Genomic DNA, 57671 nt, shown 5'->3' with positions numbered 1-57671 from the left:
GCGCTACCTGCTGGCCTGGGCCGTGGGCACGCTGATCCTGAGCATCGCGTTCAAAGGTGCCGACCGCGCCACGCGCCCACGTGGTCCGTTCAGTGGTGGCAGCATCGGCACGCGCCAGGTGGCGCCGTGGTACAGCCGCATCGCGGTGTTCGTGGTATGCCTGCTGATCGCCGTGGTTGCCGCCCGTGGCACCCTGCGCCAGGGCCCGCCGCTGCGTTGGGGCGATGTGTACACCACCGATTCGAACTTCGCCAACCAGTTGGGCCTCAATGGCACCTTGTCGCTGATCGCGGCGGCCAAGGCCCGGTTCGGTGAAGACCGCTCCAATGTCTGGAAGGCGACCCTGGACCAGCCGCTGGCCACCCAGACCGTGCGTGACATGCTGGTGCTGCCACAGGAAAAACTGGTCGATACCGACATCGCCGCCGTGCGCCGCGACTACACGCCGCCGGCCGAGAAGACCCTGCCGATCAAGAACGTGGTCGTGATCCTGATGGAAAGCTTCGCCGGTCACTCGGTAGGCGCCTTGGGGCGTCCCGGCAATATCACGCCGTACTTCGACAAACTCTCCAAGGAAGGCCTGCTGTTCGACCGTTTCTTCTCCAACGGCACCCATACCCACCAGGGTATGTTCGCCACCATGGCCTGCTTCCCGAACCTGCCAGGCTTTGAATACCTGATGCAGACCCCGGAAGGCAGCCACAAGCTGTCGGGCCTGCCGCAGTTGCTCAGCGCCCGTGATTTCAACGACGTGTATGTCTATAACGGCGACTTCGCCTGGGACAACCAGTCGGGCTTCTTCAGCAACCAGGGCATGACCAACTTCATCGGCCGCAACGACTTCGTCGACCCGGTGTTCTCCGACCCGACGTGGGGCGTGTCCGACCAGGACATGTTCAACCGTGGCCTGGAAGAGTTGAAGGCCCGTGAAGGCGGCAAGCCGTTCTACGCACTCCTGCAAACCCTGTCCAACCACACGCCGTACGCATTGCCGACGCCGTTGCCGGTGGAGAAAGTCACTGACCGTGGCAGTCTCAACGAGCATTTGACGGCCATGCGTTACTCCGACTGGGCCCTGGGCCAGTTCTTTGAAAAGGCCCGCAAGGAGCCGTACTTCAAGGAAACCCTGTTCGTGATCGTGGGCGACCATGGCTTCGGCAACGAACAGCAGATCACCGAGATGGACCTGGGTCGCTTCAACGTACCGATGCTGATGATTGCACCGGGCGTGCAGGAGAAGTTCGGCGAGCGTGACCACACCGTGGGCACCCAGATCGACATCGTGCCGACCATCATGGGCCGCCTGGGTGGCGACACCCTGCACCAATGCTGGGGCCGCGACCTGCTGAACCTGCCGGAAGGCGACAAGGGCTTTGGCGTGATCAAGCCATCGGGCAGCGACCAGACCGTGGCCTTGGTCACCGCAGACCGCATTCTGGTACTGCCCAAGGAAATGCCACCGAAGCTGTGGCAATACGAACTGGGCGCCAACCCGAGCGGTAAGGTGATTGCCGAATCGCCGGACGAGGCTGCACTCAAGCAGAAACTCGAAGCGTTCCTGCAAACCGCGACCAAGAGTTTGCTGGATAACACCGCAGGTGTTGTAAACGGTAAGCCGGACTAATTAACCGGCAATAAAAAAGAGGCCTTTTTCAAGGCCTCTTTTTTTTGCTTCGTTATTATCGCGGGGCGGTTATATCCGGCCCAGCAACAACAGGACCAGCAGCACCACCAGCACTACACCGAGGATACCCGACGGGCCATAACCCCAATTACGCGAGTGCGGGAATACCGGCAGGCCGCCGACCAGCAGGAGGATCAAGATAATGATCAGAATGAGGCTCATGGTTTTTTCCTTATTGTCTTTCTGCAAAGACCGGTTGTTTAACGATAGGCCTGCAGAGTTAATTACAGACGCCTTAACTACTCCGACTCTGGTGCTTCGCAGAAAATTCCATGTTTTTTTAAAGCATTTCGATCACTCGTTTATTTCTTTTAATTTGCGCTCATCCAGCACTTATTAGTTGAAAAACATTGAACTTAGGCGGACGGCAGGCATCCGACCCGGCCCACGGTTTGCCTGGGGCATTCATCACTCTGATGGTGCGTGGGTGCAGGAAAAACCTTCGCTACACTGCCGATCACTTCTTCTGTGAACCACAAGGCTACTTCCTATGCAAAATCGCATGATGATCACTGGCGCCGGGTCCGGCCTGGGTCGTGAAATCGCTCTGCGCTGGGCCCGTGAGGGTTGGCAGTTGGCCTTGTCGGACGTCAGCGAGCCAGGCTTGCAGGACACCCTGAAGGGAGTGCGTGAAGCCGGTGGCGATGGCTTTATCCAGCGCTGCGACGTGCGCGACTACAGCCAGCTCACGGCGTTTGCCCAGGCCTGCGAAGTGAAGCTGGGCGGCATCGATGTGATCGTCAACAACGCCGGCGTAGCCTCGGGCGGCTTCTTTGCCGAGCTATCGCTGGAGGACTGGGACTGGCAGATCGCAATCAACCTGATGGGCGTGGTCAAGGGCTGCAAGGCGTTCCTGCCGCTGCTGGAAAAGAGCAAGGGCCGCATCATCAACATCGCCTCGATGGCGGCCCTGATGCAGGGGCCGGCCATGAGCAACTACAACGTGGCCAAGGCCGGTGTGGTGGCGCTGTCGGAGAGTTTGCTGGTGGAACTCAAGCAGCAGGAAGTCGGCGTGCATGTGGTGTGCCCGTCGTTCTTCCAGACCAACCTGTTGGACTCGTTCCGTGGGCCCACACCGGCGATGAAGGCGCAGGTAGGCAAGCTGTTGGAGAGTTCGCCGATCTCGGCGGCGGACATTGCCGACTACATCTACCAGCGTGTGGCGCAGGGCGAATTCATGATCCTGCCCCATGAGCAGGGGCGGATGGCCTGGGCCCTGAAGCAGAAGAACCCGCAGTTGCTCTATGACGAAATGACCACCATGGCCGACAGGATGCGCGCCAAGGCACAGGCTGTTAAGGGCTGATCAGGCAGTAGTCTGTCAGGCAATTTACCTGCATGGGTAGGCATTGCCTGATTTTGCCGCGAGGCATTGCTGCGCCCACACCCAGCGCGCATGGTCGGGGTCCTGTCATTCAATAAGGACAACCGCCATGCTGGTCTTAAGCCGCGCCGTAGGCGAAATCATCGCCATCGGTGATGACATCACCGTGCGCATTCTCGAGCTGAACGGTAATCAGGTGAAATTTGGTGTTGTTGCGCCCGTCGGGGTGCATGTCCATCGCGCCGAGGTGTACCAAAAGATCCTCAAGCGTCAAACCCCGCAATCCCAGCCCGCCACCAACCCCTGAGTCAGTCGAACAGATGCTTGGGCACATCGTGCTTGAGCATCAACTGGCACTGCTCGCTGTCCGGGTCGAACACAATCAGCGCCTGGCCCTTGGTCAGCGCCTGGCGCACCCGCAGCACGCGGGTTTCCAGGGGCGTGTCGTCACCATTGTCGGTGCCGTCGCGGGTCACGAAGTCTTCGATAAGGCGGGTCAGGGTGTCGACTTCAAGTGCGTCGTAGGGAATCAGCATACAAGCCTCAGATGATGGATCCCGGCGATCCTACTGCGCCGGGACCGCAGTTGCCAGCGTCAGGACTTCTGGCCGACCAGGCTGTCCACCGATGGCACACGCGTGTCGCTCTCCATCTGCGTTTCGTGCTCGATCTGATGGCTGAACCGATCCAGTGAGCCCTGGGCCGGTTGTGCGTCACTGGCGAACACCGGCGGGCTGAGGATATACGCGCCCAACAGCCGGCTCAGTGCTGCCAGGCTGTCGATATGGGTGCGCTCATAACCATGGGTCGCATCGCAACCGAACGCCAGCAGCGCCGTGCGGATGTCGTGGCCGGCCGTCACCGCCGAGTGGGCATCGCTGAAGTAATAGCGGAACAGGTCGCGGCGCACGGGCAAGTCGTTATCCGAAGCCAGGCGCAGCAGGTGGCGGGAGAGGTGATAGTCATACGGCCCGCCGGAATCCTGCATGGCCACACTGACCGCGTGCTCGCTGGAGTGCTGGCCGGGAGCGACCGGGGCGATATCGATACCGACAAATTCACTCACATCCCAGGGCAGGGCCGCCGCAGCGCCGCTGCCGGTTTCCTCGGTGATGGTGAACAGCGGGTGGCAGTCGATCAGCAGCGGTTCGCCGCTGTCGACGATGGCCTTGAGTGCGGCCAACAGTGCGGCGACGCCGGCTTTGTCGTCCAGGTGGCGGGCACTGATATGCCCGCTTTCGGTGAACTCGGGCAACGGGTCGAACGCCACATAGTCACCGATGCCGATCCCCAGGGAGTCGCAATCGGCGCGGGTGGCGCAGTAGGCATCCAGGCGCAATTCTACATGGTCCCAGCTCACCGGCATTTCATCCACGGCGGTGTTGAACGCGTGCCCGGAAGCCATCAACGGCAACACGCTGCCACGGATCACCCCGTTGTCGGTAAACAGACTGACGCGGCTGCCTTCGGCAAAGCGGCTTGACCAGCAGCCAACCGGGGCGAGGGTCAGGCGGCCATTGTCCTTGATCGCACGCACGGCGGCGCCAATGGTGTCCAGGTGCGCGGACACCGCGCGGTCGGGGCTGTTTTTCTGGCCCTTGAGGGTGGCGCGAATGGTCCCGCGCCGGGTCATTTCAAACGGGATGCCCAGCTCTTCCAGGCGCTCGGCGACGTAGCGCACGATGGTGTCGGTAAACCCGGTGGGGCTGGGAATGGCGAGCATTTCCAGCAGGACTTTTTGCAGGTAGTTGAGATCCGGTTCGGGGATGGTTCGGGTCATAAAGGTTTCCTTTAGTTGCAAGCTTTGAGCTGCAAGCTTCAAGTTAAAAGCGGTATCTGAGGCTTGCCGGCATTGCTCTAGGCTTGAGGCTTGCAGCTTGTAACTTGAGGCTATCCACTGTGGGGGAATAGCAGGTCCACAAACTTCTCCGCCGTCGGCTGCGGTTCATGGTTGGCCAGGCCGGCCCGTTCGTTGGCTTCGATAAACACGTACTCGGGCTGATCGGCAGCGGCCACCATCAGGTCCAGGCCGACCATGGGGATATCCAGGGCGCGTGCGGCGCGCACGGCGGCGTCCACCAGCGTGGGGTGGAGGATCGCCGTGACGTCTTCCAGGCAACCGCCGGTGTGCAGGTTGGCGGTACGGCGCACGGCGAGCGTCTTGCCACGGGGCAGGATGCTGCTGTAGTCGTAGCCAGCGGCGGCCAGGGTGCGCTCGGTTTCGGCATCGACCGGGATTTTGCTTTCGCCATCGGTGGCCGCCTGACGGCGTCGGCTCTGGGCTTCGATCAGCGCGCCGATGGAATGCTGGCCGTCACCGGTCACTTCGGCGGGGCGGCGGATCGCGGCGGCGACCACCTCGAAACCGATCACCAGGATGCGCAGGTCCAGGCCTTCGTGAAAGCTTTCGAGCAATACGCGGCTGTCGAACTGCCGCGCCGCTTCGATCGCCTGCTGCACCTCTTCGATGCTCTGCAGATCCACCGCCACGCCCTGGCCTTGCTCGCCATCGAGCGGCTTGACCACGACGCGCTGGTGTTCGTCGAGGAACTCCAGATTGTCATCGGCGCTGCCCGCCAGTTGTTGCGCAGGCAGTTTCAAGCCCGCCGCTTTCAACACCTTGTGGGTGAGGCTCTTGTCCTGGCACAGGGTCATGCTGATCGCGCTGGTCAGGTCGCTCAGCGACTCGCGGCAGCGCACGCGGCGGCCACCATGGCTGAGGGTGAACAAACCGGCATCGGCGTCATCCACCTGCACATCGATGCCGCGTCGATGGGCCTCTTCGACAATGATCCGCGCATACGGGTTGAACCCCGCCTGCGGGCCGGGGCCGAGGAACAGCGGTTGGTTGATACCGTTCTTGCGCTTGATCGCAAAGGTGGTCAGCGCACGGAAGCCGAGCTTGGCGTAGAGGTTCTTGGCCTGGCGATTATCGTGCAGCACCGACAGGTCGAGATAGCTCAGGCCACGGCTCATAAAGTGCTCCACCAAGTGGCGTACCAACACTTCGCCCACGCCGGGGCGTGTGCACAGCGGGTCGACCGCCAGGCACCACAGGCTGCAACCGTTTTCCGGGTCGTGGAAGGCTTTCTGGTGATTGAGGCCCATCACGCTGCCGATCACCGCGCCACTGTCTTCGTCCTCGGCCAGCCAGTACACCGGGCCGCCTTCATGGCGCGGTGTCAGGCGTTCGGCGTCGACCGGCAGCATGCCGCGGCCTTGATACAACTGGTTGACCGCCAGCCAATCGGCCTCGCTCTGCACCCGGCGAATGCGGAAACCGCGAAACACGCGGGTGGACGGGCGATAGTCGCTGAACCACAGGCGCAGGGTGTCGGATGGGTCGAGGAACAACTGCTGCGGATCAATCCCGAGGATCTGCTGGGGCGCGGCCACATACAGCGCGATATCGCGCTCGCCGGGCTGTTCGTTGAGCAGCTCCTGGGCCAGGCTGGCCGGGTCCGGGAAGGTATGGCCGATCAATAGCCGGCCCCAGCCGCAATGCACCGCAATCGGCTCGGCGGCCAGCGGGCTACCATCTTCGGCCAGGCGCGCTTGCAGGCGCTCGTAGGTCGGCGCCTGGCCCTTTAACAAGCGTTGGCTGTAAGCCGCTGCATGGGGTTTCATCAATCAGATTCCTTGTTCGCTGAGCCACAGGTTCAACGCGGCCAGTTGCCACAGCTTCGAGCCGCGCAACGGGGTCAATTGACCTTGCGGGTCGGTGAGCAGGCGGTCGAGCATGGCCGGGTTGAACAGGCCGCGATCCTGGCTTGGGTCCAGCAGCAGTTCGCGCACCCAATTCAGGGTGTCGCCCTGCAAATGCTTGAGGCCCGGCACCGGGAAGTAGCCTTTCTTGCGGTCGATGACTTCGCTCGGAATCACCCGGCGCGCGGCCTCTTTCAACACTTGCTTGCCACCGTCGGGCAATTTGAATTTGCCCGGCACGCGCGCCGACAGTTCCACCAGGCGGTAGTCGAGGAACGGCGTGCGCGCTTCCAGGCCCCAGGCCATGGTCATGTTGTCGACGCGTTTGACCGGGTCATCCACCAGCATCACCGTGCTGTCCAGGCGCAGGGCCTTGTCCACGGCGGCGTCCGCGCCGGGCATCGCAAAATGCTCGCGCACGAAGTCGCCGGCGGCGTCGTTGGCGGTCAGCCATTTCGGTGCGACGGTGGCGGCGTAGTCATCGTAGCTGCGGTCGAAGAACGCCTCGCGGTAGGCGGCATACGGGTCGCTGGCGCCATCCACCTGCGGGTACCAGTGGTAACCGGCGAACAGCTCATCGGCGCCCTGGCCGCTCTGCACCACCTTGCAATGCTTGGCCACTTCCCGCGACAGCAGGTAGAAGGCGATGCAGTCATGGCTGACCATCGGTTCGCTCATGGCGCGGAACGCCGCCGGCAGTTGTTCGATGATCTCGCTTTCGGCAATGCGCAGTTGGTGGTGACGGGTGCCGTAGTGCTTGGCGATCAGGTCCGAATACTGGAACTCGTCGCCACGCTCGCCGCCGGCGTCTTCAAAGCCGATGGAGAAAGTCGACAGGTCCTGCACGCCGACTTCACGCAGCAGGCCGACGAGCATGCTCGAGTCGACGCCGCCGGAAAGCAGCACACCGACATCCACGGCAGCCCGTTGACGAATGGCCACGGCTTCGCGGGTGCTGTCCAACACGCGGTCGGTCCAGTCTTCCAGGCTCAGGTTTTTTTCATCTTCATGGGGGCCGTAGGGCAGCGTCCACCAGGTTTTCTGCTCGGTGTTGCCTTCGGCATCGATGCGCATCCAGGAGGCCGGCGGCAGTTTTTCAATGCCCGCCAGCAGCGTGCGCGGAGCGGGCACGACGGCATGGAAATTCAAGTAGTGATTGAGCGCCACCGGATCGAGGATCGGGTTGATATCACCGCCCTTGAGCAGCGCCGGCAGGGCCGAGGCAAAGCGCAGGCGCTGACCGGTGCGCGACAGGTACAACGGCTTCACGCCGAGACGGTCACGGGCGATGAACAGGCGCTGGGCATCGCGCTCCCAGACGGCAAAGGCAAACATGCCGTTGAGCTTGGGCAGCAGTGCTTCGCCCCAGGCGTGGTAACCCTTGAGCAGCACTTCGGTGTCGCCGCCGGAATAGAAGGCGTAACCCAGGGCTTCAAGCTCCTGGCGCAATTCCGGGAAGTTGTAGATCGCGCCGTTGAATGCCAGGGACAGGCCCAGTTGGGCGTCGACCATCGGTTGGGCGGAGCCGTCCGACAGGTCCATGATTTTCAGGCGTCGATGGCCCAGGGCAATCGGCCCTTGGGCATGGAAGCCCCACGCGTCAGGGCCGCGGGGTGCCAAGTGATGGGTAATTCGCTCCACCGCTGCGAGGTCCGCAGGTTGGTGATCGAAACGTAACTCGCCAGCTAATCCGCACATAGGTTCCTTACCGGTTTTTCCGTTGGGGAGGGATAGAAAGACCCGCACCAAAATGGCGGGTACCTAGGGACTGACCCGAGGCTATACGCGGAGTTTTAGATCAATAAGTTATATGGCAAACCGCCGCCCCCCATTCGGAACACCCCTGCAGCCTGTGCGGCGTGGGTGAAAGGGGCGGTAATTAAGTCGAGGCGAGATGCAAAAAATCGACGCTTGCGCGGGCTGAACCTGCAGCTATTTGAACCCTTTTGCGCGGTCGCAGCGCTTATCGTCTGGCGTCATTGTTCAACGCGATAAAGGAACATTGCGAATGACGCAAACCACTGATTTGACCCAGGCGCTCGAGCCGGTGCCCCACGACCAATTGATGGCGGCGCTGCTGAATATCACCGGCGACCTGGATAAAGCGCAGGTCTTGCATGACACGCTGCCGGCCTGGTTGGTCAAGGCTGACTCCCACATATTGCAGGCCATCGAGCAGGCGTATGCCGACAGCGAGCGCCCCCGTGAAACCCTGCACCGGGTGCTGAACCGTCTGCAACCGCTGGATAAATTCTGTGCCGAACGGCTCAAGGCTTTCCTGGACGGCAAGGGGCATGGGGGCCTCGACATCGAAAACGACACCCTGGAAATCCCCCGGCGCTCGTTCAGCGGTGTCAGCCAGGACCTGGGCGGCCAGGTGGTCGAGACCGTTACCCTGGAGAAGCACAGCCTGCTGCAAGCGGCCATGCAGAATTTCTCCCAGGCGGCTGCCGAGCCTGGCGGCTCGCCGACCACTGCCGTGGTGCGCATCGGCCCCAGGCGCCGAATTGCGCAAACCCTCAGCGCTCAGGCCTTTATCGGCTACTGCCGCGAGCTGAACCTGGGAGAGGCCTATCAGACCCATGTGCGCGAAGTGTTCAACCTGGTGGCGCCCGACCAGGACTTCAATCCTTCGGTGACGCAGGTCGGCCAATCCCGTTGCGTGGACATGCAGATCGACCTGCATCTGGCCCATGCCAAGGGCGATATCGATGCACCGACCCGCGCGTTGCTGCTGGGCCTGGCCAAGGCGGATATGCCCGCCGGTGACATCCGGCAATTGTGGTTCAACCAGCAGCCGCTGACCTGGCAAGGCCTGAACATCGACGGCGCCTGCCTGTGGGGGGTATTGGTGTTTTCCAGTGCATCGGCCGAAGGGTTCTCCAGCGGCCCGATCGTGGTGTATATGCCCAACGAGCCCGTGCGGCCGTGGTACCGCTATGAATCACTGGAGCATTTCAAGCTCTACCTCACCCTCAAGCTTCACGTCAGTACCTATCGTGATTTCTTCAAGGGTTACCTGGACGAGTCCGAGCGTTTCGGTTTTTTCGAGCGTTTTGACCAGGAGGCCATCGTCGTGCGGGTGGCGCCGCTCCCGGTCACAGACAAGTTGTCGACATTCTTTTTCAATGCCTGCGTTGGCAAGATCCAGCTGGATGCGCAGGTATTGGCGGTTCCCAATGCCCAGGCCGATGACGACGCGCGTCGCAAGCGTATCCAGGATTATCTGGATGTCGGCTTGACGGTGCTCAACGTCGCCGGGTTCGTGGTGCCGGTGGTGGGCCAACTGATGACCGGTGTGGCCATTGGGCAATTGCTTGGCGAGATGTTCGAGGGGGTGGATGACTGGCTGCACCATGACAAGCTCGGCGCCCTCAGGCACCTGACGAACATCGCGGAAAACCTCGCTGCCATGGCATTGTTCGCCGCGGGTACGAAAGTGGTGGGCCGGCTGTGGCGAACCACACCGTCGGCGGCGGGGTTCTACGACAGCCTCGAAGCCGTGCGGCTGCCCGACACGTCCACGCGCTTGTGGCGCAGTCGTACCGAGCCGTATCGTCACACCGTCTCGCTCGAAGGCACAGTGGCCAGCCCGCGTGGGGTCTATCAGCTCAATGGCCAGTCCTATGTGAATGTCGACGGGGCGCTGTATTCGATTGTCTTTGACGCCCGCACCGGGCGCTGGCGAGCCCGGCATCCGCAGCGGGATTCGGCCTATCGGCCACCCTTGACCCACAACTACCAGGGCGGCTGGCAGTTCTCGTTCGAGCAGGCGGATGAATGGCGCAGCCCTGACTATATCCTGAGGCGGCTGGACCCCAGTCTCAGCGCCTTACCGGCCGGACACCTGCAGGAGATCGCCGCTATCACCGGCTCGACCTTACCGCGCTTGCAGCAACTGGCCAGGCAGAACCTGCCGCTGCCGGAGCGGCTGCGCGACTGTGCGCTGCGGTTCAAGCTGAACCAGGGGGTTCGCGACCTGATCTGGCAAATGGAGCATCAAGCACCGCTCGATGCGGCCACCACCCGTGTGCAGATGCTGGCCCTGCCACTGATGGACGGGTGGCCCCGTGGGCGTTTTTTCGAACTGCTCGACGACGAGGGCTACCTGCTTGAGCGCCATCCAGACACCGCGCCGTTCGATTACGAGGACTTGAGCATCCACCTCACCACGCAACAACTGCGGAACGGACAGATCCTGCCTACCCTGCTGGCCGCACTCGATTCCGAAGAAACCGCGCAATTGCTCGGCGGCACCTTCCACGCCGATGAAGCGCAAGCGGTACTGGCGCGGCGTCTCACCGCCTCGCTCAAGACCACGCATCAGGCGGTCTATGAGCGGCTGCGCATGGATGCCGATTTCATCGATCAGACCGATCACGGCCAGCTCAAGCAGCGCTTGCCGCAATTGCCGATCCGGGTGGCCTGGGAGGTCATGACCCAGGCCTCCACGGCCGAGCGCTGGCACTTGCGCCATACCGGGCGTGTGCCGCTGCGGGTCAGCCAGTGGGCCCGGGAAGCCCTGGAAGCGTTGGAGGAAGACGACGCGCTGGCCGGCCTGTATTTGCCGGAGCTGGCCACCGATGTGACACGGCGCGTGGCCACCGGCTTGCTGCAACGGGTTCCAGGCTGGCCCGAGGATCTGTTCTTGCAGGTGCGCCGCGAAAGCGTACAGGGCGCTGTCCTGGGACAGGTGGGCGACCCAGGCGCTGATATCAGTCGTTTCGTGGTGCAGTCGGCCAAGGGCTTTCGCGCCTACGATGGGCAAGGTAAGGCCTTGGGCGCGCTGGCCGGCGGGCCGGAAGGTTTCTACGAGGCGTTGCTCAACAGTTTGTCTGCCGCCCAACTCGACGCGCTGCGCCTGACCGCGAGCGGCAGGGCCAGCCAGTTGCGGCATGCATTGATTGGCAAGGCCCAGGATGAACGCAATCGCATCGGCCGTTACTTATGGCCCGAGCGCGCGGTACCCGAGGAGCCGGCCCTGTCGTGTGTGCAAGGCTCGCCGCCTGCGCTGCCTCCACAGCCTGCGGGCCTGATGCGCAAAGCTCGCAAACTCTTCCCGTTATTCGATGACCGGCGCCTGTCGACCTTCCTGCAGGACTTGGGCACCGATCACCTGTCCCGGGCCAAAGCCGTGCGCACCCTTGAGCAGCAATATGAGGCACTGCAGCGGGCGCTGAGGCTGTGGGCCAAGGGCAAACCGGCGCAGCCACACTCGGACGTCGCGCTGCAAGACTACCGCCTGGCTCGACACCAGGCCGCACGGGCCATCGAGCGCAGTTGGCAATATGCGTCGCTGGCGCCGGATGAACACCATCGGCAAGTGCCGAGCCTGTCCCTGGACGGCATGGCCATCGGGGCGTTGCCGACCTTGCCGGCGCACGTGCAGTTCGAGCATGTCCGGCAATTGTCGTTGAAACGCATGGGGCTCAACGATGACGTCGCGTATTTCCTCAAGCACTTCAAGGGGCTGCGCAGCCTGGAGTTGAACGGTAATCGGCTGACGCGGCTGCCGGAAGTGCTCCAGCACATGCCGTGGCTCAGGCAGCTGTACATGGCCGATAACCACCTGCAACTGACCGAGTACACCCGCACCAAACTTGCGGACCTGAAGAGCCTGGTCGTGCTCGACCTGAGCAACAATCCCCTGGTGGACCCGCCGGTCGTCAACAAGATGTTCGAGTTGCGCAACCTGATGCTGCGCAACTGCCGGCTGACCAGTCTGCCCACCGGCTTTACCCGCGTTCCGTACCTGGAGCAACTCGACCTGCGGGACAATGACATCGCCAGTTTGCCGGCATGGTTGTTCAATGCGCCGCGCGAGCACACCGAAGTCATCAATGTGCGGCATAACCCTTTGGACGCCAGCACTCGTCAGGCCTTGAACCGTTACCGGGACACCATCGGCGTGGGCATGGGCTTCGTGGAGGATGACATTGCGCGACTCAACGAGCAGACCGCACGTGAGCTGTGGCTGGGCGATGAGCGCGCGACGCACTTCGCCGAAAAGGCCGAGACCTGGCTGGGGCTCAAGGATGAACCCGGCTCCGACGGCCTGTTCAAATTATTGGCCGGCCTGGGCGGAGCCGCCGACACCAGCCACGTGCGCGAGGACATGAACCGCCGCATCTGGCGCGTGCTGGATGCCGCCGCAGGCGATACCCGACTGCGTGCCGAGATTTTCGAGCGCGCGGCCACGCCGTTGAACTGTGATGACGCCGCTGCCGTGAGCTTCAGTAGCCTGGAGGTGCTGGTTGAAATCCACGAGGCCGCGCAGCGGGTGGAGGGCGGCAGGGTCACGGCCAAGCCGCTGCTCAGGTTGGCCAGGGGCTTGTTTCGCCTCGACCGCCTGGAGTCCATGGCCAGCCGGCACAGCGCCGAGCATCCGACGCTCGATCCGCTGGAGGTCAGCCTGGCTTATCGCACCGGGCTGGTGGAGCGCTTTCATTTGCCCGGGCAGCCCCGGCATATGCGCTTCGCCAGCCTGGCTGGGGTAACCGAGCATATGCTGGAGGTTGCCGAAGCGCAGTTGAAGGAGGCCGAGCTTTCCCCGCAACTGCTGAACTATATGGTGAAGCTGCCATTCTGGAGCAGTTACCTGAGGCGCACCCATGGCGGTTCGTTCGACACCCTGACCCAGCCCTTTGGCGAGCGCATGGAAGCGGTGTGGGCGCAAAGGGAAAGCTTGGGTGACGCTGACTATCACACCCAGATGGGCGTGATCCAGCGCGCGCGGGAAAGCGCCGAGCTCGTCGAGCTCAAACGCCTGACCCAGGAGGCGTTGAGGTTCGATGCGCTGGGCACCTGCGAATTATCCCCGGCGGGTTGAAGCGCCGCCTACGGGGTCGTTTTTGCAGCGTTGCTGCGAATCAACCCGCGCACCGCAAAGCGATTCGGGTGACAGGCCTCGGCCACGCTGCGGGGCAGGGGCAGCGGTTCGTTGTCCAGCCATGCCGCCAGCAACTCGCCGGACAGCGGCGCGGTGATCAGGCCCCGGGAGCCGTGGCCGCTGTTGATGTACAGGCCGTCCAGCCACGGGCAAGTGGCCTGTGGCGTGTGGCGGGCATCTTTGCGCAGCACGTCGTAGGCCTGGGCGAATGCCAGGCTGTCGGCCAGCGGCCCGACAATCGGCAAGTAGTCCGGGCTGGTGCAGCGGAAGGCGGCGCGGCCCTCCAGGGTCTCTGCGGCAAGGTCGGCGGCGTGCAGGCGCTGGGCCAGGTCCGGGGAAATCTCTTGCAGCAGCTCAAGGTTACCGGCGTGCTCGGCGGCGGTAGGGGTGAGGTCATCGTTGTTGAAATCAAAGCTGGCCCCCAGGGTGTGTTCGCCCAGGCGAGCCGGCGCCACGTAGCCCTCGGCACACACCACCGTGGCCAGGGCCTGGCTGGCGGCGGTCTGGGGCAGGCGGGTGATCTGCCCGCGAATCCGCTTGAGGGGCAACTCGGCGCCGGCGGCAAATCGTTTGACCTCAGCGGCCCCGGCCAGCACCACCACGGGGGCGCTGGCCAGCAGCCGATCACCGTCCCAGGCCTGCCAGTGGCCGCCGACTTTGCGCAGGTCCAGCACCTCATGATGGGCCAGCACCTCGATACCTGGCTGGCGCGCCTGCCATTGGCACAGCGCGGGTGGATGCACCCAGCCGCCTTCGGGGAAAAACAGCCCGCCCTGTTCCAGGCCCACCCCGGCGCGAGCCTGGGCTTGAGCCTTATCCAGCAGATGCAGCAGCTGCGGGGCGAATGCCTGGGCCAGTTGCGCCTGGCGTTCGGCCTCCTTGGCATTGAAGGCCAGTTGCAGCACGCCGCAGCCGTCCCAATCCACCCCGCGTTGCAGGTGCTCCAGCAGGCGCCGGGTGTACCCGAACCCGCTGACGATCATCTGCGACAACGCCGTGCCGTGTGCCGACAGCTTGAGATAAAGCACCCCTTGCGGATTGCCGGAGGCCTCCTGGGCGAGGCCGCCATGGCGCTCCAACAGGCTGACCTGCCAGCCCCGCGCCGCCAGGCTGGCCGCGCTGGCGCAGCCGGCCAGGCCGCCGCCGATCACCAGGGCGTGGCGCTCGCCAGTGGGCATGGTCGGGCGGGCGAACCAGGGTTTGGCGGCGGCCGGTGCCGGCGTGTCGGTCGGCCAGCCGAGAAACTCCCCGCGCAGGATTTCCCACTTGTGGCCGATGCCCGGCGTACGCTTCATCTTGAAACCGGCGGCGTTGATCAGCCGGCGCACCCAGCCGGTGCTGGTGAAGGTGCTGATGGTCGAGCCCGGGGCCGCCATGCGTGCCAGCTCGGCAAACAGTTCGGCGCTCCACATCTCGGGGTTTTTTGCCGGGGCGAAGCCGTCGAGAAACCACGCGTCGATCTGCGCATCCAGTTGCGGCAACTGTTCCAGGGCATCGCCGATCAGCAGCGTGAGGGTGACGCGGCCGTTGTCCAGCACCAGGCGCTGGAAGCCTTGGTGGATGGCGATGTAGTGCGCCAGCAGTTGCTCGGCGAACGGCGCCAGCTCGGGCCAGAGGGCGAGGGCGCGTTGCAGGTCGGCGTGGCTCAGGGGGTACTTTTCCACGCTGACAAAATGCAGGCGCGCACCGGCCACGGCGTGTTGCTCGAACAACTGCCAGGCGCAGAGGAAATTCAGGCCGGTGCCGAAGCCGGTTTCGCCAATCACCAGACGCCCGCCCGCCGGCAGGGCGGCGAAGCGCTCCTGCAAGCGGTTCTGTTGCAGGAACACATAGCGGGTTTCGGCCAGGCCCGATTGGTCGGAGAAATACACGTCGTCGAACACCCGCGAGTGCGGGCGACCTTGATCATCCCAGTCGAGCTGGGCGTGGGTTACGGGGTTCATGGGCGGCTCGGTAAAGGCAAGGCGGCCATTCTAGCCGATCAACAGGCTTTGAATTGACCCACGGCAAGCCCCGGTGGAATTTCCTCCCGCGCGTTGTTGCCCAATCCGCTAGTCTTGCTCACTTCTGGAACGGAGCCGCCCATGTTCGAATCTGCCGAAATCGGTCACGCCATCGACAAAGACACCTTTGAGGCCGAAGTGCCCGCCCTGCGCGAGGCTTTGCTGGAGGTGCAGTACGAGTTGCAACAGCAAAAGCGCTTCCCGGTGATCATCCTGATCAACGGCATCGAAGGCGCCGGTAAAGGTGAGACGGTCAAACTGCTGAATGAATGGATGGACCCGCGCCTGATCGAGGTGCGCACCTTCGACCAGCAGACCGACGAAGAACTGGCCCGCCCCCCGGCCTGGCGCTACTGGCGCCAACTGCCTGCCAAAGGCCGCATGGGCATTTTTTTCGGCAACTGGTACAGCCAGATGCTGCAAGGCCGGGTGCACGGCGAGATCAAGGATGCGCGGCTCGACCAGGCCATCGCCGGCGCCGAGCGCCTGGAGAAGATGCTCTGCGATGAAGGCGCGCTGATCTTCAAGTTCTGGTTCCACCTGTCCAAGAAGCAAATGAAGGCACGGCTCAAGGCCCTGGCCGACGACCCGTTGCACAGTTGGCGCATCAGCCCGCTGGACTGGCAGCAATCCGAGACCTACGACAAGTTCGTGCATTTCGGCGAGCGCATCCTGCGCCGTACCAGCCGCGATTACGCGCCCTGGCATGTGATTGAAGGCGTCGACGCCAACTACCGCAGCCTCACCGTGGGCAAGATCCTGCTCGAAGGCCTGCAGAATGCCCTGAAGCTGCCCAAGGGCAAGGCCAGCGGGATGAACCCGGCGCCGTTGCCCTCGGCCATCGACCAGATGAGCCTGCTCAACAGCCTCGACATGACCCTGAGCCTGGACAAGGACGATTACGAAGAACAGCTGATTACCGAGCAGGCGCGCTTCTCCGGCCTGATGCGCGACAAACGCATGCGCAAGCACGCGCTGGTGACGGTCTTCGAAGGTAACGACGCGGCGGGCAAGGGCGGGGCGATCCGTCGGGTGGCGGCCGCGCTCGACCCGCGCCAGTACCACATCGTGCCGATTGCCGCGCCCACCGAGGATGAACGGGCCCAGCCGTACCTGTGGCGGTTCTGGCAGAAGATCCCGGCGCGGGGCAAATTCACCGTGTTCGACCGCTCGTGGTACGGCCGCGTGCTGGTGGAACGTATCGAGGGCTTCTGCACCACGGCCGACTGGATGCGCGCCTATGGCGAGATCAATGACTTCGAGGAGCAACTGCGCGACGCCGGTGTGATCGTGGTCAAGTTCTGGCTGGCCATCGACAAGCAGACCCAACTGGAACGCTTCCAGGCCCGTGAGGAAATCCCTTTCAAGCGCTTCAAGATCACCGAAGACGACTGGCGCAACCGCGACAAATGGGACGACTACCGCGCCGCCGTGGGCGATATGGTCGACCGCACCAGCACCGAGGTTTCGCCGTGGACGCTGGTGGAGGCCAACGACAAGCGCTGGGCGCGGGTCAAGGTGTTGCGCACCATCAACCTTGCCCTGGAGGAAGCGTTCGCCAAGTCCGACAAGCACGACAAGAAGAAAAAGAAATAACCACTGGCCTGGTGTTGTTCAGGATGCAGCCCTCTGTGGTGAGCGGGCGTGCTGTGGTGAGTGGGCCGGTTGTGGTGAGCGGGCCTGTTTTGGTGAGCAGGCTTGTTGTGGTGAGCGGGCCTGTTTTGGTGAATGGGCCTGTTGTGGTGAGCGGGCTTGTTGTGGTGAGCGGGCTTGCCCCGCGCTGGGCTGCGAAGCGGCCCCAAAACCAGCCAATAAGGTCTGCCTGAAATAACGCGGCGCCTTGGTCAGGGCCGCTTCGCAGCCCAGCGCGGGGCAAGCCCGCTCACCACAACAAGCCCGCTCACCACAACAAGCTCATTTGCCACTACAAGCCTGCTTGCCACGATAAGCTCGCTCACCACAACCGGCCCGCTTGCCACAACTAGCCGGCCAGCCACAGGTTTATGTCCGTCACCATGCTTTTGTATACGCCGGATGAATGATCGTCGCGGTGGGGCAGGCCTGGATCTATCCTCGATCCATCTCCCCACAACGACAAGATCGAGGTAGCCCATGCGTGAAGTAGTGATCGTCGACAGCGTGCGAACCGGCTTGGCCAAATCCTTTCGCGGCAAGTTCAACCAGACCCGCCCGGATGACATGGCGGCCCATTGCGTCAACGCACTGCTGACCCGCAACGGCATCGACCCGGCCAGCGTCGAGGATTGCATCGTCGGCGCGGGTTCCAACGAAGGCGCCCAGGGCTACAACATCGGGCGCAACGTGGCCGTGCTGTCGCAATTGGGCACAGGTACGGCGGGCATGACCCTCAACCGGTTCTGCTCGTCGGGCTTGCAGGCGATTGCGATTGCGGCCAACCAGATCGCGTCGGGTTGCAGCGACATCATCGTGGCCGGTGGCGTCGAGTCCATCAGCCTGACCATGAAAAGCGTCAACACCGATAACCTGATCAACCCGCTGCTCAAGGAGCAGGTGCCGGGCATTTACTTCCCCATGGGCCAGACCGCGGAAATCGTCGCCCGCCGCTATGACGTCAGCCGCGAAGAACAGGACCTCTACGCCCTGCAAAGCCAGCAGCGCACCGCCCAGGCCCAGGCGGAGGGCTTGTTTGATGATGAAATCGTGCCGATGGCGGTCAAGTACAAGGTCGAGGACAAGAACACTGGCGCTGTGCAGATCCTTGACGGCGTGGTCGACCGCGATGACTGCAACCGCCCGGACACCACGTTGGCCAGTCTCTCTGGGTTGAAGCCCGTATTTGCCGAAGACGGCTCGGTGACGGCGGGTAACTCCTCGCAGCTCTCCGACGGTGCCTCGATGACCCTGGTGATGAGCCTGGAGAAAGCCCTGGCACTGGGGCTCAAGCCCAAGGCGTTTTTCCGCGGTTTCACCGTGGCCGGTTGCGAGCCGGATGAGATGGGGATCGGCCCGGTTTTCTCGGTGCCCAAGCTGCTCAAGGCGCGGGGCTTGCAGGTGGCGGACATCGACCTGTGGGAACTCAACGAGGCCTTTGCGTCGCAGTGCCTGTATGCGCGCAATCGCCTGGGCATCGATAACGCCAGGTACAACGTCAACGGCGGCTCGATTTCCATCGGCCACCCGTTCGGCATGACCGGCTCGCGGCAGGTGGGGCACCTGGTGCGTGAGCTGCAACGGCGCAATGTGCGTTATGGCATCGTCACCATGTGCGTGGGTGGCGGCATGGGCGCCACGGGGCTGTTCGAAGCCGTGCGCTGATAAGTGTGGGAGGGGCAGTGCGACGATTCGACTTGCCCCTCCCACATTTTAACTGCAGCGTATCCCAATTCGCTCACTTCCCCCTAGAATGCCCGCTCCACTTCCTCTGGCTTCTGGGGCACTCATGCACATCTCTTCCGGCCGCTGGGTCTACGGTTTTCTCCTGACCCTGCTGACCGCGCTGCTCTGGGGCATTCTGCCGATCAAGCTCAAGCAAGTGTTGCAGGTGATGGACCCGATCACGGTCACCTGGTTTCGCCTGGTGGTGGCCGGCAGTTGCCTGTTCGTGTACCTCGCCGCGACCAGGCGCCTGCCCAGTCGTAAAGTACTCGGCCCCAGGGGCGGCTGGCTGGTGGCGATGGCGGTGTGCGGCCTGGTGGGCAACTACGTGTTGTACCTGGTGGGCCTGAAACTGCTCAGCCCCGGCACTGCGCAACTGGTGGTGCAGATGGGCCCGATCTTCCTGATGATCGCCAGCGTGTTTGTGTTCAAGGAGCGTTTCAGCGTCGGGCAGTGCGTGGGCCTGGTGGTGCTGATCGTCGGCTTCGGTCTGTTCTTCAACCAACGCCTGGGAGAGTTGCTGACGTCCCTTGGCGCCTACACCGCCGGCGTGCTGACGATCCTGCTCGCGACTTCGGTCTGGGTGTTCTATGCCCTGGGCCAGAAGCAGTTGCTGACCGTGTGGAATTCGCTGCAAGTGATGATGGTGATCTACCTGTCGTGCGCCGTGCTGCTGACGCCGTGGGCGCATCCGCTGGAGGCCCTGCAACTGAGCCCGCTGCAAGGCTGGCTGTTGCTGGCGTGCTGCATGAACACCCTGGTGGCCTACGGTGCATTTGCCGAAGCCCTGGCTCACTGGGAAGCCTCACGGGTGAGTGCGACCCTGGCCCTGACGCCGTTGGTGACCTTTGTCGCGGTGGCGTTGGCGGCGTGGCTGTGGCCGGACTATGTGCAGGCCGAAGAGATCAATGCCCTGGGCTATTTCGGCGCGCTGGTGGTGGTGCTGGGGTCGGCGGCGGTGGCGCTGGCGCCGTCGTTGCTCGCCGGGCTCAAGGCCCGGCGGCTACGCATGGCGTCCTAGGCACCCAGCATGTTTTCCGGGCGTACCCACTGGTCGAACTCAGCGTCGGTGAGGTAGCCCAGGTCCAACGCCGCTTCCCGAAGGGTCAAGCCTTCGGCGTAGGCCTTCTTGGCGATCTCTGCCGACTTGTCATAGCCGATGTGCGGGTTGAGCGCCGTGACCAGCATCAGCCCGCGCTCCAGGTGCTCGGCCATTTTCCCGGCGTCGGGTTCGAGGCCGGCGATGCAGTGCTCCTGGAAGTTATTGCAGCCATCGGCCAGCAGGCGGATCGATTCCAGCAGGTTGTGGATGATCACCGGCTTGTACACGTTCAACTGCAAATGCCCCTGGCTCGCTGCGATGCCGATGGTCACGTCATTGCCCAGCACCTGGCAGGCCAGCATCGACAGTGCCTCGCACTGGGTCGGGTTGACCTTGCCGGGCATGATCGAGCTGCCAGGCTCGTTGGCCGGCAGTTTCACCTCCGCAAGGCCGGCACGCGGGCCGGAGCCCAGCAGGCGCAGGTCGTTGGCGATTTTCATCAGGGCCACGGCCAGGGTTTTCAGGGCGCCGTGCAGGGTCACGATCGGTTCATGGCCGGCCAATGCGGCGAATTTGTTCGGCGCGGTGACGAAGGGCAGGCCCGACAAAGCCGCCAATTCCGAGGCGATCGCCTCGCTGAAGCCATGGGGCGCATTCAGCCCGGTGCCCACCGCCGTGCCACCTTGGGCCAGCTCGCATACCTGGGGCAGGGCGCTGCGGATCGCCCGTTCGGCGTAGTCGAGCTGGGCGATAAACGCCGAGAGTTCCTGGCCGAAGGTGATCGGCGTGGCATCCATCATGTGGGTGCGGCCCGTCTTTACCAGCTTTGCATGCCGCGCCGACAGTTCCGCGAGGCCGCCGGACAGTGTATTGATCGCCGGCAACAATTGCTGGTGCACCGCTTGCACCGCCGCAATGCTCATGGCGGTAGGGAAGCAGTCGTTGGAGCTTTGGGAGCGGTTCACATGATCGTTGGGGTGCACCGGGCTCTTGCCGCCACGGGGCTTGCCCGACAGCTCGTTGGCGCGGCCGGCGATGACCTCGTTGGCGTTCATGTTGCTCTGGGTGCCGCTGCCGGTTTGCCAGACGACCAGGGGGAACTGGTCATCATGTTGGCCATCGAGCACTTCGTCGGCGGCCTGTTCGATCAGGCGGGCAATGTCGGCGGGCAGGTCACCGTTGCGGTCGTTGACCCGGGCGGCGGCCTTCTTGATCAGGGCCAGTGCGTGCAGTACCGCGAGGGGCATGCGCTGCTCGCCGATGGCGAAATTCACCAGCGAGCGTTGGGTCTGGGCGCCCCAGTAAGCGTCTTCCGGGACTTCCACGTCTCCCAGGCTGTCGGTTTCGATACGGCTCATCGGGCACTCTCCTTCAGGTTCGTTTGCGCAGTTTAGGCCCTGATCGGCCTGGGGGGTTCCCTAAAAGACTTTTCATCGGATTCATTCACTGCAATCCGCGCCCGGTCAGGCCCGGGGTTGAGCCGCAGCGTTTTTTAGGCGCAGAATGGGCGCCCTTGGGGTCTTACCTCGCCTGCTAGAAAAGGAAACTCGATGACTCGTCTTCGTGCCATCTGTACCGCGGTTGCTCTGGTTTGCGCCAGCGGCCAGGTTTTTGCCGATACCGCCAGCCACAACGCCAGTGCCGAAGCCTTCCTTACCCTGGCCCATGCCGACAAGCTGGGTACCCCGGTGTACATGCAAGTGCAGCAAATGTTCGCCCAGCGTTTCGAACAGACCAAGGCGCCTGCCGCCAAGCAGTCCGTACTGGACAGCTACCAGGCCAAGGCCAACGCCGCCCTGGACCAGGCCATCGGCTGGCCGAAGCTGAAGCCGGACATGGTCAAGCTCTACACCACCAACTTCAGCGAATCCGAGCTCAAGGACCTGGTTGCCTTCTACCAGTCGCCACTGGGCAAGAAAGTCCTGGAAAAAATGCCGCAACTGACCCAGCAATCGGCCCAGATGACCCAGGCCAAGCTGGAAAGCGCCGTGCCGGTGGTGAACAAGCTGTTGGAAGACATGACCAACGAGCTGACGCCAAAAGCCGCCGCACCGGCCAAGAAGAAGTAAGCAGGAATGACCATGCAACAGCGTATCGAAACGGCGCTCGCCGCCCTGGCCCCGGAGCACTTGAGCGTGCTGGATGAAAGCCATATGCACAGCCGTGGGTTGCAGACCCACTTCAAGGCCGTGCTGGTCAGCCAGCAGTTCGAGGGGCTTAACCGCGTCAAGCGCCACCAGAAGGTCTACGCCACCCTGGGTGACCTGATGAGCGAATTTCATGCGCTGGCGCTGCATACCTACACGCCCGAAGAATGGGCGAAAATCGACGCAGCCCCGGCCTCGCCGACCTGCGCCGGCGGGCATAGCTGATACGCGGGTGTCTCTGACACCCTGCATTTGCTAGAATCCGCAGCGCGCCGCTCAGCCGGCGCGTTTTTTTTGCATCCGGTTCACCCCTTACGAGGGTAGCCACCTGGAGAGAACACCCATGACTCAACCGATTGTCGTGGCGGCACTGTATAAGTTCGTCACCCTCGAAGATTACGTCGCCCTGCGCGAGCCACTGCTGCAGGCGATGGTCGACAATGGCATCAAAGGCACCTTGCTGATCGCCGAAGAAGGCATCAACGGCACCGTTTCCGGCAGCCGCGAAGGCATTGATGGCCTGATGGCCTGGCTGAAGAACGACCCACGCATGGACGACATCGACCACAAAGAGTCGTACTGCGATGAGCAGCCGTTCTACCGCACCAAGGTCAAGCTCAAGAAAGAGATCGTGACCCTGGGCGTCGAAGGCGTCGACCCGAACAAGAAAGTCGGCACCTATGTCGACCCGCAGGACTGGAACGCGCTGATCAGCGACCCCGAAGTGCTGTTGATCGACACCCGCAATGACTACGAAGTGTCGATCGGCACCTTCGAAGGCGCAATCGACCCGAAAACCACCAGTTTTCGCGAATTTCCCGACTATATCAAAGCCAACTTCGACCCGGCCAAGCACAAGAAGGTCGCCATGTTCTGCACCGGCGGCATTCGTTGCGAGAAGGCGTCGAGCTACATGCTCAGCGAAGGTTTCGATGAGGTCTACCACCTCAAGGGTGGCATCCTGAAGTACCTCGAAGAGGTGCCGCAGGCAGAAACCAAATGGCAGGGCGACTGCTTTGTGTTCGACAATCGTGTCACTGTGCGCCACGACCTGAGCGAAGGCGACTACGATCAATGCCATGCCTGCCGCACACCGGTGAGCGCCTCCGACCGCGCATCCGAACACTATGTGGCTGGCATCAGTTGCCCCCATTGCTGGGATAAGCTGCCGGAGAAAACCCGTCGCAGCGCGATCGACCGGCAAAAGCAGATTGAGCTGGCCAAGGCCCGCAATATGCCGCACCCGATTGGCTTCAACTACAAGCAAACCCCTTCCGAGGCCTGACCCATGCCCGCGCGCCTGCTCTATGTGATGGACCCAATGTGTTCCTGGTGCTGGGGCTTTGCCCCGGTGGCGCAGGCGCTGGTCGAGCAGGCCCAGGCGGCCGGCGTGGACGTGCACCTGGTGGTGGGCGGCTTGCGTACCGGCAGCGGCGCGGCACTGGAACCGACCACGCGGCGCTACATCCTCGAGCACTGGCAGGCGGTCACCGACGCCACCGGCCAGCCGTTCAAGCGCGATGGCGCGTTGCCCGACGGCTTTGTCTACGACACCGAGCCTGCGTGTCGCGCCATTGTTACCGCGCGTAGCCTGGCACCGGATTGCGCATGGACGTTGTTAGGGCTGATCCAGCGCGCGTTTTATGTCGAGGGCCGTGACGTGACCCTCGCCAGTGTGCTGGTGGAGCTGGCTGAAGAGGCGGGCATCCCGCGCATCGAGTTTGCCGGCGCATTCGACCGTGCCGAGCAGCATGCCGCGACGGCCGCTGACTTCACCTGGGTCCAGGACCTGGGGATCGCCGGGTTTCCGACCTTGCTTGCCGAGCGTAATGGCCAGTTGGCGTTGCTGACTAACGGCTACCAGCCGCTGTCCGAGCTGTCACCGTTGTTGGGGCGATGGCTGGAGCGAGCAACCTGTGCATGACCAGTCACCACGCACCGACCGACTGACCTTGGCGGAAATTCGCCGCCTGGCCCTGCGGCACAAGAAGTCCCTGTGGATCGCCAATGGCGTCGCCGTGCTGGCGACCCTGTGCAGTGTGCCGATTCCCCTGCTGTTGCCGTTGCTGGTGGATGAAGTGCTGTTGGGACACGGCGATGCCGCGCTCAAGGTCATGAACCACGCATTGCCCCTGGGGTGGCAGAAGGCGGCCGGCTATATCGGCCTGATGCTGCTGGTGACGCTGTTTCTGCGTTGTGGCGCGCTGCTGTTCAACGTGGTGCAGGCGCGGTTGTTTGCGCGCTTGGCCAAGGACATCGTGTACCGCATCCGCGTGCGCCTGATCGAGCGGCTCAAGCGCATCTCCCTGGGCGAATACGAAAGCCTGGGCAGCGGGACCGTCACCACCCACCTGGTCACCGACCTGGATACGCTGGACAAGTTTGTCGGTGAAACCCTCAGCCGTTTCCTGGTGGCCATGCTGACCCTGGTGGGTACCTCGGCGATCCTGGTGTGGATGCATTGGCAACTGGCGCTGCTGATCCTGCTGTTCAATCCGTTGGTGATCTACGCCACGGTGCAGTTGGGCAAGCGCGTCAAGCACCTGAAGAAGCTGGAAAACGACAGCACCTCGCGCTTTACCCAGGCCCTGACCGAAACCCTGGATGCCATCCAGGAAGTGCGCGCCGGCAACCGCCAGGGCTTTTTCCTCGGGCGCCTCGGCCAGCGGGCCCAGGAAGTGCGTGACTACGCCATTCACTCGCAATGGAAAACCGACGCTTCGAGCCGCGCCAGTGGGTTGCTGTTCCAGTTCGGTATCGACATCTTCCGTGCGGCGGCGATGCTCACCGTGCTGTTTTCCGACCTGTCCATCGGCCAGATGCTCGCGGTGTTCAGCTACCTGTGGTTCATGATCGGCCCGGTGGAGCAACTGCTTAACCTGCAATACGCCTACTACGCGGCAGGCGGGGCGCTGACGCGGATCAACGAACTGCTGGCGCGTGCCGATGAGCCGCAATATGCCGGCGGTGCTGATCCGTTCACCGGGCGCGACACCGTGGGCATCGAAGTGCGCGGCCTGGACTTCGGCTACGGCGAAGAACTGGTACTCGACCAGTTGAACCTGACCATCGCGCCCGGTGAGAAGGTGGCAATCGTCGGCGCCAGCGGCGGTGGCAAAAGCACCCTGGTGCAATTGTTGCTCGGGCTCTACACGCCCCAGGCGGGCAGTATCCGTTTTGGTGGTGCCACCCAGCAGGAGATTGGCCTGGAGACCCTTCGCGAGCACGTTGCGGTGGTGCTGCAACACCCGGCGCTGTTCAACGACACCGTGCGCGCCAACTTGACCATGGGCCGGGAGCGCAGCGACCAGGCCTGTTGGCAGGCACTGGAAATCGCCCAGTTGGATGCTACCGTCAAGGCACTGCCCTTGGGCCTGGACAGTGTGGTGGGGCGTTCCGGGGTGCGTTTTTCCGGTGGGCAGCGCCAGCGCCTGGCGATTGCGCGCATGGTCCTGGCCGAACCCAAGGTGGTGATACTCGACGAAGCAACCTCCGCCCTGGACGCCGCCACCGAGTACAACCTGCACCAGGCGCTGGCACGGTTCCTCAGCGGGCGTACTACACTGATCATCGCCCACCGTCTGTCGGCTGTTAAGCAAGCGGATCGAGTCTTGGTGTTCGACGGCGGTCACATTGCCGAGGATGGTGACCATCAGCAGCTGATTGCCGATGGCGGGCTGTACGCCAAACTGTATGGACACTTGCAACAGGTACGTTGATTTAGCCTAGGCTGAGCTATCGAAAGCGGGTTTTCGCGTGCGTATCCAGCAGTGCATGTGCAAGGGACTTCATGAAGCAAAAGCGGACTTTAGGAACGCCCCGGTTGTTGGGCATTGTCTGGCCATTTATCGCCGTGGTGCTGTTCCAGGCATTATTGGGCTGCGTCAGTCTCTACGTGCTTTCGGCCGTGCGTGGTTACGTGGCCGGCGAGAGCCTGTGGTCCAAGGGCCAGAAGGACGCCATCTATTACCTGACGCTCTACGCCGATAATCGCGACGCCGGCACGTACCTCAAGTACCAGCAGGCCATTGCCGTGCCCCAGGGCGGGCACGAACTGCGCGTTGCCCTTGACCGTCCCGTGCCCGACCTTGCCGCAGCCCGCCTGGGTATCCTCAAAGGGGGCAACCATCCGGATGATGTCTCCAGCCTGATCTGGCTGTACCTCAACTTTCGCCATTTCAGCTACCTGGAAAAAGCCATCCAACTGTGGACCGTAGGCGATGGTTACCTGCTTCAACTGGATGACCTGGCCCGCGAGATGCACCAGGCGATCATTCACGACCAGATCGGCGCCAACGATGTGCGCCAGTGGAAGGCGCATATCATCGCCATCAACGAAGGCGTGACACCCGCCGCCAAGGCCTTCAGCGATGCTCTCGGCGAAGGTTCGCGCATGATTCTGCGGTTGCTGGTCATCACGAACCTGGCGACGGCCCTGGGCCTGATCGTATTGGCACTGTTGCGCACCCATAAGCTGCTGGCCCAGCGCCATGCCTTCGCCGATGCCTTGCAGGAAGAAAAGGAGCGGGCGCAGATCACCCTGGAGTCGATTGGCGACGGGGTGATCACCACCGACGTCGACGGTGCCATTACCTATATGAACCCGGCGGCCGAGGCGCTGACTCACTGGCACTCGGCGCAGGCCCAGGGCCAGCCCCTGGCAGCGTTGTTCAAGTTGCTGGAAGACCACGCACAGCCGGACGGCTTCACCTTGATCGAACACATCGTCAAGGGCCAGCTCAGCGGCGGCAGCGAGCATTCGAAGACGATCCAGCGCCTGGATGGCAGCACGGTCTCGGTCACCCTGGTGGGCGCGCCGATCCGCAGCGCCGGCAAGGTCTCGGGCGCGGTGCTGGTGCTGCATGACATGACCCAGGAGCGCCAGTACATCGCCAATCTGTCATGGCAGGCGACCCACGATGCGCTGACCGGCCTGGCCAACCGCCGCGAATTCGAGTATCGCCTGGAGCAGGTGCTGCACCCGGCAGGGCAGGCGCAGGCCGGGCGGCATGCGTTGATGTTCCTGGACCTGGACCAGTTCAAGCTGGTCAACGACACCTGCGGCCATGCGGCGGGCGACGAACTGTTGCGGCACATCTGCGCGCTGTTGCAGTCGGACCTGCGCGAAGGTGACACCCTGGCGCGCCTGGGCGGCGATGAATTCGGCATCCTGCTGGAGAACTGCCCGGTGGCGGTGGCGGAAAAAATCGCCGAAAGCCTGCGTCATACCGTGCAAAGTCTGCATTTCGTATGGAAAGGGCGGCCGTTCATGACCACCGTGAGTATCGGCCTGGTACACATTGCCAGCACCCCGACCACCCTGGAGGCCTCGCTGCGGGCCGCCGACATGGCGTGCTACATGGCCAAGGAAAAAGGCCGCAACCGCGTGCAGGTGTACCACGCCGACGACTCCGAACTGTCCCTGCGCTTTGGCGAAATGGCCTGGGTGCAGCGCCTGCACATGGCGCTGGAGGAGAACCGCTTTTGCCTGTACTCCCAGGAAATTTCCCCCCTCGGGCATACCGACGGCGGCAATGGGCATATCGAAATACTGCTGCGCCTGCACGATGAGGCGGGGCGTGTAATCCTGCCGGACAGCTTTATCCCGGCCGCCGAACGCTATGGTTTGATGACGTCCCTGGACCGTTGGGTGGTGGAGAATGTATTTGAGATTATTGCCCGTTGCATTAACGAGCGTCCGGGCCGTCCCATGGCCCTGTGTGCGATCAATCTGTCAGGTATAACGATTGGCGATGATGACTTTCTCGGATTCCTGCGAGAGAAATTTCATACTTACGCTATTCCGCCCAGCATGATCTGTTTTGAAATTACCGAAACCAGTGCCATTGCAAACTTGGGCAGTGCCATCCGCTTTATTAATGAACTCAAGGCCTTAGGTTGCCATTTTTCGCTGGATGACTTTTGCGCCGGAATGTCCTCATTCGCTTATCTCAAACATTTACCTGTAGACTTCCTGAAGATCGATGGAAGTTTCGTAAAGGATATGCTGGACGACCCGATTAACCGCGCGATGGTTGAAGTGATCAATCACATCGGCCATGTCATGGGTAAGCGCACAATTGCCGAGTTTGTTGAAACACCGCAAATCGAACAGGCCCTGCTCGATATTGGTGTGGATTACGCTCAGGGCTACCTGATTGAACGACCGCAATTGTTTACCTTCGATAGCTTGCAGTGTCGACCCGTGCGGCCGCAGCCTCTGTTATTCAGGGCGCCCGGCACATTCCGCTGAAACATTTGCCGGTCTGTAAATCACACTTAAAAAGGAGCCTTAATAGTGATCGACACATTCAGCAGAACCGGCCCGCTTATGGAAGCCTCAAGCTACCCCGCCTGGGCTCAGCAATTGATCCAGGACTGCAGCGAGAGCAAGCGCCGGGTTGTCGAACACGAACTGTACCAACGCATGCGTGACAACACGCTCAGCGCCAAGACCATGCGTCACTACCTGATCGGTGGCTGGCCCGTGGTGGAACAGTTTGCCTTGTACATGGCACAGAACCTCACCAAGACCAAGTTTGCCCGCCATCCGGGGGAAGACATGGCGCGCCGTTGGTTGATGCGCAATATCCGTGTGGAGCTGAACCACGCGGACTATTGGGTGCATTGGGCGCGTGCCCATGGCGTCAGCCTCGAAGAACTGCAGGCCCAGGACGTGCCGCCGGAGTTGCATGCGCTGAGCCACTGGTGCTGGCACACCAGCTCGGCCGATTCGTTGATCGTGGCCATTGCCGCGACCAACTATGCGATTGAGGGGGCGACGGGGGAATGGTCGGCGGTGGTGTGCTCCACCGGCGTGTATGCGGCAGCCTTTCCCGAGGAAGAGCGCAAGCGTGCGATGAAGTGGTTGAAGATGCACGCCCAGTACGACGACGCCCATCCTTGGGAAGCCCTGGAAATCATCTGCACACTGGCCGGGATGAACCCGACCAGGGAACTGCAGGCAGAGCTGCGCCAGGCCGTGTGCAAGAGCTACGACTATATGTACCTGTTCCTGGAAAGTTGCATGCGCCTGGAGAAAGAAAAACCGGCGAGCGCTGCTGTGCGCGAGCGCCCTTTGCGCGTCGCCAGCGAAGCGTGATGTAACGGGGATGGCGGGGTTTTACCCCGCCATTGCCAGGCGATTGCGGCCTTCGCGCTTGGCCACGTACAAGGCGCTGTCGGCGCGACGCAACAGGCTCTCGGCCGACTCGGCGGCCAGCAAGGTCGAACAACCGAGGCTCACCGTCAATTCGATCCGTCTTCCTTCCGCCCAATAATCCTGGGCCTGTGCCGCCTGGCGCAGGCGTTCACCGACCATGGCCGCCGCATCCCGGCCGGTGTTGGACAGCAGGATCAGAAACTCTTCCCCGCCAAACCGAAACACCATGTCCACGTTACGCAACTGGCTCTTGATTGCCCCGGCGACGGCGCGCAATACGTTATCGCCGGCCGCATGGCCGTGGGTGTCGTTGATGGTCTTGAAGTGGTCGATGTCCAGCATCAGCAGGGACAGCGGGTTCAGGTGCCGGCGCGCCATGTCGATTTCCCGTTGCAGGGTCTGGTCCATGGCAATGCGGTTACCCGTTTCGGTCAACGGGTCGCGCAGGGCGCTGCGGGTGGCGACGCGGTAGAGCAGGGCGTTGCGCATCGGGTAGAGCAGGGTCGACAGCAGTGATTCGAGCTGGCCGAGTTCCTCTTCCAGCAGGCGCTGGTTGCGGCGAAAGACCAGCTCGCCGAGGTGCTCGCCTTCGTGGCTGAGGCTGTAGCTCACCGAGTGGTGGCCACGGTGGCCGAACTCCAGGCGCAGGTCACTGGTTTCGTGGCGATATTGCAGGGCATCCAGGGGGACCAGGCGCTGGATCTCACGGAAAAACACCGCGAGGATACGCTGCGGTTCCAGGCTGGTCTGCAATTGCATCCCCAGTTGCTGGCGAAGTTGTGCGACGGTCGTCGGGCGGCGAGGTACGAGTGATGGCTGACCAAAGCCCAGGCGTTGCAATTTTGCACTGTCGAAGTCAATTGCGTTGGTCTGGGTGGGGGTTTTCATAAGCAAACGGCCTCTAAGCACTTAGCTGTCTTACAGGCTGGATGAGAGTGGCAAATGCCAGGCGTCTTACTGTTCCTTCAGTTCCGTAAAACATTGGAAACAGTTTAGACCGCTTTACTGGGGGTTTATAACCCCTGGGCACTGCCGCACGTCTTGTCATCGCTTGACCTGCTTGGAAGGTGTTAGAGCGAGATTCGTGCCATTTCGTTTAAATAAATAAAAAACCTTACAAATCAAAGACCGTTTTTACAGTAAAAAAACGGTCGTTAAGCACTGACGTCAGTTATTTGGCTGATTGCACCAGCGTGTTGTGGTCAATCTGGTCGATGGACGTGACACCGGTCAACGTCATGGCCACGCGCATTTCCTTGGCGAAGATGTCCAGCAGATTCTCTACCCCGTGCTGCCCGTCGGCGGCCAGTGCATAGGCGGTGGCGCGTCCGAGCAGGCACGCCTTGGCGCCGAGGGCGAGCATGCGCACCACGTCCAGCCCGGAACGGATGCCGGAGTCCACCAGCACCGTCAGGTCATCGCCCACGACATCGGCAATTGGTGGCAGAGCCTTGGCGGTGGACAGCACACCGTCCAGCTGACGGCCGCCATGGTTGGAAACCACGATGCCATCGGCGCCGAAACTCACTGCGTCCCTGGCGTCCTGAGGATCGAGGATGCCCTTGATAATCATCGGGCCTTTCCAGAAGTCGCGGATCCACTCCAGGTCTTTCCAACTGATGGAGGGGTCGAAGTTATTGGCCAGCCAGCCGATGTAATCTTCCAGGTGAGTGGGTTTGCCGAGGTACCTGGAGATATTGCCCAGGTCGTGGGGGCGGCCCATGAGCCCTACGTCGAACGCCCATTGCGGCTTGGTGACGGCTTGCAACATGCGCCGCTGCGCCGCGAACGGCCCGGACATGCCCGAGTGGGCATCGCGGTAGCGCGCACCGGGCGTGGGCATGTCCACGGTGAACACCAGGGTGGTGACCCCCGCCGCCTGGGCCCGCTCCAGGGCATTGCGCATAAAGCCCCGGTCCTTGAGCACATACAGCTGGAACCAGATTGACTGCGGGCTCTGCGACGCCACTTCTTCAATCGAACACACCGACACTGTCGACAGGCAGAAGGGGATGCCCTTGTTCGCCGCCGCCTTTGCCGCTTGTACTTCGCCGCGCCGCGCATACATGCCGGTCAAGCCGACAGGGCTGAGGATGACCGGCATGTCCAGGGCCTGGCCGAACAGCGTGGTCTTGAGGCTCAGGTTATCGACATTGCGCAGCACGCGTTGGCGCAGGCTGATCTCGGCCAGGTCCGAACTGTTCGCGCGCATCGTGTGCTCGGCGTAGGCACCGCCGTCGATGTAGTCGAACAGGAAGCGCGGCAGCTTGCGTTTGGCCGCTGCGCGGTAGTCGGAGGCGGACGAGATGATCATTAAGCGTGTCTCCACAAGGCTGGGCGGGTCAGGATAGGCAAATATCTGTCATGATAAAAACAACTTTTATCGCTAGATACCAGTCGCTAAAGGAATACCCATGAACTTGAGAACGTTGCGCACGTTCGTCGAAGTGGTGCGCCAGGGCGGATTCTCCCAGGCCGCCGACGTGGTGGCCTTGACCCAATCCACGGTGAGCAAGGCGGTCAAGACCCTGGAGGAAGAACTCGGCATGCCGCTGCTCGATCGCCTGGGTCACCGCAACGAACTCACCGCTGCGGGTGAGATCGCCTACCGCCGCGCCCTGGTACTGCTCGCCGAACACCATGACCTGGTCGCCGAGATCAACGACCTGCGCGGCCTCAAGCGCGGCGTGTTGCGCATCGGCCTGCCACCGGTGGGGTGCGGGGTGTTGTTTGCGACGATGTTTGCCACCTATCGCAGTCGTTATCCGGACATCGACATCGAACTCACCGAATACGGTAGCAAGAGATTGCGCGAGTGCCTGGAAGCGGGGGAGGTCGACCTCGCTGCGTTGCTGCTGCCGGTGGATGCAGGTTTCGATTATCAGCCCGTGCGCAACGAACCGCTGATGGCCGTACTGCCCAAGGGCCACCCCCTAGCCCAGCGTCAACGCATCGACTTCGCCGACCTGGCGGACTCGCCGTTCATCCTGTTCGAAGCCGGCTTCGCCCTGAACGCCAAGATCCTCGCCGCCTGCGAGCGCAAAGGCGTGATACCCCGCGTGGCGGCGCGCAGCGGGCAGATCGACTTCATCGTCGACCTGGTCGCCGCCGGCCTCGGCGTCGCCTTCCTGCCCCGCATGCTGGCGCACAAGCATCAACACGCAGGCATCGCCCTGATCCCTCTCGACGAACCCCACACCGACTGGCACATCGCCCTGGCCTGGCGCGCCAGCGCCCACCTGCCACCCGCCGTGCGCGCCTGGCTGGACCTGGCCAAGGAGCAGCAGCTTTCAACCGGTCATCCGGATTAATCGTCCAGGCCGTCAGGGAAAGCTTGACTTCTCCTTTTCAATCAGTAACATACGGCGCATTCCGCGATAGCTCAGTTGGTAGAGCAAATGACTGTTAATCATTGGGTCCCTGGTTCGAGTCCAGGTCGTGGAGCCAGATAGGGAAAAGCCTGCAGCGATGCAGGCTTTTTTTTGCCTTGGATTTTCCGGGGCGATCAAAGCGCGCAGCGTGACCCGCATGAATGCATCTCAAATCCTACGATTCCGAGGTCAATATCATGAAAGTCACTGCGGTCGTTTCAACCAAAGGCGGGCCGGGTAAAACTGCGGTTGGCGTCAATCTGGGCGCGTTCTGCGCCGATGATGGGGTATACCTCACTGGCCGCACTCCTCTAAAAAAGGCAATCAGCCAATAGCACCACCATTGAGCGGTTTTCTCCCATAAAAAACTGCCGGCTAAGCCAGAGGCGCGAATTTACCTCCCAATTGCGTTGCCAAGTACGGACCTGAATTGCATGTTCACGATTTCTGTTAAGTAATTGATGTTAAAGGCCTTAATTTTTCAGACTACAAGTGATCGTGTGTCACCACTGAAACAAAGTTGTACATTTAATTGACGCCACTAAAACGCCACCATAAGATCGCCGCCAAGTGATGGCACAAAGCCATGTAGAGGGATCTAGAAATGTGGCGTTCGGCACACCGGACCAGGCTCAGTCTGCTGTCCGCTTTTTTTTGCCTGGGCTTTGCTGGGACAGCTCAAGGCGCTACCCCGCAGAACACGCCCGGCGTTACTGATCTGATCCGTGACCGCCAGGATCGCCTGCTCGAAGAGCAACAACGCCGACTCGAAGAACTCAAGGACCTGCCCGGCAAAGCTGCTACGCCTACCAAGCCGACAGCGCCCGCCGACACGCGCTGCTTTGCGATCAACACCATCGAACTTGCCGGCGCCGATGCCTTGTCCGATGGCGAGCGCGCCAGTCTGATCAAACCCTATATCGGCCAATGCCTCGGCGTGGCGCAGCTCAATGATCTGCTCAAAGTCATCACCGATCACTACCTCGCCAAAGGCCTGGTCACCAGTCGCGCCTATCTGCCGCAGCAAAACCTCGCCAGCGGAAACCTCAAGGTACAAGTGGTGGAAGGCCGGCTGGAAAGCTTGAAGGGCGCCGAAGGCAGCGGCATCACCGGCCGCCAGCTGTTTATGAGCTTCCCAGGCAAACCAGGCGATTTGCTCAACCTGCGCGAAATCGAGCAGATGGTCGACCAACTGAACCGTCTGCCCTCCAACCAGGCCCAGATGGAATTGGCCCCCGGCAAGGAAGTCGGCGGCAGCGACGTGCTGGTCAAAAACACCCCGCAAAAACCTTGGCGCGTCGGCCTGTCCCGCCACAACGGTGGCCAGCGCGCCACCGGCGAACAGCAGTGGGGCGCCAGCCTGGATTGGGACAACCCGCTGGGCCTGGCCGACCAACTCTCCCTGCGTGGCGGCCACGATGCCGTCAGCGACCACCAAAAAACCTCGCGCAATTCGATGCTCAATTACAACCTGCCATTTGGCTGGTGGAACCTCAATTACAGCTACAGCGAAACCGAATACCGCTCGCTGGCCCAGGCCAGCGGTTTCAACTTCAAGCAGTCCGGCGACAGCCAGAACCATCAACTGCGCCTGGAACGGGTGATTCACCGCGACGCCCTGAGCAAAACCTCCCTCAGCACCGGCGTGGCGTACCTGCGCACCAACAACTTCATCGAAGACAGCAAGCTCGCGTTGAGCAGTAACCGCCTCAGCGAAACCCAGTTCGGCATCAACCATGGTCGACGTATCGGCGGCTCATTCCTCAACATCGACCTGGGCATGCAGGACGGCATTGGCGCATTCGACGCCCAGGCCAACCACAATCCGCGCCCCGGCCAGGCCGATGCGCGCTACCGCAAATACACCGCGACCCTGAGCTACCTGTACCCGTTCAAGCTGTGGGGCGAGTCGTTCAGTTTCAGCAGCCTGATGACCGGCCAGCGCAGCGAAGACGTGCTGTTCAGCCCCCAGCGCATGAGCCTGGGCGGGCAGTCATCGATACGTGGTTACAAGGATCAAAGCCTGGCCGGCGATAGCGGCGGCTACTGGCGCAACGACCTGCGCTGGAGCCGCCCGGTGACCATCGCGTGGTTGCAGCCGGTGTTCAATGAATACGGCACCAGCCTTGGTTATGACCAAGGCGTGATCAGCCATGGCCGCTACAACGCCGAACAGCACGGACGCATGAGCAGCAACTCCGTGGAGTTGTTCGCGCGCGGCCAGAACGTCGCCGCCACGGTGACCTTTGCACACTCTTTGGAACGCCCGGGGCCGATCACTGAACGTGAAGCGCCGGTCTATTTTCGCCTGGATTTCTTCCTTTAAATTTTTACCGCCCCTTGGGCATCGAGACATCACATGGACGTTCGCCAGTTCGCCTTTCTTGCGCGCCAACCTTCTGCGGCCTTGAAAACGCGCTCCACTTTCCTGGGACTGCCCAAGCGCGGCTTGGCGTTGATCCTGGCCAACGCGATGTTCTGGCAGCCGTTGCTGGCGCAGGCGGATGGGATTGTGGTCAGCGCGCCGGGGACTACGCTGGGCCAGGCGGGCAATGGCGTACCCATCGTCAATATCGCGGCGCCCAATGGCAGCGGGTTGTCCCATAACCAGTTCCAGGATTACAACGTCGGCCAGCAGGGCGTCATCCTCAACAACGCCACCAGCCGCACCCAGTCGACCCAGTTGGGCGGGATTATCCTCGGCAACCAGAACCTCAACGGCACAGCAGCCAGCGTGATCCTCAACGAGGTCAACGGCGGCAGTCCGAGTCAGTTGCGCGGGTACACCGAGGTGGCTGGGCAGTCGGCCCACGTGATCGTGGCCAACCCGTATGGCATCACCTGCAATGGCTGCGGTTTTATCAATACCCCGCAAGCCACGTTGACCACCGGTAAAGCAGTGATCGAAAACGGCCAGGTCAATCGTTACCAAGTCGACGGAGGCAGCGTCGCCATCGAAGGTGCGGGCCTTAATGCCAACAACATCGATCGCTTCGAAATCATCACCCGCTCGGCCAAGCTCAATGCGGAGATCCAGGCCAAGAACCTGACGATCATTGCCGGCGCTAATGACGTTGACGCCAAGACGCTCAAGGCCACCGCGCGTGCCGCCGACCCGGCGACTGCACCGCAACTGGCGATCGACTCTTCGTCCCTGGGTGGGATGTATGCCGGGGCGATCAAGCTGGTCAGCAGTGAAGCTGGGGTCGGGGTAAAGCTTGACGGGAAAATGGCCGCCAGCGCGGGCGATATTCAGATCGCCGCCAATGGCGACCTGACCGTTGCGCAACTCGCTGCCACTGACGCAGTGACCGTCAAAGCTGCCAGTACCGATATGCAGGGCACGGTTTACGGCAGTAGCGTGAACTTGCAGGCCCGCGATGCGCTGAGTATCCAGCAAAACATCGCGGCTCGTGACCAGATCGTGCTTCGTACCCAGGGGCGGTTGACCAACAACGCGATCATCGAAGCGGGCGTCAACGACGACAACACCCGCAATACCACGGGCGATATCAAGATCCGCGCCCAGGACATGCATAACAACGGCAGTGTGGTTGCCAGCCATGACGTGCGTGTTTCGGTGGATCAAGCCCTGGATAACATCGGCGGTATTGTCAGCGCGCAACGTCTCGCGAAAATTACCGCAGGTACGCTGGATAACCGCAATGGCGGCAAGGTGCTCAGCGCTGATAAGGCCCGCATCAACGCAGATAATCTCCTCAATGCCCAAGGCAAAATTTATAGCCAGGGCGACTTGCGCATTGTCAGCGCAGACCTGGATAACCGCGGCGGTGCAATCGCCAGCAAGGTAAGTATCCGGCTGACTGGCGGCAGACTCAACAACAGCGACAACGGCAGCTTGATCGGCGAGCAAACGCTCACTATCAAAGCCGATCAGGTGCTTAACCAACTGGGCCTGATCTCTGGGTTGCAGGGCCTTGAAGTCAAAGGCGGCAAGCTCGACAACAGCAACCACGGCAAGCTCTCCAGCCTCAACGGCGAAGTCAGCGTCAAGCTCAGCGGCGATCTGGACAACAGCAACGCAGGCGCGCTGGTTAGCCAAAAAGCGCTGATGGTCAGTGCGGACAACATCGATAACCGGCAGGGTAGCCTGTCCAGCGGAGCAGGACAGACGCTCACCGTCAACGGTGTGTTGGATAACAGCGACAAGGGCCAGATGGACAGCGCAGAGACGCTGGTCGCCGCCGCCATGACGCTGCGCAACGTCAGCGGCGCCATCAGCTCCCAACTCGGCCTGACCGTCACCGGTACCGATGTGGACAACACTGCCGGCAGCATCGCGACCAACGCAGAGGCCACCCTTGATCTGCTGGGCACCCTGACCAACACCAAGGGCACAGTCGCCAGTGTGGGAGACCTGCTGCTCAAGCGAGCCGATCAGGTCGATAACCAGGGCGGTCAGCTCGCCAGCCAGAGCATGATGACGCTGCTTATCGGTGGCCTGGACAACCGTAACGGCGGCACAGTCGCCGCCAACGGTCAGCTTCTGTTGACGGCCACCGGCAAGGTGCAGAATGACAACGACGGTCTGATCTACAGCAAGAACGCAAACCTCAACCTGCATGTCGCCAGCGTGGAGAACAGCAACGGCACGCTGCAAAGCCAAACGACGCTGGTGCTTGAAACCAAAGGTGATGTCGACAACCTCGACGGCAAAATCATCGCCCAGGACGGCGAACTGAGCGTTACCGCCGACAACGTGGATAACCGTGGCGGCACGCTGTCCAGCCTGAAAAACGCCTTCACCGCACGCCTTGTTGGCGTACTCAAGAACGGTTACGACCTCGACGGCAAAGGCGGCACGGTCCAGGCGAGCGCGCTTGATTTGCGCGCGCTGGCAGGTATCAACAGCAACGGCGGACGCATCGCTGCACAAGATGGTGACGCGCTGATCGACACCCGAACTGCTGACTTCGATAACCGCAAGGGTGGGCTCTATGCAAAGCAGGGCGTGATCGTCACCGGCAACAACTTCGACAACAGCGGCGATAAAGGTGGCCAAATCTCCGGCCAGATAATCGACCTGACCCTCGACGGTGATTTGAACAACCGACTCGGCATTATCGAAAGCGACAGTACCCTAACGATCACAGCGGCCAGCATCGACAACCAGACCGGCAAACTGCGCGCACTCGGCAACAGTGGCATCACCCGCTTCCAGATTGGTGGGCGGCTGAATAACCAGAGCGGCATGCTGGAGACGGCAAACAACGATATCAACCTCACGACCGGCAGTTTGCTGAACACTGGCGGTAGCATCGTGCATGCCGGCAAAGGCAACTTTGGTGTGGCCAGCAGCGATGTAATGAACGCCGGCGGCAGCTTCACCACGGGCGGTGACCTGACTCTGGATGCCGAAAGCTGGACCAACAGCGGGGTCATTCAGGCCGGCACGCTCAACGTCAACATTAAGGACTTCACACAAACCGCTACCGGGCAATTGTTGGCGTCGACGGCGTTTGTCGGTACAGGCGACACCTGGGTCAATGACGGCGTGATCGGCAGCGACGGGACGCTGGGCCTGAAGTTGACCGGTGGCTACTCGGGCAGCGGCCGGATGAGCAGCCTGGCCGAGCTGAAAGTGGCTGCCTCTCAGCTGGACCTCGGCGCTACCGCCAGTATCACGGGCGGCGGTAAAACCGATATCAATGTCATCGGCCAGTTGAATAACTACGGCCGATTGACCTCTGGCAGCGATATGACCGTGACTGCCACGGGCCTCGCCAACTACGGGGCCCTGGCGGCCTCGCAAGACCTGGTCATCAACGCTGAGACACTCCTTAACGATCAGGCCGAAGACGGCAGCCGCGGCTTCATATTCAGCGGTCGGAATATGAGCCTCCAGGCGAACAGCATCAAAAACCGCTACGCCGACATCTACAGCATTGGCAATCTTATCGTCACAGGCAGAGCGCCAGGCAGCTCAGCCCAACGCCTGGAAAACCGCTCCGGCAGCATCGAGGCCGGCGGCGACATCAACGTCGACGCCGCAAACTTCGCTAACCAGCGCGACAAATTCAGCATGGAGCAGGTGGTCGTAGGCGGCTTCATGACCATGTCCTGCGTACAACACTGTGACGGCCCTCAAAGCCCACGTGTGCGTGGCCCGGTATTCATTTACAAAACAGTTGAAAGCACCGTGAGCGTTGACTCACCCATGGCCACATTTGTGTCTGGGCACAACCTCACGGTTAACAGCACAAGCGTCCTCAACCAATACAGCCTGCTGTCGGCGGCAAACGACCTATCCATCACCAGCACCAACATCACCAACCAGGCGGCTCTTTCCGCATCGGGCACATCCGGTCACGAGGTGGGCGCCGGCAACTGGGTTTCGGGGAGTGACTTTTACCGGTTGATGAGCGATGTACGCACCTACAACAACCAGCATCCGAGTTCGGGGCCGTTTGATCCCGTGGCGTTTGGCCAACTGGTCGCGAAGTTTGATCCTTCCTTGTTTTATGGCATCAACGACCCTGTGACGGTACAGGCCGATGGCAAAGCGGCTGCACCGGCCATCATCCAGGCTGGCGGCGCCTCCAAAGTCTCAGCAAGTAACGACATCAGCAATCTGGTGGTTCAGAAAACCACGACGGCCGTTGAGGAGCGGTCAGTGAACACCAGCGTTTTCAGCGTGACCCAACCTTCAACCGTCTTGCTCAACCGCCAGTTGCCGCCGGACCTGGCAGAACTGCAAGTTGACCCAACTGCGTTGCCGGGTTTCAGCCTGCCGACGGGTCAAAACGGCTTGTTCCGACTAAACGCCCAGGACACCTCGGGTGCGGCCGTCAGCCAAATCGTGGGCGTGCAAGGCCTCCCTAACAGCGTGACGGCGGTCAAGCCGCCGAAGTACCTGATCGAAACCAACCCCGCACTCACCGACCTCAAGCAATTCATGAGTTCGGACTACTTGCTCACACGCCTTGGCTACGACCCCGATACCAGCGCCAAGCGCCTCGGTGACGGGCTCTACGAACAACGCTTGGTACAGCAAGCTGTGGTCGCTCGCACCGGCCAAGCCTTCATCGATGGCCAGACCTCCAATGAGGATCAGTTCAAGTACCTGATGAACAACGCGATCGCGAGTAAGAATGAACTCAATCTCGCAGTTGGTGTGACCCTGACGTCGCAACAGGTCGCGGCGCTGACTCACGACATAGTCTGGCTTGAAGAACATGAGGTTAATGGCGAGAAGGTGCTGGTGCCGGTGTTGTACATGGCGCAGGCCAATAATCGGCTGGCACCTAATGGGGCGCTGATTCAAGGCACCGATGTGACGATGATCGCCGGCAAGAACCTGACCAATGCCGGTACATTAAAAGCCACCAATAACCTGTCTGCCGTTGCTGGCCAGGACATGGTCAGCAGCGGGCTGGTGCAGGCGGGTGGTCGATTGGATCTGTTGGCCAGCAAGGACCTCACCAACAAGGCGGGCGGCGTTATCGCCGGTAAGGATGTGGCGTTAACGGCGCTTACAGGCGATGTAACAAACGAGCGCACGGTGACTTCGTCGCAGATTGCTTACGGAAAAGATCAGGTTCGTAACGATTACGTCGACAGCGCGGCTCGCGTCGAGTCGGCCAACGACCTGAATATTTCGGCGGGGCGAGATATCAATAACATCGGTGGCGCACTGCAAAGTGGGCGTGACGTGATCTTGGGCGCCAGTCGGGACGTGAACATCGCTTCCGCGCAGGCCACCAATAGTCTGGGTCGCGGCGTCAACCGCAACAGCAGCAGCACTACTCAGTACAGCGCCAGTATCAGTGCCGGGAGGGACGTTTCGGTTCAGGCTGGCCGCGATGTTACGGTTGTTGCGGGCGACATCGATGCTGAGCGGGATATCGCCATGGTCGGGGCGGGTGACGTAACTATTGCTTCAGCCGCAGATGAAAACCATTTTCTCTTCAAAAGTAAAAAGCTGACGATTCAGGAGGACCACGTCCGGCAGGTCGCGAGCAGTATAAGCGCTGGTGGGAATGTGGCCGTGACGGCCGGTAAAGACATGGCGGTGATCTCCAGCAGCATTACTGCTGGCAAGGAAGCGTATCTCGCAGCGGGTAACAAACTTGGAGTTTTCGCCGCTCAGAACAGTGATTACTCCCTTTACGATGAAAAGAGCAAAGGCTCTTTCGGCGCCAAGAAAACCAAGCGTGACGAAGTCACGCAAGTTACCAATATCAGTAGTCAGATCACCTCTGGCGGCGACATGGTGCTCGCCAGCGGTGGAAACCAGCGCTATCAGGCAGCGAAGCTCAACAGCGGCGAAGACCTGATTATCAACAGTGGCGGTTCAGTGACCTTCGAGGCAGTCAAGGATCTGCATCAGGAGAGCCACGAGAAGAGCAGTACTAGCCTGGCTTGGACATCGATGTCGACCAAAAGCGCGACCGATGAAACATTGCGTCAGAGCCAGATCACCGCGAAGGGAGAACTGGTGATCAATGCTGTTGAAGGCCTACACATTGACGTGAAACAGGTCGATCAGGAAACCGTTAGCCAGGCCATTGATGCGATGGTCAAGGCCGATCCAGCTCTTGCGTGGATGAAGGAGGCAGAGAAGCGCGGTGACGTGGACTGGCGCATGGTCAAGGAGGTGCACGAGTCCTTCAAGTACAGCCATTCCGGGCTGGGAGCTGGTGCTCAGGTAATCCTTGCCATCGCTCTATCTCTGGTAATGGGGCCAGCAGGTCTTGGGCTTAGTCCTATGCAGGCAGCAGTGGCTGTCAGTCTATCCAGCACAGCAATCAACAGTACGATTTCCAACAAGGGCAACCTGGGTATCGCGCTCAAGGATACTTTCAGCGGCAGTAGCCTGAAAAATGCTGCTATCGCAGGTGTTACGGCAGGTCTTATCGATTATGCAGACACCAAATGGTTTTCCGGCACTAGCGGAGCGGCGAATGGTGGATCGAAAGTCATCAGCACTGGGCCGTTGCAGAACCCAGGTTATGCTTCCAGTATGCTCAGCCCGGAAAACTGGGCGGATACCCTATTGCGCAGCGGCACTCATGCCCTGATCAATAGTGGTGTGTCTACTGCTATCAATGGTGGAAGTTTTGGCTCGAACCTAGGAGATGCGTTGATCGGTGAGGGCATCGATCTTGGCGCCGCTTTAGGTAACAAGGCAATTGGTGATTTGGCGGCGGGCCTGGAAGTAGCGCCTAAGATTGCTGAGAAGCTGATCCTGCATGCGGCGTTGGGCGGTTTGATCGCCAAGGCTCGCGGTGATAGTTTTGCCAGCGGAGCCATCGCAGGCGGTGTGGCTGAGGGCCTGACGCCTATTGCGAATGGTCTACTGTCAGAGTTCGTCAGCTCCCGCTTTGATGCGACTGACTTGAGCGCCGCAGGAAGCCAACTGAAAATCGGCACAGCGCAGATCATTGGATTGATTGCGGCCGGTGTGGCGGGTGGAAATCCAGCGACGGGCAGCCTGATTGGTGGGACGGCGGAGAAGTACAATGACCAAGGGTTCCACCTTGATCCTACGGATCAGTCTGATGACAACGGAATGTCGATGCAGCAGTCGGTATCCGACATTGACAAGCTCAAGAAAAATATTTCTCTGCTGATACTGACTGGCCTCTTCCCAGAGTTTTTCTTGGAGGAGGGAGCCGCCGGCAGCGTTGGCTTCCTGTCAAAAATAAAGGGAATGTTCAGTGAGTCTGCTGAGGGAGAAGCATTAGCTGGAGGGGGCACAAGCGCCGGGAAAGGCGGAGCTATTGAGGCTGGTACCGATGCCCAAGTCACTGGGAGCTCCGCAACGGCTGCTGCCAATGCGGGAAAACGAGCGCAGGAAATTGCTGAAGAAATAGCTGACGGTCATGCATTTGATAAGCATGTGGTTGATCAAGAAGAATATAAAGACCTTGGGATAACTACACGTGAGGAGTTTTCGAAGCATATTAAAGAAGTTGTTAGCAAGCCTACGTCGTCTCGCGAACTGAGTGGAGGAAGAAGTGCCTTTTGGGATGAGGCTAGTGGTACAGTTGTTATCAGAAACCCCAACGCTGTTGATGGTGGAACCGCATTTCGTCCTACCGGTGGGCGTGCATATTTTGATAATTTGAAGTGAGAATAATGAAAATCATTGAATCTGTATCTAATCAGACTAGCATCAGTATCGAACGTGAGGAGCTTTTGCTCATTTATGCGGCTCTGAATGAAATATGTAATGGTATAGAAGTTTTTGAGTTTGAAACTCGAATCGGGGTTAATAGGGAACGAGCTTTAGACTTTATGAGTGAGGTTGGAGTACTGCTTGATCAGATTGAAGAGTGAACAGAGTAAGGGGTTGACCCTCCGCTTCCTCGATTCTTCTTAAGAAAAATTAAGAAGTTGGAGTTATGGGAGAAGCCTGCACGAGTCGGCAACTTGGTTTGCACCACATAAAACTAAGATCCCGAACCCATGCAGGCCATTCGATTTTTACACTGAGCGTACGCCCAAGCACTGTAAGCTTCCGGAAATGCCGTCTTGTGCAGCTAAGCCGGTTGCCATCGATGCGGCAACAACTCCCCACTCTCACTCGCCCGCTGCGTCGGCAGGCGAGTAAGAACATCCTTCAGATAAGCATACGCATCGTGACCGTTGAGCTTGGCCGACTGGATCAAACTCATTAGAGCAGCAGCGCGTTGGCCACTGCGTAGTGACGCGGCGAACAGCCAGTTTTTTCTTCCAAGAGCCCAAGGTCGAACTTGCTGCTCGATATGGTTGTTGTCTATGGGCACCGTGCCGTCGTTCAGATAACGGCTCAACGCAGCCCTACGTTTTAGGCTGTAATCCAAGGCTTTGGTAATCCCCAAACCTTCATGCAAAAGCTCGCGCTGGGCGGTCATCCAGGCATGAAACGCGTCCATCAGGGGCGCTGCTTTTTCCTGACGTATTCGTCGCCGGACATCCGGTTCCAAATCGCGGACTTCGCGTTCAATTTCATATAGGGCCGCGATGTACCGCAACGCTTGCTCGGCGAGCACGCTTTTATTGGTGATGTGCAGATCATAAAACTTTCGGCGGGCGTGGGTCATGCAACCGATTTCAGTGACGCCAAGTGCAAAACTGGCTTTGTAACCACTGTAATCATCACAGACCAATTTGCCTTTCCAGTCGCCGAGGAAGTTGCGGGCATACTCGCCCGAGCGGCCAGGGCTGAAGTCGTACACCACCGCACTGATCTCAGCGAAGGCAGTCGTGGCATAGCCCCAAACATAAGCACGATGGGTCTTCTTCTCGCCCGGTGCGAGCATCTGCACCGGCGTTTCATCGACATGCACCACGTTGTGCTCAAGCACGACGTCGCGCAGAGCATCCACCAGTGGCTGCAATTGCACACCGCAAGCGCCGACCCAACTGGCCAGCGTTGATCGAGGAATTGCGAGACCGGCTCGCCCGAAGATTTGCTCCTGGCGGTACAGCGGCAAATGATCGGCGTATTTCACGATCATCACCTGAGCCAGCAGCCCGGCAGTCGGGATGCCTTTGTCGATAACTTGCGCCGGCACCGGCTCTTGAATCAAGGTTTCGCAGTTGTCGCAAACCCATTTGCCACGAATATGGCGTTCGACGCTGAACACGCCAGGCGTGTAATACAGCTAGCAAATGACTGTTAATCAGCCGTCGCTGTCGTCGTTCTATGCGCTATCGCATGAGGCGCGCGGTGGAACCTATCAACTGATCGCGAACAACGAGACCCGGGCCGACCAGGTCATTTCGCACACCTGCATTCCTAATCTCTCACTGATCCATTCCAATGGTTCGTTCAATCAGCTGACGCCACCGCTTACATCCGGTGATGCTCCAGCAAGAAGTCTACGAACAATCGCACCCGCGCCGGCATTGCCGAGCCGCCTACGAACACCGCATGAATCGGTTCCCGGTCGCCGGGGTTCCAGGCTTCCAGCAGCGGTATCAGGTCACCGCGCTGCAGATCCTCGCTCACGCTGAACTCGCCGATACGCGCAATGCCCGCACCTACTCGCGCAAGTTGTGCCAGCGCTTCACCACTGCTGCATTCGATGTTGCCGCAGACCTTCAGGGAGAACTCTCTTGCGTCGCGGATGAACGGCCAGTTGGGTTCGGCACGCCGGAAGTTGAAGCGCAGGCAGTTATGCCGTAGCAGGTCTTCCGGTTCGCGAGGGATGCCGTGGCGTTGCAGATACTCGGGCGATGCCACCACTACCTGGCCGGTGTCGCCGATCCTGCGCGCGGTCAGCGGGCTGTCGGGCAGATGGCCAAAACGTACCGCCACATCGGCCTGGCCGCCGAGAATATCGACCACTTCGTCGCCGAGGGTGAGGTCGACCAAGATGTTCGGATGGCGGGCGCTGAATGCCGCCACCAAGGGAACGATGGCCAGCCGCCCGTGGCCAAGGGCGGCACTGACCCGCAATCGGCCCCTGGGTACGCCCTGGTCGGCGATGGCTTCTTCCACCTCGGCCATATCGGCCAGGATACGCCGGGCGCCGCGCAGGAAAGCCTCGCCCTCGGCAGTGAAGCTGATCGCTCGGGTGGTGCGCAACAGCAGTCGGGTGCCAAGGCGCTGTTCGGTACGCGCGATGATCCGACTGACCGCCGAGGGTGTGAGCCCTAATGCACGCGCGGCAGCCGATAGGCTGCCTTCCTGCGCCACGGTGGCGAACACGAGCATGTCACCGGTTCTGCCGTTGAAGTCCATTTGTGCCCCTTACGCATAGGTGATTGCCAAAAATGCTATCTACCGCCTTAAAACGCTGGATCGTAGCATTGGCGGCATAGATAAGGAGCCTTCCATGCGTATCAATCCACCACTTGTCGCACTTGCCATAGGTGCCTTTGGCATCGGTGTTACCGAGTTCGCCCCCATGGGCATGTTGCCGGGCATCGCTGCGGATCTCGGCGTTTCTATTCCCGCTGCGGGACTGTTGGTCAGTGCTTACGCCTTGGGTGTACTGCTCGGCGCGCCGCTGATGACCCTGACTACCGGCAGGATCCCCCGGCGCTATCTGCTGATCGGACTCATGGCGATTTTCACCCTGGGTAATCTGATGTCAGCCCTGGCGACCGATTACTACAGCCTCATGATCGCCAGGGTGGTGACCTCACTGAACCACGGTGCGTTCTTTGGCGTTGGCTCTATCGTTGCTGCCAGCGTGGTCGCCCCTGAGAAACGTGCCGGAGCGGTCGCGGCAATGTTTATGGGCCTCACCCTGGCGACCATTGGCGGTGTGCCGCTGGCCGCCTGGTTTGGCGAAATGTTCGGTTGGCGCACTGCATTCTGGGGCATTACCGGCCTCGGCGTGGTCGCCATGGCCGCGTTATGGTTCGCCCTGCCCAACCTGAAGGCGCCGCCAGGCGTCGGTGTAATGGCCGAAATTCGCGTACTGGGCCGTGGCCCGGTGCTGGGCGCGTTGGCCCTCACGGTAGTCGGCTCGGGCGCAATGTTTACCGTCTTCACCTACATCGCGCCGATCCTTAGCAGCGAGACCCACGCGTCCACCGCCTACATAACCGCCATGCTGGTTCTGTTCGGTGTGGGCCTGACACTGGGCAACATGTGGGGCGGCAAGGCCGCCGACCGCTCGATAGATCGCACACTGATCGTTTCGCTGAGCGTGCTGATTCTCGTGTTGCTGGCGTTTACGGTACTGATGCGTTGGCCGCTGCCGGCGGCCATTGCCATCCTGATATGGGGTATCGCCAGTTTCGCCTTGGTGCCGCCGCTACAGATGCGCGTCATGGAAGCTGCCAAGGACGCGCCCAATCTGGCCTCGGCGGTGAACATCGGTGCGTTTAACTTCGGCAATGCGATTGGTGCGGCACTGGGCGGTGCGGTGATCAATGCAGGGCTAGGTTATCCGGCGATTTCCCTGGCTGGAGCGGCAGTGGCGGGGCTAGGGCTGCTGATGGTGCTGGGATTTGCCTGGCGTTCCAGAAAGATTGCAACTGCATTGGTGTGAGCTTGATGGGAGAGCCAGTCACTCAGTTGCTCCGTGACTTCCATTGTGATTTTGGCATGACCAAATTGGATGGCTGAATCGCCGAGTAACACACGCTTTGCTTGCCCGCGGGAGTACTTGGAGTGGAGCCCAATATAGCGTTTGAACAAGGAATCTAAGGTCAGCGCTTACACCCTTTACCTTCCTCCCATGACGCCTCATTAATGAACGTAGCCTGGCAGGCTGGAGATGTCTACGGTGCCGGGGCGATTCAGAATGCTTGAATGAATCCCCCTCACAGCGACGTGAGGGCCGACTTCATAGAGGTGCTGAGCCGCGTTTACATTCGAGGCTTTCACCTAAGCCACGGATCATCTCCATCAATGCCTTCACCCGCAGCGGCAAGTTTCCGGCCGGGTATACCGCGTGCATCTGTGGGCTCTCACCGCTGCTGGAGGTGAGCTTGTACTCAGGACACACCCGGAGCAGGCGCCCAGTTTCCACTTCGGGTTCCGCCATCCAATCCGCCAGGCGGGCGATCCCGACGCCCGCCAGGGCTGCCTGGAATACCGCCAGGCCGGAGCTGAACCGAAATTTTGGATGAACCCGAAAGCTGATGGCCTGCTCCTCACTGCGAAAATTCCACTCCTTGAGAATCCGCGGCGCCGTATGCAGGATCAGCGAATGCGCCTCCAGTGCCTCGATGGAGTCGGGCATGCCGTTGCGCTCCAGGTAGCCGGGGCTGGCATACAGGTAACGTGAGTAACTCCAGAGCGCAAAGCCGATCAAGTCGCTGGATTGTGGAAACGCACCGCGAATCGAGAAGTCCAGCTTGCTCTTGGCCGGGTCGATGATCTCATCGGTGAAAATCACATCGATGTTAACGTCTGGATAACGCTCGCAGTATTGCGCGATCAACCGGGGCAATACCCCGTGTCCGAGCACCTCGGGGGCGGAAAAACGGATCCAGCCGGAGGCCAGGCCGCTGAGACCGGCCAGGTCTTCATCCACCTCACGTTGCAGATCGAGCATTTTGTACGCGTGGGGCAATAAGCATTCGCCCGCTTCGGTCAAGCTCACGGCATTGGACGAGCGATTGAACAACTTGAGCCCCACACTTTCCTCCAGGGCTTGAACGGCACGGGTCAGTGCGCTGGGGGAGCGCCCCAGCGTCCGTGCCGCGGCGACGAAGCTGCGCTTGCGAGCCACGGTCGCGAAGGCTTCAAGTTCCCCCAACATATTCAATGCCACTTTCCACCTCATTGCATTTTTCACAACGCGGCATTGCAACACAAAAAAGGCCCTTCCGTTAACCTTCCCGTTCAACCCACAAGGATGGTGCAAACAGGAGCGCAAGGACGTGTCGAAGCTGGATGAAGTAATCGGGAAAGCCGCAGCGTGTATTGATGAAGTCATTCATGAAAGGCTGGAAAAAAAATCAGTGACTTCGACCCGACGGGAGATACCGCAAATTCATCTGTCGCTGGAAGAACAACGCACACTTCAGGCCGGGCTGGCATCGCTGGACGTGACCGATAGCGCCTCGGGGATCCGCCACATGCCGGCCCTGGGGCGGTTGCTGGAAAGTGTCCTGGGCACCGAGAAAATCCAGCAGCTGCGCAATTTTCCACAAGCCCGTGACGTGGCGATGATCGTCAGGGGGCTGCCGCTGGACCCGCAACTGCCTGCCACGCCCTATGACCTGGAGCCGGGTATCGAGAACCTGTCGATTCTGGCCGGGGCTATTTTGTCCGTGCTGCACACTCTGCAAACCCGTCCGCTGGCGTACGAGGGCGAAAGCACCGACACCGTGTTCCGTCACGTATCGCCCAAGCGCAAGCGAGAGACCGAAAAGAGCTCCTATGGCTCGCGCGCGGATCTGGACATGCATGTCGACAACCCTCACCTGCCTTTGACCTGCGAACCCGTCTCGCAGTTGTCGGCCTGTCCGGAGTACCTGTCCCTGACCGGCCTGCGCTGCGAGCTCGAGGTGCCGACGCGCATCGTCGCCATTGACGAGGTGCTGGCCATTCTGCCGGCCTACGTCGAAGAAGAACTGTCACGACCGAACTTCACTGTTCGCCGACCGGCCTCCTTCGGCAAGCAGGGGAATGTGCTGGAAAACGTCCCCTTGCTCTACAGAAGCGCAACCGATGGCTTGTATTGCCGCTATAACAAAGCGAGTGTCGAAGCGACCTGCGCCCCTGCGCAGTTTGCCCTCCAGCTGTTTGCCGCCGCCGCCAATCATCCCGATGTCGTGCACCACATCATGCTGCAACCAGGGGACATGCTGATCTTCAAGAACCAGCAAACCCTGCATGCCCGGGATGGTTTTACCCCCCGCTACGACGGCCGTGATCGCTGGATGTTGCGTGTCTTCGGGGTCAATGATCCGGCACGCGTGGTGCCGCTGGACCCTCATCAACCCTACATAGTCAGAGCCTGATTTCATGGTCGATATTGTCATCCTTTGCGTGTTCGCCTTCGCCGCCGGCCTGATCGATGCGGCGGTGGGCGGCGGCGGACTGATCCAGATTCCCGCGCTATTCAACGTGCTACCCACCGCTCAACCGGCGGCGCTGCTGGGTACCAATAAGGTCGCGGCCGCCTGCGGTACCGCATTCGCGGCCCGGTCCTTCGTGCGCAAGGTGGTGATCGACTGGGGGCTTGTGATCCCCGCCGCCTGCGCGGCCTTTGTCATGGCCTTCTTCGGAGCCGCCACGGTGTCGTTCGTACCCCAGTCGATGATCCGGCCGGCGGTGCTGGTGTTGATTGTGCTGATGGCGATCTACACCTTCTGGAAAAAAGATTTCGGCGCCCTGCACAAACCCATGCGCATCGGTACCAAGGAAAAACTGCTGGCGATCGTCATCGGCGGCGCCATCGGTTTCTACGATGGTCTGTTCGGTCCCGGCACTGGCAGCTTCCTGATCTTCCTGTTTATCCGCTGCTTCGCCTTCGACTTTCTCCATGCCTCGGCATCGGCCAAGCTAGTGAACATCGCGACCAACGTAGCCGCACTGATATTCTTCATTCCGACGGGTAACGTGCTCTACCTGATCGCAATCCCCATGGCGGCATTCAACATCCTGGGCGCGCTCACCGGCACCTGGCTGGCGGTTCATAAAGGCGTGCCCTTTGTCCGGGCTCTATTCCTGGTGTTACTGGTGATTCTGATCAGCAAGCTGTCCTACGACCTGTTCCTGTAAACCAGAGGAAAACTACATGCATCCCATGTTCGATCGCCTCGTGGCATTACTCGATGCCCGCTCAGCCTCTTACCGGGTGTTGATGCACGATGCCGAGGGCCAGTCGGCGCGCGTCGCCGAAATCCGTGGCACCGAGCCCGGCCAAGGCGCGAAGGCCATGCTTTGCGCCCTCAAGGGTCAGGCCGGCCCCTATGCACTGGTGATACTGCCAGGCGACCAAAAGCTGGACATGAAGAAAGTCGGAGCGGCCCTGGGCGGGAAAAAAGCCGAGCTGGTGAAGGCCGAAACCGCCATGGAACTGACCGGGTGCCGGATCGGCGCCATCCCTCCTTTTGTTTTCGATGAGCGGATTCAATTGATCGTCGATCCGGCCTTGACCACAGGCTACGCCGAAATAGCCTTTAACGCGGGGCGGCTGGATGCGTCGATGGTGCTCGATACGCAGGACTATCTGGCGATCGCCATGCCTCGATTGCTGGATATCAGCCAGGCCTGAGCAGGCGTTTTCACAGGCGCTGCAAAAAAGACGGATAGCCGCCTTGGCCTGTTATGCACTGTAACTGGCCGGTCTTCAGGCTCGAACGACGGGTCGGTCACGTCATTTCCAGAGCACCCGCATCAGGCATGAACCGGTGCGCTCATTTCCTGGCGTAGATTTGCGGGAATTCCTCGGGACCAGGCCGTCCTTTAGTCCATCCACCGTGCAGGTATTGCAGTCTGTGTCTATGCTGCAGTATGGGCGTCGAGACCCGCTACGAAGCTGTCTCGACGCCGCACTCTCGCTGTCCGCAGTCCGGATTTTCACCATTACAGCATCAAAACAGCACAGCGGAATGTGCGTGAGCATGAGCTTGAACGCCTGAGCGATTCAGCCACTTATCGAATAGGGAAATAGGCTTGATGTGTCGGTAAAAAAAATTCTTTGCGTGGTCGGAACGCGTCCCGAAGCGATCAAAATGACCCCGGTCATTCTGGCCTTGAAGCAGCAGGGCTGGGTCGATGTGCGTGTGGTCGCCACGGCACAGCATCGCGACATGCTGGATCAGGTCCTGGCGTTTTTCGGCATCGAGCCCGATATCGACTTGGACGTCATGCGACCCAATCAAACCTTGGCCACCCTGACCGGGCAGTTATTGCTCAAGCTGGATGTTGTCCTGCTCGAAGAACGGCCCGATGCGGTTCTGGTGCAAGGCGATACCACCACGGTGATGGCCTGTGCCCTGGCCTGTTTTTATCGGCGTATACCGGTGGGGCATATTGAGGCCGGCCTGCGCACGTGGGATCTGCAGCATCCGTTCCCCGAGGAAGCCAACCGGGTCATTGCCGGTAAATTAGCGCACTGGCACTTCGCGGCAACGCAAGGCACTCGGCAAAACCTGCTGAAAGAAGGCGTAGCCAGTGGGGACATTTTCGTCACGGGCAACACGGTGATCGATGCCCTGCTCATGACCGCGGCCAGTGAGGTGGAGATCGGCCTTGATCTTGATCCGAGCAAGCGCCTGGTGCTGGTGACGGCCCATCGCAGGGAGCATTTTGGCGCGCCGTTTCTCGACATCTGCCGAGCGCTGCGCACCCTTGCCGAGAACAACCCTGGGGTTCAGTTTCTCTACCCTGTGCACCCGAACCCGAATATCCAGGACGTCGCCCAGGCGTGCCTGGCAGGTATACCGAACTTCAGGCTGTGCGCGCCGCTGGGTTACGCGGCGTTCATCGCCGCCATGAAAGCGGCGTATTTCATCCTGACCGACTCGGGAGGCGTCCAGGAAGAGGCGCCGGCGCTGGGTAAGCCGGTGCTGGTCATGCGGGATGAAACCGAGCGCCCGGAAGCGGTGGAGCAGGGCAGCGTCAAGCTGGTGGGGGCCAACTATGAACGTATCATCGAGCAGGCGCAGCGCCTGCTTGACGATGAATCGGCCTACCGTGGCATGGTACGAGGTGTTTCGCCCTACGGCGATGGGCAGGCTGCAGGGCGTATCGTGAAGGTCCTGCGCGAGCACTTTTCTTGAAGCGCCTGGTATTTCTCTCGCCGTTGCCCTGGCACAGCTTCGCCCAGCGGCCGCACAAGTTTGTCAATTGGGTGCACAGCCGCACAGGGGCGTCGGTGCTCTGGGTCGATCCTTATCCCACGCGGCTGCCCAGATGGAGCGATCTCAAGGCGGCTGCGCCCTGCGCGCAAACGAGTCCACCCAGCGGTACGCCGCCATGGCTCACGTTGATCAAGCCTGGCGGTCTACCGATAGAACCTCTACCGGGCTCGGGCTGGGTGAACCGCTTTTGCTGGCGGCATGCATTGAGCAGGATCGATCAATTCACCCACGCCTCCCCAGCCTTGCTCGTGGTCGGCAAGCCCTCGGTCCTGGCACATCTGTTGTTGCAGCGGCTTCGTCACTGCGCGTCCTTGTATGACGCGATGGACGATTTCCCGGCGTTTTATACCGGCCTCTCGCGATCGGCCCTGGCGCGCCGTGAGCGGCTGATCGTCCAGCGCGTGGACGTCATCTGGACGTCGAGTTCCGTGCTCGACGCGCAGTGGCGGCGTTATCGCAACGAGGTGTGCCTGGTGCTGAACGGCCTGGACTTAGCGGCGATCTCTGCCGTAAAGCGGGCGTCGACGTCATCGAGTCGAAAGGTTTTTGGCTACGTGGGCACCCTGGCCACCTGGTTTGACTGGGCCTGGGTGGCGGCTTTGGCCGAAGCCAGGCCCAACGATGAAATTCGTTTGATGGGGCCGATCTTCGGCGCCGTGCCCGCGCACTTGCCTAGCAACGTAGTGGTGTTGCCTGCCGATAATCATGGCGCGGCGTTGGCCGCCATGGCCGAGTTCGACGTGGGCTTGATTCCTTTCAAAAAGACCCTGCTCACCGCGTCGGTCGATCCGATCAAGTACTACGAATACCGCGGCCTGGCATTGCCGGTGATCTCGACTGACTTCGGCGAGATGCATGGCCGTTCAGGGCTGCCGGGTGTTTTCATCAGTCACTCGCACAGCGATATTGCCGGGCTGGCCGAGGCCGCCTTGCAGTGTGAGCGCAATGCGGATCAAGCCCGTGCATTTGCACTGCAACACTCATGGGAAGCGCGTTTTGATGCCGCCACGCTTCATCCATGACTGCGACGTGATCGTCGTCAACTACAACGTCGGCACGCTGCTCGGCGAATGCGTGGCGTCGGCCTTAAGGGAAGGCGCGCGGCGGGTGATTGTGGTGGACAACGCCTCGAGTGACGGCAGCCTGGCGTACCTGGATGGGTGCCTGGCCGATACGCGCCTGAGCATCATCCGGAATCAGCGGAATATGGGCTTTGCCTCGGCCTGTAATACCGGTGTGGGGGTGTCGAGTGCCGGCGCATTGTTGTTCCTGAACCCGGATTGTGTCCTGCTGCCGGGCTCATTGCAGGGCATGATGGAAGCGCTGCACGCGGATGCCGCCACGGGCATGGTGGGGGGCTTTCTATGCAACCCCGATGGGTCCGAACAGCCGGGCGGGCGTCGGGTGTTTCCGACCCCCAGGAGAGCATTCGTCCGGGCTTTTGGCTTATCGCGCCTGGATGGAGTGTTTCCCACGCTGTGCGCCGACTTCCTGTTGCATCGTGAGCCGCTGCCCACCGAGCCCGCCGCGGTGGAAGCCATTTCCGGTGCCTGCATGCTGGTCAAGCGTGAAGCGTTGAAGTCTGTGGGCCTCTGGGACGAAGGCTATTTTCTGCATTGCGAGGATCTGGACTGGTGCATGCGCTTCAAGCTGAAACAGTGGCGCGTCGTGTTTGTTCCACAGGCGCGCGTCATGCACTGGCGGGGCGCCTGTAGCCGGAATCGACCGTTTTTTGTCGAGTGGCACAAACACCGAGGGATGGTGCGGTTCTACGCAAAGTTCTTCAGGGTCAACTACCCCAAGGGGTTGTGGTGGTGGGTGGTCCTGGGGGTGTGGCTGCGCTTCGGTTTGGTCTGCATCTACCATGGATTCAATGGGTTGCTGGGACGATCCCGGGGTGGGCATGCCTGAGGTCACGGTCGGTGTGCTGGGGGCCAGTAGCCTGGTAGGCCGCTGCCTGCTTGCGTTGCTTGTGCGCGAACAGTTCAAGGTCGTCGCTTTTTCCCGCCAGCCCCGGCACGGCAGCGACAGTGACACGGTCAGTTGGCAACGGCTTTCTGAGACGGGTGTAAGCGCGTATGCCGCGCCGATTCCCTACTGGATCTGCGTGGCACCGATTTGGACGCTGCCGCAGCATTTTGCGCTGCTGCAGGCCTGCGGAGCGCGCAAAGTCGTGGCCTTGTCTTCCACCAGTCGCTTTAGCAAAAGCCACTCCGTCGACTCCGCAGAGCGGCGCCTCGCCAACCTGTTGGGCGATGCCGAGGCGCGTGTTGAGCAGTGGGCGCAGGACCACGGGGTGCACTGGGGCATCCTGCGTCCGACCTTGATCTACGGCCAGGGCCGCGACAAAAACATCACCGAGATCGCACGCTTTATTCGGCGCTTCGGCTTTTTCCCGCTGTTGGGGGGCGCGATGGGGCTGCGTCAACCCGTGCATGCCGAGGATGTGGCGAGCGCCTGTGTGCGTGCGTTGCAGGCACCCCAGGTGTGCCGCCATGCCTACAACCTCAGCGGCGCAGAAACATTGCCCTATCGGGAGATGGTCTCCCGCGTGTTCACCGCGCAGAAGCGCCGCCCGCGTTTTCTCACGGTGCCGCTCTGGGTGTTCCGGATGACGTTGTGGCTGTTGCGAGTACTGCCACGCTACCGCCATTGGTCGGCGGCGATGGCGCAGCGCATGAACCAGGACCTGGTGTTCGAGCATACCGAGGCTGCCCGGGATCTTGGCTTCGCGCCCAGGGGATTTTTATTGTCACAGGACGACCTGCGTTAGTTACTCATATTCATGGGGCTCCCACGGACCCCACTTGGCTTCATAGATCGCCTTGTTGCGCTCGAACAGGGCTTGGCGTTCATCCTGGTTCATGAGCGCGAACGATGCCGAAAGCTGGTGATGGATAAACACATCGCGGGCGCAGGCATTCACCAGGCCGGCGTGTTCGACACGTCGGCAGTAGTCGTCATCCTCGAAGAATCCACGGCCATAGACTTCGTCGAGCGGGCCGATTCGCGTGTAGGTACTGCGCGGCATCATCACGCAGAAGAACGCCAGGGTCGGCAGCCGGACCACCTCGCCAAGGTGGCGGCAGGTAAAGCGCCGAGCCGCTTGTGGCATGTCTGCGAGGTTGGTGTAGTCGATGTCGATCCTGGCCTGGTTGCCGATGTTGTTGGTCACCGGGCCAATCAGGCCAAGCTCGGGATTGCGTTGTAAATGCCGGCGCAAGGTACTCGCCCAGCCGCTGGTAACCTGCGTGTCGTTATTGAGCAGCACCAGGTACTCACCGTTGGCGATCGCCAGGCCCTGGTTGTTCGCGGCGGCGAAACCGCGGTTGTCGGTGTTGAGTACGATCGTCTGGCCGCTGTCGGCCGCCCATTGCGAGAGAAATTCAGCGGTGCCGTCACTGGATGCGTTGTCCACCACGATGATTTCCAGTTCAGGCCCCTCGCTGTCGTGCTCGAGGCTGTCCAGGCACGCCCGCGTCAGCGCCAGGTTGTTGTAGGTCACGACGATCACGCTGATGCGTGCCGCGTGGTCGCGGCGTTCGGCCAGGGTGATGAGCGCATCGGCGCGGTGTGTCCAGGTTTGTCGGGCAGCGAACGCCTGACGCTGGGCAATCTGTTCGGTCGTCGCTGGCAGCAATGCCCGCGTGATTGCGGCAATGAACGCCGGGCCGTCGCGGCCAACCTGCACCAGGGAGCCGAATTGTTGCATTTCTGGCAGGTCGACCGAGACCACCGGTTTCCCGGCACTCAGGTACTCGTAGACCTTGACCGGGTTGGTAGCGAGCGTCAGTGCCGTGATGTGAAACGGCACGATGCCCACATCGAAGCCATGCAGGTAATAGGGCAGGGTGGCATAGGGCGCTTCGCCGGTGAATTCTACGTTCGCATAGCCACTCAATTGCGCCCGCGCGCCCACCGTATCGGCGCCGATCAGCAGCACCACATGCTGTGGAAACGCCTCGGCGATGCGGGCGACGAGTGCCTGGTCGAACCAGTGTGCAATGGCGCCGTAGTAGCCAATCACCTTACGTTGCAAGCGATCCCGGTAGATCGAGACAGGTGGGGTGCAGAACTGGGTGAAGTCGGCGGCATTGCGCAGGATGGCGCGAGTTTCATTGGCCTGGGCCGGCCATTGCTCGGCCAACCAATCGGAGGTGAACAGCCGAACGTCCGCGTTGCGCACCAGCCGTTGCTCCAGCTGCAGGATGCTCGGGCCGTTGTCGCCGAAGCCTTGATGATGGTCCATGCAATCGTAGATCAATCGGCTGTTGGGTAATTCACCGGCAATGTCACACCAGAAAGGGTGCTGCACCAGTGAAATGACCCGGGCTGAGCCGGCCCAGAGGAGTACCTCGCCAATACTGCGGCACAGCTGCCGAACCAGTGCGGCGTCAGGCGCTGCGGCGTAGATAAACGGTGCACCACGGGCAAACAGCTTGACCTGGAACAACCGCTGGGTCTGGTCCAGCGACTCGAGTTCAAATCCGGCTTGGGGCGCATGTATCAATGAGGCCGACACATAGATGACCCGCCGCCCGGTGGCGCTCAGCGCCTGGGCCAGTTGCTGCGGGCGCTGGTGGCGCAAGTCCCAGTCGATAGCGCCCCAGATAATGTAATCCGCCAGTCCGGCCTGTTGTGGCTGAGGCGCAGGCTGAGACGACGGCGCTGGGTCGGCGAAGGTTTTCATCGGTTGCAGTACGCCGCGCAATGCGCGCACAGCGGGCAGCAGTGCACGTCGGTAGATGACTGCCAGGAGTTTTTTCGCGCTGGCCGGCAACGGCAGCCGGTGATACACCGCGCGCCAGCGCTGCCGGCCAGATGGGCGTCGCTCGATCAGCATGGGCGGGGCGACCTCATCCTGACGTTTTCGGCGATGCGGCGACCACCACAAAGTCGCTTTTCAGCGTGCCCGACTCGATCAGCCCGTCTTCGATGTCGAACAACATCTGCAGCACCCTGAGGGACTGCGGGTTGTCCGCGGTGAAGTTGCCGGCGATACCGTGCAGCAGAAACTGCAGCAGCGAACCGCCGCAGAGGTTCAGCGCACGCACATCAAAGTGCTCCTGCACCACCTGCAGAATATCTGCCGAACGCACGGCTTCCGACGGGTCGACTTTCACCACCTCGGCGGGGTCGGGCAGTGGCACGACCTGTTGAACCTGGCCGTATGAACCCTTCACGAATGAGCGGCGCAAATGCTCGGGAATCAAGCCGAACGCATGGCTGATGGCCGCCCTTTGCTGGGCATCAAAGGCAAAGTGATTGGCCCCGACATATTCATTGAAAAACAGCCAGCCGCCGGGTTTCAGGCTATGGCGAACCCGCTGGCAGACCACTTCCAGCTCGCGGATATGGTGCAGTGAGCCATTGAACCAGACTGCGTCGTAGTGATTGCCTGGCAGGTCAGTGCGTTCGATATCACACAGGGCGTACTGGATCGTCGACGCGCCCATCGCCAGCGCCTCGGCTCTGGCCACCTCGAGGGCGGCAGGCGCTATATCCACGCCGTCACAGTGCTCGAACGCCTTGAGCCTGTAGAGTTCGCGCTCCAGGGTGCCGGTGCCACAGCCGATGCTCAGCATCCGTGTGCCTGGCGCCGGGTTGCCGAGAAACTCCTTCAGGCAGTACTGCACCCAGCCCGGATGGCCGCTGCCCGCCGTTGCCTTGTGCTGATGGCGGCGTTGTACGGTCGGTACCGCCAGCCAATAGACATCCGCAGAAAAGGCGTCGGAGCCGGCCATGTTTTCTGACCAG

The 57671-nt window shown here is 61.2% G+C and carries 39 protein-coding genes, 1 tRNA gene and 1 pseudogene (2 of these 41 cut by a window edge); 27 read left to right on the top strand and 14 right to left on the bottom strand.

What is annotated here, in order from left to right; genetic code table 11:
• Positions 1 to 1624, top strand: the 3' portion of a protein-coding gene (locus tag PspCFBP13509_RS23110) for an LTA synthase family protein (RefSeq protein WP_065926624.1). It extends 464 nt beyond the left edge of the window; only the last 1624 of its 2088 coding nucleotides appear in the window; its start codon lies beyond the left edge, outside the window; the stop codon is at positions 1622 to 1624.
• Positions 1625 to 1693: 69 nt separating this feature from the next.
• Here the strand turns inward: PspCFBP13509_RS23110 and PspCFBP13509_RS23105 are convergent, their stop codons facing one another.
• Positions 1694 to 1846 (bottom strand): DUF3309 family protein, encoded by a 153-nt coding sequence (locus tag PspCFBP13509_RS23105; protein ID WP_015885095.1) that lies wholly within the window; start codon positions 1844 to 1846, stop codon positions 1694 to 1696.
• 328 nt (positions 1847 to 2174) lie between these two features.
• On the opposite strand from PspCFBP13509_RS23105, the gene PspCFBP13509_RS23100 reads away from it, so the two are divergent.
• Both PspCFBP13509_RS23100 and csrA read left to right on the top strand, forming a co-directional pair.
• Complete coding sequence (locus PspCFBP13509_RS23100) at positions 2175 to 2990, top strand: SDR family oxidoreductase (protein WP_065926625.1); 816 nt, start codon at positions 2175 to 2177, stop codon at positions 2988 to 2990.
• Between the two features lie 127 nt (positions 2991 to 3117).
• Positions 3118 to 3315, top strand: coding sequence for a carbon storage regulator CsrA (csrA, locus tag PspCFBP13509_RS23095; protein WP_065926626.1), 198 nt, complete (start codon positions 3118 to 3120; stop codon positions 3313 to 3315).
• Position 3316: 1 nt separating this feature from the next.
• Here csrA and PspCFBP13509_RS23090 read toward each other — a convergent pair whose 3' ends face one another.
• The 4 genes from PspCFBP13509_RS23090 to PspCFBP13509_RS23075 all read right to left on the bottom strand — a co-directional run bounded on the left by PspCFBP13509_RS23090 (position 3317) and on the right by PspCFBP13509_RS23075 (position 8411).
• Complete coding sequence (locus tag PspCFBP13509_RS23090) at positions 3317 to 3544, bottom strand: YheU family protein (protein ID WP_003236706.1); 228 nt, start codon at positions 3542 to 3544, stop codon at positions 3317 to 3319.
• 59 nt (positions 3545 to 3603) lie between these two features.
• A complete protein-coding gene (locus PspCFBP13509_RS23085; protein ID WP_065926627.1) occupies positions 3604 to 4788 on the bottom strand; it encodes an osmoprotectant NAGGN system M42 family peptidase in 1185 nt (394 codons plus the stop codon).
• Positions 4789 to 4898: 110 nt separating this feature from the next.
• The gene (gene ngg / locus PspCFBP13509_RS23080) at positions 4899 to 6635 is read right to left on the bottom strand and encodes an N-acetylglutaminylglutamine synthetase (protein ID WP_137212752.1); all 1737 of its coding nucleotides are present in this window, start codon (positions 6633 to 6635) and stop codon (positions 4899 to 4901) included.
• A 3-nt stretch (positions 6636 to 6638) separates the two neighbouring features.
• Positions 6639 to 8411, bottom strand: a complete 1773-nt coding sequence (locus PspCFBP13509_RS23075) for an N-acetylglutaminylglutamine amidotransferase (RefSeq protein ID WP_065926629.1) — start codon at positions 8409 to 8411, stop codon at positions 6639 to 6641.
• 310 nt (positions 8412 to 8721) lie between these two features.
• Between PspCFBP13509_RS23075 and PspCFBP13509_RS23070 the strand changes: the two genes are divergently transcribed.
• A complete protein-coding gene (locus PspCFBP13509_RS23070) occupies positions 8722 to 13542 on the top strand; it encodes an NEL-type E3 ubiquitin ligase domain-containing protein (RefSeq protein WP_137212751.1) in 4821 nt (1606 codons plus the stop codon).
• Between the two features lie 8 nt (positions 13543 to 13550).
• Here the strand turns inward: PspCFBP13509_RS23070 and mnmC are convergent, their stop codons facing one another.
• The gene (gene mnmC, locus PspCFBP13509_RS23065; RefSeq protein ID WP_137212750.1) at positions 13551 to 15545 is read right to left on the bottom strand and encodes a bifunctional tRNA (5-methylaminomethyl-2-thiouridine)(34)-methyltransferase MnmD/FAD-dependent 5-carboxymethylaminomethyl-2-thiouridine(34) oxidoreductase MnmC; all 1995 of its coding nucleotides are present in this window, start codon (positions 15543 to 15545) and stop codon (positions 13551 to 13553) included.
• 141 nt (positions 15546 to 15686) lie between these two features.
• Between mnmC and pap the strand changes: the two genes are divergently transcribed.
• The 3 genes from pap to PspCFBP13509_RS23045 all read left to right on the top strand — a co-directional run bounded on the left by pap (position 15687) and on the right by PspCFBP13509_RS23045 (position 19983).
• Entirely contained in the window at positions 15687 to 17201 is a 1515-nt protein-coding gene (gene pap / locus PspCFBP13509_RS23060; RefSeq protein ID WP_065923921.1) for a polyphosphate:AMP phosphotransferase, read from the top strand.
• Between the two features lie 516 nt (positions 17202 to 17717).
• Entirely contained in the window at positions 17718 to 18902 is a 1185-nt protein-coding gene (locus tag PspCFBP13509_RS23050) for a thiolase family protein (protein ID WP_027603956.1), read from the top strand.
• A 124-nt stretch (positions 18903 to 19026) separates the two neighbouring features.
• Complete coding sequence (locus PspCFBP13509_RS23045; RefSeq protein ID WP_065923919.1) at positions 19027 to 19983, top strand: DMT family transporter; 957 nt, start codon at positions 19027 to 19029, stop codon at positions 19981 to 19983.
• On the opposite strand, the gene PspCFBP13509_RS23040 is transcribed toward PspCFBP13509_RS23045, so the two are convergent.
• The gene (locus PspCFBP13509_RS23040) at positions 19980 to 21362 is read right to left on the bottom strand and encodes a class II fumarate hydratase (RefSeq protein WP_065948600.1); all 1383 of its coding nucleotides are present in this window, start codon (positions 21360 to 21362) and stop codon (positions 19980 to 19982) included. The two genes, PspCFBP13509_RS23045 and PspCFBP13509_RS23040, sit on opposite strands and share 4 nt — an antisense overlap.
• Positions 21363 to 21554: 192 nt before the next feature.
• On the opposite strand from PspCFBP13509_RS23040, the gene PspCFBP13509_RS23035 reads away from it, so the two are divergent.
• From PspCFBP13509_RS23035 to PspCFBP13509_RS23005, 7 genes are all read left to right on the top strand, one after another.
• On the top strand, positions 21555 to 22073 hold the full coding sequence (locus PspCFBP13509_RS23035; RefSeq protein WP_003236690.1) for a DUF2059 domain-containing protein: 519 nt from the start codon (positions 21555 to 21557) through the stop codon (positions 22071 to 22073).
• 6 nt (positions 22074 to 22079) lie between these two features.
• The gene (locus PspCFBP13509_RS23030; RefSeq protein ID WP_065923917.1) at positions 22080 to 22376 is read left to right on the top strand and encodes a BolA family protein; all 297 of its coding nucleotides are present in this window, start codon (positions 22080 to 22082) and stop codon (positions 22374 to 22376) included.
• A gap of 118 nt (positions 22377 to 22494) precedes the next feature.
• A complete protein-coding gene (trhO, locus tag PspCFBP13509_RS23025) occupies positions 22495 to 23436 on the top strand; it encodes an oxygen-dependent tRNA uridine(34) hydroxylase TrhO (RefSeq protein ID WP_065923916.1) in 942 nt (313 codons plus the stop codon).
• A 36-nt stretch (positions 23437 to 23472) separates the two neighbouring features.
• Positions 23473 to 24075 carry a DsbA family protein gene (locus PspCFBP13509_RS23020; protein WP_175539041.1) on the top strand — a complete coding sequence of 201 codons (603 nt, stop codon included), beginning with the start codon at positions 23473 to 23475 and terminating at the stop codon, positions 24073 to 24075.
• A complete protein-coding gene (locus tag PspCFBP13509_RS23015) occupies positions 24068 to 25870 on the top strand; it encodes an ABC transporter ATP-binding protein (RefSeq protein ID WP_137212748.1) in 1803 nt (600 codons plus the stop codon). Before PspCFBP13509_RS23020 ends, PspCFBP13509_RS23015 begins: the two co-directional genes overlap by 8 nt.
• A 71-nt stretch (positions 25871 to 25941) precedes the next feature.
• Positions 25942 to 28404: an EAL domain-containing protein gene (locus tag PspCFBP13509_RS23010; protein ID WP_137212747.1), complete on the top strand. Its 2463-nt coding sequence runs from the start codon at positions 25942 to 25944 to the stop codon at positions 28402 to 28404.
• Positions 28405 to 28482: 78 nt separating this feature from the next.
• Positions 28483 to 29253 carry a TenA family transcriptional regulator gene (locus PspCFBP13509_RS23005; protein ID WP_370737680.1) on the top strand — a complete coding sequence of 257 codons (771 nt, stop codon included), beginning with the start codon at positions 28483 to 28485 and terminating at the stop codon, positions 29251 to 29253.
• Between the two features lie 21 nt (positions 29254 to 29274).
• On the opposite strand, the gene PspCFBP13509_RS23000 is transcribed toward PspCFBP13509_RS23005, so the two are convergent.
• Both PspCFBP13509_RS23000 and lldD read right to left on the bottom strand, forming a co-directional pair.
• A complete protein-coding gene (locus tag PspCFBP13509_RS23000) occupies positions 29275 to 30201 on the bottom strand; it encodes a GGDEF domain-containing protein (RefSeq protein ID WP_137212746.1) in 927 nt (308 codons plus the stop codon).
• 283 nt (positions 30202 to 30484) lie between these two features.
• Positions 30485 to 31627 (bottom strand): FMN-dependent L-lactate dehydrogenase LldD, encoded by a 1143-nt coding sequence (lldD, locus tag PspCFBP13509_RS22995; RefSeq protein WP_065923910.1) that lies wholly within the window; start codon positions 31625 to 31627, stop codon positions 30485 to 30487.
• 100 nt (positions 31628 to 31727) lie between these two features.
• On the opposite strand from lldD, the gene PspCFBP13509_RS22990 reads away from it, so the two are divergent.
• The 5 genes from PspCFBP13509_RS22990 to PspCFBP13509_RS22965 all read left to right on the top strand — a co-directional run bounded on the left by PspCFBP13509_RS22990 (position 31728) and on the right by PspCFBP13509_RS22965 (position 42986).
• Positions 31728 to 32624 carry a LysR family transcriptional regulator gene (locus PspCFBP13509_RS22990; protein ID WP_074847374.1) on the top strand — a complete coding sequence of 299 codons (897 nt, stop codon included), beginning with the start codon at positions 31728 to 31730 and terminating at the stop codon, positions 32622 to 32624.
• A gap of 60 nt (positions 32625 to 32684) precedes the next feature.
• Positions 32685 to 32760: transfer RNA gene (locus PspCFBP13509_RS22985), tRNA-Asn, on the top strand.
• A 528-nt stretch (positions 32761 to 33288) separates the two neighbouring features.
• Positions 33289 to 35010, top strand: coding sequence for a ShlB/FhaC/HecB family hemolysin secretion/activation protein (locus PspCFBP13509_RS22975; RefSeq protein WP_137212745.1), 1722 nt, complete (start codon positions 33289 to 33291; stop codon positions 35008 to 35010).
• Positions 35011 to 35043: 33 nt separating this feature from the next.
• Positions 35044 to 42780 carry a two-partner secretion domain-containing protein gene (locus tag PspCFBP13509_RS22970; RefSeq protein WP_137212744.1) on the top strand — a complete coding sequence of 2579 codons (7737 nt, stop codon included), beginning with the start codon at positions 35044 to 35046 and terminating at the stop codon, positions 42778 to 42780.
• A gap of 5 nt (positions 42781 to 42785) precedes the next feature.
• Positions 42786 to 42986, top strand: a complete 201-nt coding sequence (locus PspCFBP13509_RS22965) for a hypothetical protein (protein WP_065923907.1) — start codon at positions 42786 to 42788, stop codon at positions 42984 to 42986.
• Positions 42987 to 43189: 203 nt separating this feature from the next.
• On the opposite strand, the pseudogene tnpC reads toward PspCFBP13509_RS22965, so the two are convergent.
• Positions 43190 to 44296: pseudogene (gene tnpC / locus PspCFBP13509_RS22960) on the bottom strand (IS66 family transposase); the annotation flags it as partial.
• A 188-nt stretch (positions 44297 to 44484) separates the two neighbouring features.
• Complete coding sequence (locus PspCFBP13509_RS22950; protein WP_137212743.1) at positions 44485 to 45378, bottom strand: LysR family transcriptional regulator; 894 nt, start codon at positions 45376 to 45378, stop codon at positions 44485 to 44487.
• A 94-nt stretch (positions 45379 to 45472) separates the two neighbouring features.
• On the opposite strand from PspCFBP13509_RS22950, the gene PspCFBP13509_RS22945 reads away from it, so the two are divergent.
• Positions 45473 to 46639 carry an MFS transporter gene (locus PspCFBP13509_RS22945; RefSeq protein WP_065947610.1) on the top strand — a complete coding sequence of 389 codons (1167 nt, stop codon included), beginning with the start codon at positions 45473 to 45475 and terminating at the stop codon, positions 46637 to 46639.
• Between the two features lie 297 nt (positions 46640 to 46936).
• Here PspCFBP13509_RS22945 and PspCFBP13509_RS22940 read toward each other — a convergent pair whose 3' ends face one another.
• Entirely contained in the window at positions 46937 to 47869 is a 933-nt protein-coding gene (locus PspCFBP13509_RS22940; protein WP_027603980.1) for a LysR family transcriptional regulator, read from the bottom strand.
• A 109-nt stretch (positions 47870 to 47978) separates the two neighbouring features.
• Here PspCFBP13509_RS22940 and PspCFBP13509_RS22935 point away from each other — a divergent pair, with 109 nt between their 5' ends.
• From PspCFBP13509_RS22935 to PspCFBP13509_RS22905, 7 genes are all read left to right on the top strand, one after another.
• Positions 47979 to 49064 (top strand): TauD/TfdA family dioxygenase, encoded by a 1086-nt coding sequence (locus tag PspCFBP13509_RS22935; protein ID WP_137212742.1) that lies wholly within the window; start codon positions 47979 to 47981, stop codon positions 49062 to 49064.
• A gap of 4 nt (positions 49065 to 49068) precedes the next feature.
• Entirely contained in the window at positions 49069 to 49827 is a 759-nt protein-coding gene (locus tag PspCFBP13509_RS22930) for a sulfite exporter TauE/SafE family protein (protein ID WP_027603982.1), read from the top strand.
• 16 nt (positions 49828 to 49843) lie between these two features.
• Positions 49844 to 50323 carry a YbaK/prolyl-tRNA synthetase associated domain-containing protein gene (locus PspCFBP13509_RS22925; protein WP_027603983.1) on the top strand — a complete coding sequence of 160 codons (480 nt, stop codon included), beginning with the start codon at positions 49844 to 49846 and terminating at the stop codon, positions 50321 to 50323.
• A 406-nt stretch (positions 50324 to 50729) separates the two neighbouring features.
• Positions 50730 to 51833, top strand: coding sequence for a non-hydrolyzing UDP-N-acetylglucosamine 2-epimerase (gene wecB, locus PspCFBP13509_RS22920; protein WP_074847370.1), 1104 nt, complete (start codon positions 50730 to 50732; stop codon positions 51831 to 51833).
• A complete protein-coding gene (locus PspCFBP13509_RS22915) occupies positions 51830 to 52936 on the top strand; it encodes a glycosyl transferase (protein ID WP_178084558.1) in 1107 nt (368 codons plus the stop codon). The genes wecB and PspCFBP13509_RS22915 overlap by 4 nt, the downstream gene beginning before the upstream one ends.
• Positions 52914 to 53825, top strand: coding sequence for a glycosyltransferase family 2 protein (locus PspCFBP13509_RS22910; RefSeq protein ID WP_137212741.1), 912 nt, complete (start codon positions 52914 to 52916; stop codon positions 53823 to 53825). Before PspCFBP13509_RS22915 ends, PspCFBP13509_RS22910 begins: the two co-directional genes overlap by 23 nt.
• The gene (locus PspCFBP13509_RS22905) at positions 53818 to 54687 is read left to right on the top strand and encodes an NAD(P)H-binding protein (protein ID WP_065947614.1); all 870 of its coding nucleotides are present in this window, start codon (positions 53818 to 53820) and stop codon (positions 54685 to 54687) included. The genes PspCFBP13509_RS22910 and PspCFBP13509_RS22905 overlap by 8 nt, the downstream gene beginning before the upstream one ends.
• Here the strand turns inward: PspCFBP13509_RS22905 and PspCFBP13509_RS22900 are convergent, their stop codons facing one another.
• Both PspCFBP13509_RS22900 and PspCFBP13509_RS22895 read right to left on the bottom strand, forming a co-directional pair.
• Entirely contained in the window at positions 54688 to 56757 is a 2070-nt protein-coding gene (locus PspCFBP13509_RS22900) for a glycosyltransferase (RefSeq protein WP_137212740.1), read from the bottom strand.
• 13 nt (positions 56758 to 56770) lie between these two features.
• A protein-coding gene (locus tag PspCFBP13509_RS22895; protein WP_242001093.1) for a class I SAM-dependent methyltransferase crosses the window boundary here: on the bottom strand, positions 56771 to 57671 show its 3' portion. The gene runs 77 nt beyond the window's last position; 901 of the gene's 978 nt are visible here — the last part of the coding sequence; its start codon lies beyond the right edge, outside the window — the gene reads right to left on this strand; it ends in the stop codon at positions 56771 to 56773.

This window comes from Pseudomonas sp. CFBP13509 (assembly GCF_005233485.1).
Classification (GTDB): domain Bacteria; phylum Pseudomonadota; class Gammaproteobacteria; order Pseudomonadales; family Pseudomonadaceae; genus Aquipseudomonas; species Aquipseudomonas marginalis.
This window is presented reverse-complemented; position numbering and strand designations above follow the sequence as displayed.

What these genes read in the sequence shown, in the direction of transcription:
- PspCFBP13509_RS22975 (WP_137212745.1), top strand. Translation starts at nt 33,289, where the DNA reads ATGTGGCGTTCGGCACACCGGACCAGGCTCAGTCTGCTGTCCGCTTTT.
- PspCFBP13509_RS23045 (WP_065923919.1), top strand. Translation starts at nt 19,027, where the DNA reads ATGCACATCTCTTCCGGCCGCTGGGTCTACGGTTTTCTCCTGACCCTG.
- PspCFBP13509_RS23085 (WP_065926627.1), bottom strand. Translation starts at nt 4,788, where the DNA reads ATGACCCGAACCATCCCCGAACCGGATCTCAACTACCTGCAAAAAGTC.
- PspCFBP13509_RS22990 (WP_074847374.1), top strand. Translation starts at nt 31,728, where the DNA reads ATGAACTTGAGAACGTTGCGCACGTTCGTCGAAGTGGTGCGCCAGGGC.
- PspCFBP13509_RS23005 (WP_370737680.1), top strand. Translation starts at nt 28,483, where the DNA reads ATGGAAGCCTCAAGCTACCCCGCCTGGGCTCAGCAATTGATCCAGGAC.
- PspCFBP13509_RS22945 (WP_065947610.1), top strand. Translation starts at nt 45,473, where the DNA reads ATGCGTATCAATCCACCACTTGTCGCACTTGCCATAGGTGCCTTTGGC.
- PspCFBP13509_RS23090 (WP_003236706.1), bottom strand. Translation starts at nt 3,544, where the DNA reads ATGCTGATTCCCTACGACGCACTTGAAGTCGACACCCTGACCCGCCTT.
- lldD (WP_065923910.1), bottom strand. Translation starts at nt 31,627, where the DNA reads ATGATCATCTCGTCCGCCTCCGACTACCGCGCAGCGGCCAAACGCAAG.
- PspCFBP13509_RS23075 (WP_065926629.1), bottom strand. Translation starts at nt 8,411, where the DNA reads ATGTGCGGATTAGCTGGCGAGTTACGTTTCGATCACCAACCTGCGGAC.
- PspCFBP13509_RS22930 (WP_027603982.1), top strand. Translation starts at nt 49,069, where the DNA reads ATGGTCGATATTGTCATCCTTTGCGTGTTCGCCTTCGCCGCCGGCCTG.
- mnmC (WP_137212750.1), bottom strand. Translation starts at nt 15,545, where the DNA reads ATGAACCCCGTAACCCACGCCCAGCTCGACTGGGATGATCAAGGTCGC.
- PspCFBP13509_RS22925 (WP_027603983.1), top strand. Translation starts at nt 49,844, where the DNA reads ATGCATCCCATGTTCGATCGCCTCGTGGCATTACTCGATGCCCGCTCA.
- PspCFBP13509_RS22900 (WP_137212740.1), bottom strand. Translation starts at nt 56,757, where the DNA reads ATGCTGATCGAGCGACGCCCATCTGGCCGGCAGCGCTGGCGCGCGGTG.
- ngg (WP_137212752.1), bottom strand. Translation starts at nt 6,635, where the DNA reads ATGAAACCCCATGCAGCGGCTTACAGCCAACGCTTGTTAAAGGGCCAG.
- PspCFBP13509_RS23105 (WP_015885095.1), bottom strand. Translation starts at nt 1,846, where the DNA reads ATGAGCCTCATTCTGATCATTATCTTGATCCTCCTGCTGGTCGGCGGC.
- PspCFBP13509_RS23050 (WP_027603956.1), top strand. Translation starts at nt 17,718, where the DNA reads ATGCGTGAAGTAGTGATCGTCGACAGCGTGCGAACCGGCTTGGCCAAA.
- PspCFBP13509_RS23100 (WP_065926625.1), top strand. Translation starts at nt 2,175, where the DNA reads ATGCAAAATCGCATGATGATCACTGGCGCCGGGTCCGGCCTGGGTCGT.
- trhO (WP_065923916.1), top strand. Translation starts at nt 22,495, where the DNA reads ATGACTCAACCGATTGTCGTGGCGGCACTGTATAAGTTCGTCACCCTC.
- PspCFBP13509_RS23020 (WP_175539041.1), top strand. Translation starts at nt 23,473, where the DNA reads ATGTGTTCCTGGTGCTGGGGCTTTGCCCCGGTGGCGCAGGCGCTGGTC.
- PspCFBP13509_RS23010 (WP_137212747.1), top strand. Translation starts at nt 25,942, where the DNA reads ATGAAGCAAAAGCGGACTTTAGGAACGCCCCGGTTGTTGGGCATTGTC.
- pap (WP_065923921.1), top strand. Translation starts at nt 15,687, where the DNA reads ATGTTCGAATCTGCCGAAATCGGTCACGCCATCGACAAAGACACCTTT.
- PspCFBP13509_RS22950 (WP_137212743.1), bottom strand. Translation starts at nt 45,378, where the DNA reads ATGGACTTCAACGGCAGAACCGGTGACATGCTCGTGTTCGCCACCGTG.
- PspCFBP13509_RS23030 (WP_065923917.1), top strand. Translation starts at nt 22,080, where the DNA reads ATGACCATGCAACAGCGTATCGAAACGGCGCTCGCCGCCCTGGCCCCG.
- PspCFBP13509_RS22905 (WP_065947614.1), top strand. Translation starts at nt 53,818, where the DNA reads ATGCCTGAGGTCACGGTCGGTGTGCTGGGGGCCAGTAGCCTGGTAGGC.
- PspCFBP13509_RS22970 (WP_137212744.1), top strand. Translation starts at nt 35,044, where the DNA reads ATGGACGTTCGCCAGTTCGCCTTTCTTGCGCGCCAACCTTCTGCGGCC.
- PspCFBP13509_RS22910 (WP_137212741.1), top strand. Translation starts at nt 52,914, where the DNA reads ATGCCGCCACGCTTCATCCATGACTGCGACGTGATCGTCGTCAACTAC.
- csrA (WP_065926626.1), top strand. Translation starts at nt 3,118, where the DNA reads ATGCTGGTCTTAAGCCGCGCCGTAGGCGAAATCATCGCCATCGGTGAT.
- PspCFBP13509_RS23000 (WP_137212746.1), bottom strand. Translation starts at nt 30,201, where the DNA reads ATGAAAACCCCCACCCAGACCAACGCAATTGACTTCGACAGTGCAAAA.
- PspCFBP13509_RS23070 (WP_137212751.1), top strand. Translation starts at nt 8,722, where the DNA reads ATGACGCAAACCACTGATTTGACCCAGGCGCTCGAGCCGGTGCCCCAC.
- PspCFBP13509_RS23040 (WP_065948600.1), bottom strand. Translation starts at nt 21,362, where the DNA reads ATGAGCCGTATCGAAACCGACAGCCTGGGAGACGTGGAAGTCCCGGAA.
- PspCFBP13509_RS22965 (WP_065923907.1), top strand. Translation starts at nt 42,786, where the DNA reads ATGAAAATCATTGAATCTGTATCTAATCAGACTAGCATCAGTATCGAA.
- PspCFBP13509_RS23035 (WP_003236690.1), top strand. Translation starts at nt 21,555, where the DNA reads ATGACTCGTCTTCGTGCCATCTGTACCGCGGTTGCTCTGGTTTGCGCC.